At 36.3% G+C, this 57,671-nt stretch carries 55 protein-coding genes and 4 pseudogenes (2 of these 59 running past the window's edge); 54 read left to right on the top strand and 5 right to left on the bottom strand.

Going from position 1 to position 57,671, the window contains the following annotated elements; translation table 11 throughout:
• The 25 genes from JFU50_RS27460 to JFU50_RS27340 all read left to right on the top strand — a co-directional run.
• Positions 1-1,343 carry the 3' portion of a YfcC family protein gene (locus JFU50_RS27460; RefSeq protein ID WP_446728193.1) on the top strand. It extends 1 nt beyond the left edge of the window, so only the last 1,343 of its 1,344 coding nucleotides appear in the window; the start codon is cut by the window's left edge — 2 of its three bases fall inside, at positions 1-2; the stop codon is at positions 1,341-1,343.
• 56 nt (positions 1,344-1,399) lie between these two features.
• A complete protein-coding gene (locus tag JFU50_RS27455) occupies positions 1,400-2,575 on the top strand; it encodes an amidohydrolase (RefSeq protein WP_446728192.1) in 1,176 nt (391 codons plus the stop codon).
• A gap of 339 nt (positions 2,576-2,914) precedes the next feature.
• Positions 2,915-3,718 (top strand): enoyl-CoA hydratase/isomerase family protein, encoded by an 804-nt coding sequence (locus JFU50_RS27450; protein ID WP_056523504.1) that lies wholly within the window; start codon positions 2,915-2,917, stop codon positions 3,716-3,718.
• A gap of 88 nt (positions 3,719-3,806) precedes the next feature.
• A complete protein-coding gene (locus tag JFU50_RS27445) occupies positions 3,807-4,235 on the top strand; it encodes an acyl-CoA thioesterase (protein WP_057219234.1) in 429 nt (142 codons plus the stop codon).
• A gap of 96 nt (positions 4,236-4,331) precedes the next feature.
• Complete coding sequence (locus tag JFU50_RS27440; RefSeq protein WP_056523501.1) at positions 4,332-5,213, top strand: PaaX family transcriptional regulator; 882 nt, start codon at positions 4,332-4,334, stop codon at positions 5,211-5,213.
• 17 nt (positions 5,214-5,230) lie between these two features.
• A complete protein-coding gene (locus JFU50_RS27435; protein ID WP_201224934.1) occupies positions 5,231-6,010 on the top strand; it encodes an enoyl-CoA hydratase-related protein in 780 nt (259 codons plus the stop codon).
• Between the two features lie 2 nt (positions 6,011-6,012).
• Positions 6,013-6,993 (top strand): MBL fold metallo-hydrolase, encoded by a 981-nt coding sequence (locus tag JFU50_RS27430; RefSeq protein ID WP_201181165.1) that lies wholly within the window; start codon positions 6,013-6,015, stop codon positions 6,991-6,993.
• Positions 6,994-7,140: 147 nt separating this feature from the next.
• Entirely contained in the window at positions 7,141-8,079 is a 939-nt protein-coding gene (locus JFU50_RS27425; RefSeq protein ID WP_116821863.1) for a Phenylacetic acid catabolic protein, read from the top strand.
• Positions 8,080-8,406, top strand: a complete 327-nt coding sequence (locus JFU50_RS27420; protein ID WP_057217669.1) for a metal-sulfur cluster assembly factor — start codon at positions 8,080-8,082, stop codon at positions 8,404-8,406.
• Entirely contained in the window at positions 8,403-8,633 is a 231-nt protein-coding gene (locus tag JFU50_RS27415; RefSeq protein ID WP_057217666.1) for a hypothetical protein, read from the top strand. Before JFU50_RS27420 ends, JFU50_RS27415 begins: the two co-directional genes overlap by 4 nt.
• A gap of 1 nt (position 8,634) precedes the next feature.
• On the top strand, positions 8,635-9,285 hold the full coding sequence (locus JFU50_RS27410) for a Phenylacetic acid catabolic protein (protein ID WP_201224933.1): 651 nt from the start codon (positions 8,635-8,637) through the stop codon (positions 9,283-9,285).
• The gene (locus tag JFU50_RS27405) at positions 9,275-10,303 is read left to right on the top strand and encodes a 3-hydroxyacyl-CoA dehydrogenase family protein (protein ID WP_201224932.1); all 1,029 of its coding nucleotides are present in this window, start codon (positions 9,275-9,277) and stop codon (positions 10,301-10,303) included. The genes JFU50_RS27410 and JFU50_RS27405 overlap by 11 nt, the downstream gene beginning before the upstream one ends.
• A complete protein-coding gene (locus tag JFU50_RS27400; RefSeq protein ID WP_201224931.1) occupies positions 10,296-11,087 on the top strand; it encodes a 3-hydroxyacyl-CoA dehydrogenase family protein in 792 nt (263 codons plus the stop codon). The genes JFU50_RS27405 and JFU50_RS27400 overlap by 8 nt, the downstream gene beginning before the upstream one ends.
• Positions 11,088-11,237: 150 nt before the next feature.
• On the top strand, positions 11,238-12,716 hold the full coding sequence (locus JFU50_RS27395) for an aldehyde dehydrogenase family protein (protein ID WP_201224930.1): 1,479 nt from the start codon (positions 11,238-11,240) through the stop codon (positions 12,714-12,716).
• 91 nt (positions 12,717-12,807) lie between these two features.
• On the top strand, positions 12,808-14,388 hold the full coding sequence (locus tag JFU50_RS27390) for a benzoate-CoA ligase family protein (RefSeq protein ID WP_201224929.1): 1,581 nt from the start codon (positions 12,808-12,810) through the stop codon (positions 14,386-14,388).
• 203 nt (positions 14,389-14,591) lie between these two features.
• A complete protein-coding gene (locus JFU50_RS27385) occupies positions 14,592-16,382 on the top strand; it encodes an adenine deaminase C-terminal domain-containing protein (protein WP_201183328.1) in 1,791 nt (596 codons plus the stop codon).
• 230 nt (positions 16,383-16,612) lie between these two features.
• A complete protein-coding gene (locus tag JFU50_RS27380; protein ID WP_201224928.1) occupies positions 16,613-17,038 on the top strand; it encodes an SRPBCC family protein in 426 nt (141 codons plus the stop codon).
• A gap of 19 nt (positions 17,039-17,057) precedes the next feature.
• Positions 17,058-17,171 carry a thiolase family protein gene (locus tag JFU50_RS31845; protein WP_342214671.1) on the top strand — a complete coding sequence of 38 codons (114 nt, stop codon included), beginning with the start codon at positions 17,058-17,060 and terminating at the stop codon, positions 17,169-17,171.
• A gap of 471 nt (positions 17,172-17,642) precedes the next feature.
• On the top strand, positions 17,643-19,253 hold the full coding sequence (locus tag JFU50_RS27370) for a long-chain-fatty-acid--CoA ligase (protein WP_342214670.1): 1,611 nt from the start codon (positions 17,643-17,645) through the stop codon (positions 19,251-19,253).
• 232 nt (positions 19,254-19,485) lie between these two features.
• Positions 19,486-20,757, top strand: coding sequence for an MFS transporter (locus JFU50_RS27365; RefSeq protein ID WP_201224926.1), 1,272 nt, complete (start codon positions 19,486-19,488; stop codon positions 20,755-20,757).
• A gap of 118 nt (positions 20,758-20,875) precedes the next feature.
• On the top strand, positions 20,876-22,045 hold the full coding sequence (locus tag JFU50_RS27360; RefSeq protein WP_201224925.1) for a thiolase family protein: 1,170 nt from the start codon (positions 20,876-20,878) through the stop codon (positions 22,043-22,045).
• A 108-nt stretch (positions 22,046-22,153) separates the two neighbouring features.
• Positions 22,154-23,302, top strand: a complete 1,149-nt coding sequence (locus JFU50_RS27355) for an acyl-CoA dehydrogenase family protein (RefSeq protein ID WP_201224924.1) — start codon at positions 22,154-22,156, stop codon at positions 23,300-23,302.
• Between the two features lie 168 nt (positions 23,303-23,470).
• On the top strand, positions 23,471-24,655 hold the full coding sequence (locus tag JFU50_RS27350) for a thiolase family protein (RefSeq protein ID WP_201224923.1): 1,185 nt from the start codon (positions 23,471-23,473) through the stop codon (positions 24,653-24,655).
• A 104-nt stretch (positions 24,656-24,759) separates the two neighbouring features.
• Entirely contained in the window at positions 24,760-25,164 is a 405-nt protein-coding gene (locus tag JFU50_RS27345; RefSeq protein ID WP_098174792.1) for a PaaI family thioesterase, read from the top strand.
• Positions 25,165-25,312: 148 nt separating this feature from the next.
• Positions 25,313-26,935, top strand: coding sequence for a long-chain-fatty-acid--CoA ligase (locus JFU50_RS27340; protein WP_201181144.1), 1,623 nt, complete (start codon positions 25,313-25,315; stop codon positions 26,933-26,935).
• Positions 26,936-27,079: 144 nt separating this feature from the next.
• On the opposite strand, the gene JFU50_RS27335 is transcribed toward JFU50_RS27340, so the two are convergent.
• On the bottom strand, positions 27,080-27,733 hold the full coding sequence (locus JFU50_RS27335) for a hypothetical protein (protein ID WP_201181142.1): 654 nt from the start codon (positions 27,731-27,733) through the stop codon (positions 27,080-27,082).
• Between the two features lie 655 nt (positions 27,734-28,388).
• Positions 28,389-28,973: a DJ-1/PfpI family protein gene (locus JFU50_RS27330; protein WP_201181141.1), complete on the bottom strand. Its 585-nt coding sequence runs from the start codon at positions 28,971-28,973 to the stop codon at positions 28,389-28,391.
• A 139-nt stretch (positions 28,974-29,112) separates the two neighbouring features.
• Between JFU50_RS27330 and JFU50_RS27325 the strand changes: the two genes are divergently transcribed.
• From JFU50_RS27325 to JFU50_RS27285, 9 genes are all read left to right on the top strand, one after another.
• A complete protein-coding gene (locus tag JFU50_RS27325) occupies positions 29,113-29,538 on the top strand; it encodes an Lrp/AsnC family transcriptional regulator (protein ID WP_201224922.1) in 426 nt (141 codons plus the stop codon).
• Positions 29,539-30,278: 740 nt separating this feature from the next.
• On the top strand, positions 30,279-30,470 hold the full coding sequence (locus tag JFU50_RS27320) for a hypothetical protein (RefSeq protein WP_056523459.1): 192 nt from the start codon (positions 30,279-30,281) through the stop codon (positions 30,468-30,470).
• 464 nt (positions 30,471-30,934) lie between these two features.
• Complete coding sequence (locus JFU50_RS27315; RefSeq protein ID WP_201224921.1) at positions 30,935-32,062, top strand: PepSY-associated TM helix domain-containing protein; 1,128 nt, start codon at positions 30,935-30,937, stop codon at positions 32,060-32,062.
• Positions 32,063-33,227: 1,165 nt separating this feature from the next.
• Positions 33,228-34,448: a M20 metallopeptidase family protein gene (locus JFU50_RS27310; protein ID WP_201224920.1), complete on the top strand. Its 1,221-nt coding sequence runs from the start codon at positions 33,228-33,230 to the stop codon at positions 34,446-34,448.
• Positions 34,449-34,528: 80 nt separating this feature from the next.
• Positions 34,529-35,353, top strand: coding sequence for a DUF3100 domain-containing protein (locus tag JFU50_RS27305; RefSeq protein WP_201224919.1), 825 nt, complete (start codon positions 34,529-34,531; stop codon positions 35,351-35,353).
• A gap of 21 nt (positions 35,354-35,374) precedes the next feature.
• Positions 35,375-35,818 (top strand): hypothetical protein, encoded by a 444-nt coding sequence (locus JFU50_RS27300; RefSeq protein WP_201224918.1) that lies wholly within the window; start codon positions 35,375-35,377, stop codon positions 35,816-35,818.
• Positions 35,819-36,263: 445 nt separating this feature from the next.
• A complete protein-coding gene (locus JFU50_RS27295; RefSeq protein ID WP_201224917.1) occupies positions 36,264-36,629 on the top strand; it encodes a nuclear transport factor 2 family protein in 366 nt (121 codons plus the stop codon).
• Positions 36,630-36,772: 143 nt separating this feature from the next.
• Positions 36,773-37,078, top strand: a complete 306-nt coding sequence (locus JFU50_RS27290) for a DUF3784 domain-containing protein (protein WP_242485288.1) — start codon at positions 36,773-36,775, stop codon at positions 37,076-37,078.
• A 226-nt stretch (positions 37,079-37,304) separates the two neighbouring features.
• Positions 37,305-37,856 carry a GNAT family N-acetyltransferase gene (locus JFU50_RS27285; RefSeq protein WP_201181130.1) on the top strand — a complete coding sequence of 184 codons (552 nt, stop codon included), beginning with the start codon at positions 37,305-37,307 and terminating at the stop codon, positions 37,854-37,856.
• Positions 37,857-38,369: 513 nt separating this feature from the next.
• Here the strand turns inward: JFU50_RS27285 and JFU50_RS27280 are convergent.
• A pseudogene (locus JFU50_RS27280) lies at positions 38,370-38,660 on the bottom strand (hypothetical protein); the annotation flags it as partial.
• Positions 38,661-38,913: 253 nt separating this feature from the next.
• Here JFU50_RS27280 and JFU50_RS27275 point away from each other — a divergent pair.
• The 5 genes and pseudogenes from JFU50_RS27275 to JFU50_RS27255 all read left to right on the top strand — a co-directional run bounded on the left by JFU50_RS27275 (position 38,914) and on the right by JFU50_RS27255 (position 44,421).
• Positions 38,914-39,648: an SDR family oxidoreductase gene (locus JFU50_RS27275; protein ID WP_201224916.1), complete on the top strand. Its 735-nt coding sequence runs from the start codon at positions 38,914-38,916 to the stop codon at positions 39,646-39,648.
• Positions 39,649-40,010: 362 nt separating this feature from the next.
• Positions 40,011-41,272 (top strand): annotated as a pseudogene (locus JFU50_RS27270) (glycoside hydrolase family 5 protein).
• A gap of 103 nt (positions 41,273-41,375) precedes the next feature.
• Positions 41,376-42,023, top strand: coding sequence for a response regulator transcription factor (locus JFU50_RS27265; RefSeq protein ID WP_201181125.1), 648 nt, complete (start codon positions 41,376-41,378; stop codon positions 42,021-42,023).
• Positions 42,007-43,404 (top strand): sensor histidine kinase, encoded by a 1,398-nt coding sequence (locus JFU50_RS27260; RefSeq protein WP_201224915.1) that lies wholly within the window; start codon positions 42,007-42,009, stop codon positions 43,402-43,404. Before JFU50_RS27265 ends, JFU50_RS27260 begins: the two co-directional genes overlap by 17 nt.
• Before the next feature lie 138 nt (positions 43,405-43,542).
• Positions 43,543-44,421 carry a glucosaminidase domain-containing protein gene (locus tag JFU50_RS27255; RefSeq protein ID WP_201224914.1) on the top strand — a complete coding sequence of 293 codons (879 nt, stop codon included), beginning with the start codon at positions 43,543-43,545 and terminating at the stop codon, positions 44,419-44,421.
• A gap of 345 nt (positions 44,422-44,766) precedes the next feature.
• On the opposite strand, the pseudogene JFU50_RS32070 reads toward JFU50_RS27255, so the two are convergent.
• A pseudogene (locus tag JFU50_RS32070) lies at positions 44,767-44,892 on the bottom strand (IS110 family transposase); the annotation flags it as partial.
• Between the two features lie 581 nt (positions 44,893-45,473).
• On the opposite strand from JFU50_RS32070, the pseudogene JFU50_RS27250 reads away from it, so the two are divergent.
• From JFU50_RS27250 to JFU50_RS27220, 7 genes and pseudogenes are all read left to right on the top strand, one after another.
• Positions 45,474-45,869: pseudogene (locus JFU50_RS27250) on the top strand (HutP family protein).
• Positions 45,870-45,985: 116 nt separating this feature from the next.
• Complete coding sequence (hutH, locus tag JFU50_RS27245) at positions 45,986-47,503, top strand: histidine ammonia-lyase (protein ID WP_053345559.1); 1,518 nt, start codon at positions 45,986-45,988, stop codon at positions 47,501-47,503.
• Positions 47,504-47,875: 372 nt separating this feature from the next.
• Positions 47,876-49,273: an amino acid permease gene (locus tag JFU50_RS27240; RefSeq protein WP_201225205.1), complete on the top strand. Its 1,398-nt coding sequence runs from the start codon at positions 47,876-47,878 to the stop codon at positions 49,271-49,273.
• A 360-nt stretch (positions 49,274-49,633) separates the two neighbouring features.
• Positions 49,634-49,825 carry a hypothetical protein gene (locus JFU50_RS27235; RefSeq protein ID WP_201224913.1) on the top strand — a complete coding sequence of 64 codons (192 nt, stop codon included), beginning with the start codon at positions 49,634-49,636 and terminating at the stop codon, positions 49,823-49,825.
• A 306-nt stretch (positions 49,826-50,131) separates the two neighbouring features.
• Complete coding sequence (locus tag JFU50_RS27230; RefSeq protein ID WP_242489160.1) at positions 50,132-51,136, top strand: phosphotransferase enzyme family protein; 1,005 nt, start codon at positions 50,132-50,134, stop codon at positions 51,134-51,136.
• A gap of 51 nt (positions 51,137-51,187) precedes the next feature.
• Positions 51,188-51,649: a GNAT family N-acetyltransferase gene (locus JFU50_RS27225; protein ID WP_201181114.1), complete on the top strand. Its 462-nt coding sequence runs from the start codon at positions 51,188-51,190 to the stop codon at positions 51,647-51,649.
• A 161-nt stretch (positions 51,650-51,810) separates the two neighbouring features.
• Positions 51,811-52,488: an alpha/beta family hydrolase gene (locus JFU50_RS27220; RefSeq protein WP_201224911.1), complete on the top strand. Its 678-nt coding sequence runs from the start codon at positions 51,811-51,813 to the stop codon at positions 52,486-52,488.
• Between the two features lie 150 nt (positions 52,489-52,638).
• Here JFU50_RS27220 and JFU50_RS27215 read toward each other — a convergent pair whose 3' ends face one another.
• Positions 52,639-53,127, bottom strand: coding sequence for a GNAT family N-acetyltransferase (locus JFU50_RS27215; protein WP_201224910.1), 489 nt, complete (start codon positions 53,125-53,127; stop codon positions 52,639-52,641).
• A 234-nt stretch (positions 53,128-53,361) separates the two neighbouring features.
• Between JFU50_RS27215 and JFU50_RS27210 the strand changes: the two genes are divergently transcribed.
• From JFU50_RS27210 to JFU50_RS27175, 8 genes are all read left to right on the top strand, one after another.
• Positions 53,362-53,595, top strand: a complete 234-nt coding sequence (locus JFU50_RS27210; protein WP_201224909.1) for a hypothetical protein — start codon at positions 53,362-53,364, stop codon at positions 53,593-53,595.
• A gap of 28 nt (positions 53,596-53,623) precedes the next feature.
• On the top strand, positions 53,624-53,896 hold the full coding sequence (locus JFU50_RS27205; RefSeq protein ID WP_201224908.1) for a CPCC family cysteine-rich protein: 273 nt from the start codon (positions 53,624-53,626) through the stop codon (positions 53,894-53,896).
• A gap of 131 nt (positions 53,897-54,027) precedes the next feature.
• Positions 54,028-54,627 (top strand): hypothetical protein, encoded by a 600-nt coding sequence (locus tag JFU50_RS27200; RefSeq protein ID WP_201254529.1) that lies wholly within the window; start codon positions 54,028-54,030, stop codon positions 54,625-54,627.
• A 121-nt stretch (positions 54,628-54,748) separates the two neighbouring features.
• On the top strand, positions 54,749-54,925 hold the full coding sequence (locus JFU50_RS27195) for a hypothetical protein (RefSeq protein WP_236694887.1): 177 nt from the start codon (positions 54,749-54,751) through the stop codon (positions 54,923-54,925).
• Between the two features lie 130 nt (positions 54,926-55,055).
• A complete protein-coding gene (locus tag JFU50_RS27190; RefSeq protein ID WP_201224906.1) occupies positions 55,056-55,898 on the top strand; it encodes an alpha/beta fold hydrolase in 843 nt (280 codons plus the stop codon).
• Between the two features lie 701 nt (positions 55,899-56,599).
• Positions 56,600-56,803, top strand: coding sequence for an alpha/beta-type small acid-soluble spore protein (locus tag JFU50_RS27185; protein WP_034304517.1), 204 nt, complete (start codon positions 56,600-56,602; stop codon positions 56,801-56,803).
• Positions 56,804-57,087: 284 nt separating this feature from the next.
• Complete coding sequence (locus tag JFU50_RS27180) at positions 57,088-57,225, top strand: DUF4272 domain-containing protein (protein WP_201224905.1); 138 nt, start codon at positions 57,088-57,090, stop codon at positions 57,223-57,225.
• A gap of 264 nt (positions 57,226-57,489) precedes the next feature.
• A protein-coding gene (locus JFU50_RS27175; protein ID WP_201224904.1) for a VOC family protein crosses the window boundary here: on the top strand, positions 57,490-57,671 show its 5' portion. 166 nt of this gene lie beyond the right edge of the window; the window shows 182 of its 348 coding nt (coding positions 1-182); its start codon is at positions 57,490-57,492; its stop codon lies off the right edge, out of view.

Here is a 57,671-nt window from a genome sequence, read left to right as displayed (position 1 = left end):
TGTTCATCGTCATTATCATTGCCACCGTTCTAACCTATGTTTTACCCGCAGGTCAATATGAACGAGTTGAAAAAGACGGTCGTACAATCGTGAATCCTACTTCGTTCGAATTTGTTGATTCGTCACCAGTTGGACTACTAGATATGTTTAGCAGTGTACATTTAGGCATGATTGAAGGAGCTTCCATTATTCTTTTTGTATTTTTGTTCGGAGGCGCTCTTGGAACAATGCAAGCAACTGGTGCACTGGACTCCTTAATAAAATTTGTTGCAGCACGATTAGGAACCAAAGAAAAAGTGTTAATTCCGTTAATGGTATTAATATTTGCTTTATTAGGTACGCTGATCGGTTCTGCGGAAGATGCCTTAGTGTATATTGCAATTGTCGTGCCTATGAGTATAGCGTTAGGGTTCGATGCAATGACAGGTTTCGCGATTGTGGTGCTCGGAACTTTATCAACGGGTTTTACTTCTGGTATAACAAATCCTTTTAATGTGGGCATAGCTCAAAGTATTGCTGAATTGCCCATGTATTCAGGTATGGAATTACGAGTTGCCATTTTCGTCGCTTTTTATATCGTAACTGTAGTATATATTTATTTTCATGCGATGAAGGTAAAGCGTACCCCGACATTGGGTGAATTCGGTAAATTCAAATCTAGTGCGCATACGGAAATTGATTTGAATTTCAAATTAAGTAAAAGACATCTTCTTGCGTTACTTCTTCTATTGGTAAATTTCATTGTGTTAATTTATGGCGTTATTAAATTAGGTTGGTATATTAGCGAAATTAGCGGGTTATTCTTAATGTGTGCAATCATAATGGGCTTTATTGGAGGGCTGTCACCTTCTAAGATGGCTAATGGTTTCATTTCAGGAGCGAGTGATATGGTTTCTGGAGCACTTATAATTGGTGTCGCACAAACAATCTTGGTTATTTTCACGAATGGTGGTCTACTGGATTCAATTTTATATTATACGTCTGGATTAGTTGAACAATTGCCCCCTGCAATTAATGCTTTAGGAATGTTTATTTTACAAATGCTCATTAATTTTGTTGTACCATCTGGAAGTGGACAAGCTGCACTCACCATGCCAATTATGACACCGTTAGCAGATTTAGTCGGTATGTCAAGACAAACCGCTGTGTTAGCATTCCAATTAGGGGATGGCTTATCTAATATGATTTTTCCTACTTCCGGAGTACTATTGGCCGGTTTAGCAGTAGCAGGGATACCTTTTACCAAATGGGTGAAATGGATCTTTCCGTTTTTCCTAATTCAAATGGCCGTATCGATAATCTTTTTAATTATTGCCCAAGCTATTAAATATGGTCCTTTTTAACGGAAAATATGAAATAATAAATAAATATATATATATAAGGAGGTCTTTCATTAATGATGACAATGGAAAAGGCGATTATGAATCAGGTAATCTCATGGAGGCGCCATATACATGAAAACCCCGAGCTTTCCTATCAAGAGCATAATACATCTGATTATATTTACAATCTATTAAGTACATTTCCAGGATTAGAAGTAACGAAACCAACAGAAACAAGTGTATTGGCAGTATTAAGAGGATCGAAGAAAGCTGATCAGAAAAACTATACCATTGCGTTTCGTGCAGATATAGATGCATTGCCTATTCAAGAAGAAGCTGATGTGGACTTTAAATCGAAAAATCCAGGAGTTATGCATGCCTGTGGACATGATGCACATGCTGCCATGTTATTGGGTGCTGCAAAGATTCTTTCTGAAAAAAGGGAGGAGATTTTTGGGGAAATCAGATTTATCTTTCAACATGCTGAAGAATCCTATCCAGGAGGGGCATCAGAATTAGTGAAAAGCGGTATCATGGAAGGAGTTGACTATGTATTCGCTCTTCATGTTTCACCCTATGAACGAAAAGGGACAATTTGTATCAGAGATGGGGTATTCTGTGCGGCTGCTGATGACTTTGAAATTAAAATAATTGGCCAAGGAGGACATGCTTCTACTCCTGAATTAACAATCGACCCATTAATCATTGCAGCTGAAATCACAACCAATCTTCAACATATTATCTCTAGAAAACTTTCTGCACTTAAAGCACCCGTGATTTCCGTTACTACATTTCATGCTGGAAGTGCTCTAAATGTAATACCAGAATATGCAGAGCTTGGCGGGACAATTCGATCTCTAGATGGAGATAGTCGTGTAAAATCTAGAGAATATCTAGAGAAAATTGTAAAAGGGATTACTGATGCACATGGAGCAAACTATGAAATCAATTGGTTATTAGGTTATCCTGCTGTGGCCAATAACAAAACAGTAGTAGACATCTCTCGGGAAATTGTAGAAGAAATTTGCGGGAAAGATAACCTGATAAACGTCGAACATCCAATGTTTGGGACTGAGGACTTTTCTGCCTACTCCGAAATTGTTCCAGCTTCGATGCAATTTATAGGTGTTCACAGTGATGAAATAGGAAAAGCGTATCCGCTGCATCATCCTAAATTCAAGATTGACGAAAGTGCCTTGCAATACGGAGTAGAATATTTCGTAGGGGTTGCAAAGAAAGTGTGTGGACACTAAATAGGAATCAATAAGTAGAATATAAGCTATTAAAAATGACCAATTCATATTTGAGTTGGTCATTTTTTTGATTAATTAGCCATTTGATCTTAATCAAATATTCCATCACAAAGAATTTAAGACCTAGATATTATCAATTGAAATAGCTGTACTAGTGTTTAACCTGAAGCAGTCTATTAAGATATTTAATTATTGAAAAAACAGTATAAATATCTTAATAAATATATTAATTTAAAAAATTTACCAAAAATAATTGCAATTCTGAAAATTCCATAGTATATTATGTAATATAAACGGAAGTAAATAAAACATAATACTAAAACTAAGGAGTGTTGATGAATGAGTACAGCAGTTGAAACTAAGAGAACGCTTACAATCCAAAAAAACAAAGAAACTGGGGTTGCAGAGGTACATCTTCATATTAACAAGACGAATGCTTACACACTTGATTTTTACAAAGAGTTAAATGAGGCAATTGATGATATTCGTTTTGATCCAGATATGAAGGTAGCTGTGTTAATGAGTGATATGCCTAAATTTTTCTCGGTGGGGGCAGATATTAATTTCCTTAAAGCTGCTGATCCCGTTTTTAAAACACAATTCTGCTTGTTCTGTAATGAAACACTTGATAAAATTGCTCGTTCACCGCAAATCTGGATTGCTTGCCTAGAAGGCCATACAGTAGGTGGAGGTCTGGAAATGGCGATGGGCTGTGATCTACGCTTTATGGGTGATAAAGCAGGGAAAATTGGTTTACCAGAAGTTAACCTTGGGGTTCTTGCTGGGACAGGCGGTACGCAACGTATGGCTAGGTTGGTTGGACACTCAAAGGCAATCGACTTGAATATCACAGGAGAATCGATTCTACCTCAGGAAGCTAAGGAAATTCGTCTGGTTGACCGCGTTTACCCACAAGAAGAAATTCGTGAAAAAACATTGGAATATGCAAAAAATGTCGCCAGTAAAGCAAGTTATTCAGTCACTAATATCAAGCTTTCGATTATGAATGGTAAAGAAATGCCATTAAACGCGGCGATTCGTTACGAAGGAGAAATACAAAATCTGTTATTCCGTTCTGAGGATGCTAAAGAAGGTTTGGCTTCATTCCTTGAAAAGCGTGAACCACAATGGAAAGGTAAATAATAAATTTATCCTTTGAAAAAGCGATATCGGTTTCTGCCGATATTGCTTTTTTAATACCAATGCTAAAAGGAAGCTGGTGAAATATATAATGGAAGAAACTCATTTAAAAAGACGCATAAACGAAACAAAATTTCAAATCCAATGGGGTGATACAGATCGAGCAGGGATCGTCTATTATCCCAATTATTATAAATGGTTCGATTTAGCAGGTCATAATTTTTTTCGCTCGATAAATATGAGTCCTAAATATTTAGAAGAAGAAAAAAAAATTATCATTCCTTTACTAGAAGCAAAGTGTACATTTGAAAATCCCCTTTACTATGACGATGAAGTGACAGTGTACACCCATGTGGAGGAAATGAAAACGAAGACAATTCGTTTTCATCATGATGTATTTTGTGGAGAGAGAAGGACTGGCCATGGCTATGAAATTCGCGCTTGGACTTCTATTGAGGGCGATAAGTTTAAGGCGGTGCCAATTCCTGAAGATATTAAAAGATTATTGAAAGTTAGATGATAGTTTAATATTGGATAATCCTCTAACAAGTTTGAAAATTGAGCTAATTTAGATTACATTAAGAAGAAAAGGCTTTATGAGAACAGGAGAATCAACATGAAACCAAGGTCATTATTGTATACTCTTTTTGGTGATTTCGTTCAATTTTATGGAGGGGAGGTATGGATTGGCACCCTTATTAAAATGATGAATCATTTTGGTATTTCTGAATCATCTGTACGCGGTGCCATTTTACGACTCGTACAGCAGGATCTAATAATTGGGCGGAAAATAGGCAATAAAAGCTATTATTCATTAACACCAAAAGGAAAGCGCAATATGGATGATGGTGTCAAACGTGTTTATACAATCAGAAATCATCAATGGGATGGTTTATGGAGAGTGGTAACCTACTCAATTCCTGAGGAAAAACGTGTGCTTCGAAATCAAGTACGTAAGGAATTGAGTTGGACTGGTTTCGGGCTTATGTCTAATAGTATTTGGGTCAGTCCTAATCCATTAGAAAAACAAGTGCTAACCCTCATGGATACATATGATTTAAAGGACTATTTAATTGTATTTAGTTCGAGCCAAGTCATCACTCATACTAATGAAGAGATTTTACGCACTTGTTGGGATTTAAAAGAAATAAACAAAAACTATTTAACCTTTATACAGCAATATGAATCGAAGCTTCATGACATGCAGCAGGCTGTTTGGGAAGATACCATTTCCAATGAGCAATGCTTTTATGAACGAACCAAGATTGTACATGAATACCGGAAATTCCTTTTCCTGGACCCCGGTTTTCCGCTAGATTTGCTGCCTGATGATTGGCATGGAATAAAGGCTAGGGAGTTGTTTTGGAATATCCATCAACTGACTTCAGTCAAAGCAGTGAAATATTTTGAATCGATAATGGAATATCCGCCTGATAAAGCAGGCTATGTTAATCGTGAGAAAGCAATCAACCCTTTTTCAGAAATCTATCATGATTAATTAGGAGGAGAGGTTTTATGCCAAAAGTTTATGTTACAAAAATAGAAAGTATCGCTTATGTCATATTAAATCGACCTGAAGAGTTAAATAGTCTTGATTATGGGTCGTTAAAGGAATTGAATGAAATTGTTCTGAACTTAAGTACCGATTTAACAATAAAAGCGGTGGTTTTTTCCGGAACTGGTATGAAAGCTTTTTGTGCTGGAGCTGATTTGAAAGAGCGAAAAACATTGTCAGAGCAAGAGACACGTAGAAATGTTTGTCTAATTCGAGATGTTTTTAATAGAATAGAAGACTTGCCGCAGCCTACAATAGCGATGATTAATGGATATGCACTTGGAGGTGGCTTGGAATTAGCCCTTGTCTGTGATTTTAGATTTGCGGTATCGGAGGCGCAGCTTGGTTTAACTGAAATAAACTGGGCTATCATTCCAGGTGCAGGCGGAACACAGCGTTTACCGAAGCTGATTGGCATTTCGAAAGCCAAGCAACTTATTTATAGCGGTAAAAAGCTTAATGCCATCGAGGCGAAAAATATTGGATTAATTGATGAAACCTTTGATGACCAGGAGTCACTTGAGGCCTATACACTTGAATTCTTGGAGCCGATATTGCTAAAAAGTTCGATTGCACTCCAACAAGCAAAATATGCAATTAATAAAGGGCATGCTACTGATTTGCGAACAGGGATTGCCATCGAATCAAAGGCCTATGAGTTAACAATAGGGACTGGGGATCGAAAAGAAGCATTACTCGCCTTTCAAGAAAAACGGGACCCAGTTTTTAGGGGGTCCTGACAATGGCTGTGCTTTCAGGAAATCATCAACAAATAACAGATTATTTAACACGTATCGGGATACCTGTACCGTTCCCTATGAAGTATGTCTATTGTTATATATTCCGCACGAGAGAAGAAATCATATTAATTGATGTTGGTTTTCCAACAACAGACGCGAAACAGTATTGGGAAGAAGTCTTTGAAGAGTTGTCTATCAATCCAACAGATATATCAAAGATTATCCTGACTCATTTTCATCCTGATCATTCAGGATTAATTAGTTGGATGCAACAAAAAACCGGTGCACATGTTTATATGAGCAAAGAAGAAGCTAAGATGATTAAAACTGTTTTTGGCGGCAGCACGAAGCAGGCTGAGGCAACATATGAATTATTTCAAAAGCATGCTGTTCCAGAGCCATTGTTGACGAAAGTTAAAGAGAACGTATTGTTTCTTTCAAGTAAAGTAAATCCACTTCCCGAAATTAATAATTTCAATGAATCGCAATTAGATAGTCCTGATGGAAGATGGGCCGTCCATAAATATAGTGGACATGCTGAAGGACATCTATGTTTTTATCATGAAAGTCAGAAAATTATGTTAATAGGCGATGTTGTCTTGAATCGAATCACTCCGAATATTAGTCTTTGGCCCAACTCTGATCAAAATCCCTTAGCTAGTTACTTTTCAACTTTGCATTGCCTTGTTGATCAAGATATAAGCATTGCTTATCCAGCCCATGGAACACCTATTGAAAATCTCTCACAGAGAGCTAAGGAAATCATTGTACATCATAAGGAACGTTTAGCGACTATTTTAACCATTTTGGAAACGAATCAAGTAGCTTTTGAGATTACAGAGAAGCTGTTTCATCATAAAAAGCTTACTGATCATCAGTGGCGATTCGCCATTGCGGAAACATTAGCACACCTGGAGTATCTAGTGGAATCAGAGAGAATTCATAAAATCTCAACAAATGGTACGTTCCAATATAAATTATAAGGAATAAACGAGATGTATTTATGTACATCTCGTTTATTTGTTTTCTGAAAAATCTGATAAAGTCTTGACTAACCATATAAAGTAAATTATTATATTACTTATATAAGACGATAGTTCAAAAAACATAATATGATAGGAGAGGGAGATATGGCAATATCTGCGAATGATTTGATGAGCAAGGTCCAATCTGGGTTTGTGGTGGAGAGATTAGAAGATATGGATGAAAATTATAAAAAGGCATTGAAACAAACTCTGATGATAGTTGGGGATACAGAGCTACTAAGTGTGCCACCACTTCTGACTGTTTACAAAGATGCTCCTAATTTAAATTACAAAATCACAGCACTTGCTGTTATGCAGGATGAAATTGGGCATGCGCATATTGCCTACAGGTTATTAAAGGATTTAGGAGAAGATGTTCAATCTTTGTTATACAAACGTCCGCCAAATAAGTGGAAAAACCCATTTGCCTTTGATTTTAAATTAAATAATTGGGTTGAACTCGGTGTGTTTAATGGATTGTTTGACCGTGCAGGTTACACCCTGTTGGGAGATGCACACCAGCATACATCATACGGACCATGGAAACGTGCGTTAGTCAAAGTAGATAAAGAGGAATTATTCCATTTGAGAAACGGCGAAATTATCATGAAGGCAGCTATGAAAGAACCGGAAACGGCTAAGCAGGTCCAAGAAGCAATTGATTGGATGTTTATAATGTCACTGGAGTTCTTTGGTGTAGCGGATAACTTAAAAAGTCGTTCATCCCAGCTTGATTATAAGTTGAAAGGAAAAACAAATGATGAACTAAGGCAAAAATGGATGTCAACGGCTGTTCCTTTCTGTGAATCTCTTGGACTTAATGTTCCGGCCCAATACAACGAAGAGACTGGGAAATATGATTTGCTTGTTCCCTTTCCTTGTAAATTCGATGTTGAAAATAAGCGATGGAAATATGATGAGCCAGATACATGGGATAATGTCATCCAGCGCTTTAAGCAGAGAGGTCCGCAAAATCAGGAATTTGTTAATCGAATTCAAAAAGGATATCAACAACTTGAAGAATATCGAAATGAGGCGATCTAGATGGAAAAGGTTTTTTATAAAGATCCCGTTCTTATCAATGCGTTACAAGACGTTACTGATCCTGAATTTCCAATAAGCATTGTTGATATGGGATTAATTTATGGGGTAGAAAAACAAGAAAATAAGGCGCTTGTTACGATGACCTATACTTCAACAGGCTGTGGGTGTATGCAATGGATTGAAAGCGATATCAAAAATCGACTGCTTCAAGAAGAGAATATAAATACAGTGGAAATTGAAGTGGTTTGGAGTCCTGCCTGGACGGTCGATCAAATGAGTGAAGCAGGTAAACAAAAATTAAAGACTTGGGGGGTTAGTTCTAGATGAATAATAAAGCAGTTAAACAGTTTGAATATAATGTGTTTTCCAGAATTAATCGAGGTGATGATTTAATGCATATTGGAACCGTCGAGGCCAGCAGTGATGAGTTGGCGCGTGTTTATGCAAGATATATTTACGACGAAGAAAAATGGGTGGAAATGTATATAGTCAAGAGGGAAAATATGATATGCATTAGAGAAGTAGAACCATTTTTTAAGAAAAGGGTGGTTTAATATGGTGAATTCCACAAATGTCAATTATGAATTAATTTCTTTAATAGAAACGATTGCTGATAACAAATTTATCCTAGGAGACCGTCTTGTCGAGGTCGGTGTGAGCGGACCTGACTTAGAAGGAACACTTGCAGCGATTGCGATGGCACAATCAGAGCTTGGACATGCGCGCCTTCTCTATAACTGGGGAGCGAATTTAAAAGGTGGAAAAGGTAACAAAAATGATGTGAAGGAACAAACAGGAAAAGCATTCGATAGCATAGTTAAAATCGAGGAATGGATATCACTTATTGCAGGACTCTACTGTATGAACACAGCGCTTAACATATTGATAACCGCTTTAACCAGTCATCAGAAAAGCAGTGATATCGGGCTGCAATTTAATAAATTAGTAAAAGAACAGGAAGAACATATTTTGTACTCAAAAAGCTGGGCACTCAAGTTGCTAAATGATGGCGGATCTATACCAGCTCGATTCGTTAATGCTTTTAAGCTTTGTGAACAAGAAGTCATTACATGGTTGAAGCAAGTGGAAAACAATATTGTTCTTGTTGAGAGTGATGTTCTTCTTAAAAATAGTAATCTAGCTGATTCGTATAAGAATGCATTGATCCAAAGCTTGAGGGATGAGGAAATTGTAAATGCTCAGTGAAAAGGAAAAACCAACTTGTCCTTTTTGTGATGGAAAAAATGTTGAGTTATATTCATCCTTCGGCACTGCACAGCTAGTTAGGCAGTACTATTGCCAGAACTGTAAAACTGTATTTGAAAGTATACGTTGGAGTGGAACTGCTGATGCATCTCCTGAGAAAACTCAAGGAATCCAAACAGTCGGTGTAGTTGGTTCGGGGACAATGGGAAGTGGAATTGCCCAAACTTTTTTACAAAGTGGATTATCAGTTACTTTATATGATATAGAAGACGAAACCCTTGAAAGAAACTCTAGAAATATTATTACTAATATCGAAAAAATGAAAGTAAAGGGTAAAATTACCCCAGAGCAGGCAGAGTCAGCAAATCGAAACCTTAAGGTGAGTACAAAACTCACTGATTTATCGGGTTTAGACTTAATTATTGAAGCTGTACAGGAGATTAAATCTTTAAAAATAGAATTATTTAAGAAGTTAGATGCAGTTTCCGACCCTGAAACAATTCTAGCAACCAATACGTCATCTTTTTCAGTTACAGAATTTGTGACCAATTTAAATCATCCTCAAAGAATGATTGGTATTCATTTTTTTAATCCAGCACCTCTAATGCCACTCATTGAAATTGTAAAAAGTCAATTAACTGATCAAACCACCATCGATAGAACTAGAGACCTTTTCCTCCTAATTAAGAAAAGGCCGGTAATATGTAAAGATACACCAGGCTTTATCGTCAATAGAATTGCCCGTTCTTTTTATAATGAGTCCCTTAGAATTGTCGATGAAGGTTTAGTTACACATGAGAAAGTTGACCGAATCATGAAAAAGGCTGGCGGGTTTAAAATGGGCCCATTTGAATTACAAGATTTAATTGGTATTGATATTAATTACAATACGACTCAATCATTATTTGATAATTTTCAAAATGAGAGTAGATTTAAACCCCATTATTTACAAAAAGAAATGATACTAGCTAACAGGCTTGGACGGAAAACAGGAAAGGGGTTTTACAAATATGAGTAGCTTCCAGAAGGTGCTCATTGTTGGCTCTAATCAATTGGCCGCTAGACTTCATAAAATTTTTGAAGGTTCGACAAAAATTAATACTGCTGATCACTTAGCCGATTGTGAAACAGAATTTTTTGATTTCATTTGGGAAACAGAGCATGGTAATCTAGAAAACAAGAAAAAAACAATTCAGGCACTTGAAAAATTTGTTTTAAATAAACATTCAATTGTTATAACGAGTGTACTTTCTGTTACTTGCACAGAAGTATCTAATTGGACAAATGGACATTTGAAAATTGTAGGATTTGCTTGTTTTTCAGACTTGGATTCTCAAAATCTAGTTGAATTAACTTTGCCGTTAACTGGGGAAACGAACAATTTGGAAGCGGTTACTAAACAACTTGAAAATGTAGAATTAGAAACGGAATTTGTTGAAGACCAAGTAGGACTAGTTTTTCCAAGGGTGCTTTCAATGATTATTAATGAAGCATTTTATGCTTTTACGCAAAAAATAGCTACTAAGGAAGATATCGATATAGCGATGAAGCTTGGAACAAACTATCCCAATGGGCCGCTAGAGTGGGGAGAGCGTATTGGGCTTGATGAAGTGTATTCTGTCTTACAAGGGTTATACAATAATTTACAGGAAGAACGATATCGGCCAGCTCCATTGTTAAGAAAGTTTGTTATTTCTGGTTGGAACGTTGAGGCATTTGCCCGGTATGAAAATTACAAACAGAAGATTAAGTCATATAACTTGTCACAAATAGAGAATAAAGAACTTCCTTTTACCACCTGATAATCAATGAAAATGACAGTGTGTGAGATTTATGGGGTAGATGAAATGGAGTCCTTTGACAGTTCGGAATGCTGTGACTGAGATATGAAATCGAATTGGTTTTTGAATCTCCGCGCCAATATATATACAAGATAGTAGGAGGAAAGTTACATGCTGAAAGACTATTACAAACTTTATATAAATGGGGAATGGGTTGAAAGTGAATCAGGAGAGTTTTTTGAAGCATATAATCCAGCAACAGGTGAAGTATTATCAAAGGTAGCTAAAGCAAGCAAATCTGATGTAGATACCGCTGTGACTGCAGCAAGAATTGCATTTGAAACAGGGAAATGGAGTCGCTTTTCACATAGTAAACGAGCACAGGTATTAAATAAAATCGCTAGTATCATGCGCGAAAGATATGATGAACTTGTAAAAGCAGAAATTTTGAACACAGGTAAAAACATTCCTGCGGCTAGAGGTCAAGTTACTCAAGCCATTGAGGATTTCGAGTTTTATGCAGGAGTTGCTTTAACTTCAGGTGGACGCACAAATCCAATGCCGAATAATTTTTTTAACTATACCTTGAAAGAGCCTGTAGGTGTCTGCGGTCAAATTATACCTTGGAATTATCCATTAATGATGGCGGCTTGGAAAGTAGCCCCAGCACTCGCTGCGGGTTGTACAGTGATTCTTAAGCCTGCTAGCTACACGCCAATTACTGCGTACCTGCTTGCTGAAATATGTACAGAAGCGGGAGTTCCTGCGGGAGTTGTGAACGTAATTACTGGAAGTGGTTCGGAAATTGGACCATACATGACAGAGCACGAAGGCATTAATAAAATTGCCTTCACAGGTGAGACGGAAACAGGAAAAGATATCATGTCTAAAGCATCTGGGACATTAAAACGCGTTACTTTAGAATTAGGAGGGAAGTCACCAAGCATCATCTTTGCTGATACAGAAATAGAAGATGCGGTAAATGGATCTTTATACAGCATCTTTTATAATACTGGACAGTCATGTGAAGCCCGCTCTAGAATTTTTGTAGAAGAATCGATTTACGAGGAATTTTTAAATAGATTCGTAGAAAAGACGAAGCAACTAAAAGTCGGTGATCCATTCGACAAAGGAACACATGTAGGGGCAGTCATATCCTCAAGTCATGAAAAAGTAATAGACGACTATGTAAAGCTTGCAGTAGAAGAGGGAGGAACCGTTCTTTGTGGAGGGAGCAGACCTGAAGGTAAGGAGTTTGCAAACGGTTATTGGTATTTACCGACTGTTATTAGTGATGTCACAAATGAAAGCAGAATTGCTCAAGAGGAAGTATTTGGTCCAGTTGTTGTTGTCATGAAATTTACAAATGAAAAAGAAGCAATAGAAATGGCAAACCACTCGATTTATGGTTTAGCATCTGCAGTTTGGACAACAAACCATGCAAAAGCGAATCGGGTAGCAGCAAAAATTAACGCCGGGATTGTGATGATTAACAGCCCGATTTCTGCATTCCCTGGAACTCCATTTGGAGGTTATAAGCAGTCAGGCTTTGGTAGAGAACTATCTCTTGAAACCCTTGATTTATATACTGAAACGAAAAGTGTAGTCTCCTATGTAGGTGAAAAGCAGTTAAATATGTTTGGTCTGTAATAGAATAATAGGTGGGGAAAATTTTTATCAGAAAATAAAGGATTTTAGAAAAAGGCAGGAAATTTATTAAGGTTATTGGAGGGAAATATGTGTGATAAAAACCGAGCATAAAATTAGAGGTTTGGGCGCGAGGTATAATGCTTCTTATAATTTCTTTCAAAAAAATATAGAAGTAGGCAGAGGTGATAAAGCGGCGATTTATTATGAAGATCGTTTTTACACCTACCAAGAAATCGATACATCTGCTAACCAATTTGGTGCTGCCTTAAAAGAGTTAAACATAGAGATGGAACAGCGCGTTTTACTATTATTACATGACTCTCCAGAATTCATAATTAGTTTCTTTGGTGCAATTAAAGTTGGAGCAATTCCTATTCCTGCCAACACACTTTTACCGTTAAAGGATTATGAGTTTCTATTGAATAATAGTCGTTCAAAAGTGTTGGTTACAACTTGTGAGCGCTGGGAAGAATTAAAAGTTATTAAGAACCGTTTACTCTTCTTAAAACATGTAATCCTAGTTGACGGGGAAAATCAACCCTTGAAGGAAGCAGATGAACACTCCTTTCGCGATCTAATAAAAGGCAAAGATAAAGAATTGCCTCCCTGTTATAGCAATATTAATGATCAAGCGTTCTGGCTTTATACATCAGGCAGTACGGGTGAGCCAAAGGGTGTGATTCATCTTCAAACAGATATGGAAGAAGCCTTTAAAAATTACGCCAAAAATATTTTACAGATCACTGAAAATGACATTACTTTTTCTGCTTCGAAGCTTTTCTTTGCCTATGGTTTGGGAAACGGGATGTATTTTCCGCTTGGAGCCGGAGCTACTACTGTTTTAATGCCGGACCGACCAACTGCAGAGAAAGTGTTTGAGACGATTGAAAAGTATCGTCCTACCATCTTTTTTGGGGTTCCTACCTTGTATGGATCTATGCTCAATTACCTTGAGAAGACGAAAAAAAACTATGATCTCTCTTCGATAAGACTTTGCGTATCTGCTGGAGAGGCGTTGCCTGCCTCTTATATAGAACAATGGAAGAATGTTTTTAATTTAGATATTATCGACGGAATAGGCTCAACGGAATCTCTTCATATATATCTGTCTAATCAAGTTAATCAAATTCGGCAAGGGAGCACGGGAAAGGTTGTTCCAGGTTATGAAGCTAAAATTGTGGATGAAGATGGTCAGGAAACAGCAGTGAATGAAGTAGGTGATCTTTTAATTAAGGGTGAAAGTATTGCGGCATCGTATTGGAATCTTAATGAAGAAAATAAAAAGAAATTTATTGGTGATTGGCTTGTGACGGGAGATAAATATTTTAAGGATGAAGATGGTTTTTATTGGTATGCCGGCAGAATTGATGACATGATGAAAGTGAATGGAATCTGGGTATCGCCAATAGAAATTGAAAACGCTCTCTTATCCCATCCTGATATATTAGAAACTGCTGTTGTCGCGGTAAATGACGAAAATAATTTAATTAAACCAAAAGCCTATATTGTATTAAAAGCTGGTGTCGAACCGAAGGAAGAACTGAAACTTGAATTTAAAGGATTTATCAAAAAGGTGTTGGCACCATATAAATATCCCCGTGTCATTGAATTCGTGAATGAGTTGCCAAAAACTACAACTGGAAAAATTCAAAGATTTAAATTAAGAGGCTGAAACAAGTTAATTATTAAAGTGTAAAACCTAAACAGAAAAAAGTAATGATTAACCTTTGATAAAAGCTGGTCAAGTTTGCTCTAGAATAAGGGATCAACGCAGAAGCGTATCATTGTGTGTTTGATATTCAACCGTAGTTTTCCATTAGCAGAATTATTTTAAACGAATCTAAAGAATCTTAAAATATGGATGGGGGGCGAAGAATAGTGAAAACAAGAGCACTGAGAGATGAATTAATTGAAGTGGCGCAAGGGAAACGCCCCGCTGATATGTTAATTAAAGACGGAACAGTGATTAATGTGTATTCTGGTGAATTCCTAAAGCAAAATATTGCTTTGTATAAAGATTGCATTGCATATGTCGGGGAAAATGAAGTAACCATAAATGACGACACCACTGTAATTGATGCCAATGGTTTGTACGTGTCTCCAGGATTTATCGAAACTCATGCACATCCATGGGTTGTATACAATCCGGTAAGTGTTACAGAAAAGGTATTGCCGTTGGGAACCACGACGACTGTAAATGATAATTTGTTTTTTTATTTACACATGGGTGCCTTAGGGTTTAAACAACTTGTAGACGATTTAGAGAAATTGCCAGGGAACTTTTTTTGGTTGATTAGATTAGTTTCGCAGGCCATATTCCCAGGGGAAAGAGAATGGTTCAACCAAAAGGATATTATTGACCTACTTTCGCTAGAAAATGTCCTTGGAACAGCAGAAGTGACTCGCTGGCCGTTATTATACAATGGGGACCCAGTCTTATTAGATATTATAGATGCAGCGAAAAAGATGGGAAAAGTATCTGATGGACATAATGCCGGGTGTTCTTATGATAAATTAAATTCGATAGCAGCTTCTGGAATTAGTGCCTGTCATGAAGCTATAACAGCGGAAGAGGCTTTGGACCGTTTACGTTTGGGATTGTGGACAGTACTTCGAAATAGTTCGCTGCGTCCAGATTTGTCAAATATAATCAAGCTGATTACAGAGGGAAATGTAAGTACGAGCAGAATCTTAATGACAACAGATGGCCCGCATCCATCTTTTATTGAAAAAGAAGGATTTGTTGATGGACTAGTAAGGCAAGCGGTGGAACTAGGAGTCCCGGTTATGGAAGCAATTCAAATGGTAACCATTAATGCAGCTACATATCTCAAACAGGACGATTATATTGGGGGAATAGCTCCAGGAAAAAAAGCTGATATTTTATTGTTGCCTGACCTCGACCAGTTCCGTCCGGATTTAGTAATCTCAAACGGAGAAATAGTGGCTGAAAAGGGTAAATTAACCATACAGATGCCTGATATTGATTGGAGTAAATATTTATCTGAAAAACCATTTACATTTCCAAGAGAGATTTTAGAAAACCCAGATCTGTATATTTACCCAGAAACATCTTCAAGCAACTCAGTGCCGGTTATTTTTTTTCGAAGTAATGTAATAACTCAACGAAAAGATTTGGAGCTTCCAACTAAGAATGGATTTGTAGATCTAACAGATCAAGAAGGTCTTATGTATGCAACTCTAATCCATAGAAATGGGGAGTGGGTGACAAAAGGAATATTAGAAAAGTTTGCGATTAATTTGGATGGGATGGCCTCAACCTTTAATACAACTACTGACTTGCTTACCATCGGTAGAAACCCTGAAGCTATGGCTAAAGCTGCTGCACGTGTTTATGAAATGGGTGGTGGTGTGGTAATAGTTGATGGTGAGGAAATCATTCTTGAAATCCCTTTACAGCTAACCGGTATGATGACCACTGATCCCTCCTTTGATAAGGCAGTAGAATTTAATGATAAATTATTATCGGCACTCCAAGCACGAGGATTTCCTTTCCATGACATTTTATATACTTTATTGTTTTTAACTTGTGATTTTCTTCCGGGGCTCCGTTTAGTTCCCTTTGGGTTATACGAAGTAAAAACCGATAAAATCTTGGTACCTTCCATACCCATGACTTACTTATCAAACGAAATTAAAGCTTAAGTTAGACAAGATGATAGTAACTTAATTAAATGGAAAGCAGAATTCATTTACCCGTACAAAAGGGCGCCATTGTTAAGAAACGAAAGCCGGATTTCTCAGTGATATCAGTGAGGAATTCGGCTTTTTAATATTTAGGTATTGTTAACGTTATAAATTCTCGTATCAAAGAGTGATATAAAGCTCAATCTTAGAGCTAACTATAAAACTAAAAGAAGAAAAGAGGATAAATGATGATTAACATGCTACATCAAATTATGATAAACGCCCCTGCTGAAAAAGTATACGAAGCCATAACCACGACTGAAGGATTTAAGGGGTGGTGGACAACAGATGCTAAAGCTGGACCTCAAGTAGGAAGCATTGCTGAATTTGGCTTTTACAATCGTAAAGCTATTTTCCCAATGCACATTGATCAGCTTGAACCAGGTAAGTTGGTAGTATGGACAGCTCAACATGATATGCCAGGATGGAAAGGTACAAAAATTCGTTTTGATTTGAATGTAAATGAAAACGGAGTGACGATTGTAGACTTTAATCATTCTGGATGGGAGTCAATGGAAGGACCATATGCGATGATTAATACAACTTGGGGTTCACTTATGTACATTCTTAAGCATGTGGAAGGAAAAAAACCAGGTGTGTGGCATCAAGGATAAATAAGATATAACACAGAAAATGTATTTTAATAGAAGGACAGCAGAAAACGTAGCAGAAACATATCATATTTCCCGTAAAGCTCAAGATGCATTTGCATTGGAAAGCCAAAGGCAGGCAAATACTGGTGATTGATTCTAGAGATTTCAATTCACAAATCGTTCCATTGCTTTGTTTTGTGATTATTCTAAATGTCGGCGGTAGTTGAGTAAGTATCACTATACCAATTTCAGGTTCAGCCTCAGAATAAGACTTCTATATTGCCTCATTCATTATTCAAAAGCAATTACAGGTATAATCAGTGCTTGCTATAGAATTGTATGCTTTCTAGAAGATTGAAAATCCCATCTCCGAAAAATCCCATCCTTATCTATTAAGAATTATTCTTAACTCTATTAAAAATTCAAAAATGAATTATTGGTTTTAACATGAATCCTTAAAAGTAAGGCTTTTTAAGAGAATAAAATTCATTAATGAATTGACTCATTTCGTAAAATCAAGCTGTTTACACCTATATATGTCTTGGCATGCAAGTTGCATTGATAAATAAGTATAAATCGAAAATGGAAAAATATGAAGATTTGTTACTAAGAGGAGGGATAAATGGTGCGAAAAACAGTAACTCAGCCATGGAAGCAATGGTATGAAGAAAGAATGAAGTTCTTACAGCTACCGGAAATATCCGTCTATACACTACTTGATAAAACAGCCAAAAGGTTTCCTGATCATACAGCCATTATTTTTGAAGACAATTTAATAGACTATAAAAATCTGAAATTGCAGGTAGACAAACTTGCAGGGAAATGGAAAGAGTTGGGTTTCGTGAAAGGAGAACGAATTGGTCTGATGATGGCCAATCATCCTTATTTTATTGTCAGTTATTACGCTGCTCAGGCGCTTGGGCTTATTGTTGTACAGCTGAATCCAATGTATAAACCGAGAGAACTATTGCAGATTTTAATAGACTCAAATGCTAAATATATTGTGTTTGATCAAACTGCTGCGAAGACAGTTGAAGAAACGAAAGGGATATATGACTTTGTAGCTTGCATTAATACAGATGACGAACAAAATGACTCTCATTCTCTTCGTTCAATGATTGAATTTGGAGAAGCAATTAAAAAGCCTGAATGTATAAATCCCTATGAAGATACTGCTGTTATTCAATACACCGGTGGTACCACTGGGAAGATGAAGGGGGTTATGCTTACTCATTATAACTTGACCTCCAACGTTGTACAGAGCTTTGAAATGTATGGGGATTCAATGATACCAGGTGAAGAAATCGTCTTGGCATCGACACCTCTATATCATGTTTATGCAATGACAAGTGCAATGAATCTAGGTATCTATATTGGAGCCTCTATTCTATTATTTCCTAAATTCGAGGTCCAAAATGTACTTGATAACATTAAAAAGTATCGTCCTACTTTTTTTCCAGGAGTTCCAAAGATGTATAACGCTTTTGTCAATCACCCGGAAATCGAAAACTATGGACTGGATTGTTTAAGAAATTGTTCTTGCGGATCAGCTCCACTTCCAGTTGAGGTAATGAAGCGATTTGAGGTGCTGACCGGTGCCAAAATTGGTGAAGGCTTTGGTTTATCAGAAGCTTCTCCATCCACTCACCGTAATCCACCCTTTGGGAAAAGGAAAATAGGAAGCATTGGCATTCCCTTTCCAGGCACAGACTGTTTGATTATTGATGATGATAATAATGAAGTTCCAAACACAGGTGTTGGAGAATTGCTTATAAAAGGCCCACAAATTATGAAGGGTTACTGGAATAATGAATCTGAAACAAAAAAGGCATTACAAAATGATTGGCTATACACTGGTGATCTCGCAGTGATGGATGAAGAGGGTTATTTCTACATTGTCGGGAGAAAAAAAGAAATGATTATTGTTAGCGGGTTTAATATTTATCCCCAAGAGGTGGAAGGAGTGCTATATGAACATCCGACTATTAAAGAGGCTGCTGTGGTGGGTATACCTCATAAAGAAATAGGTGAGGTAGTAAAAGCATTTATTGTACCGAAAGAAAACGCCTCCATTGATCTTGATGAAATAGAAGGATATTGCTATTCCCAGTTGACCCCCTACAAGGTGCCAAAAGAATTTGAAATTAGAACAGAACTGCCGCGGAACACAGTCGGAAAACTTTTAAAAAGATTGCTTATTAAAGAAGAACTTGAAAAGGAGGAGAAAAGTGATTAAGGAAGAATGCATAGTTTGAAAGAGTAGCAGAACGGGATCCAACATGCATATTTTGTATACTCCCACGATTTAAAGTCATTTTATAAGGTATTCATTCAGAAAGATAGGGGCAAGAAGAAGTTGTCATTGGGTGAACAGATGATGAAAGTAGTTTGTTTAGTATTAATTAAAGAATCAATTATTAGATTAAATTCGAAGTGTGTGAACACACAAAAAGAAAAGAGGAATTCAAATGCGTTGGGTTGTTCTCATTCTATTATTCTTTGGTGCCGTTATTAACTTTGCTGATAAATCAATCATCGGACTTGCAGCTGTACCTATCATGAAAGAATTTGATCTTTCTTATGCTGAGTGGGGACTTGTCGGAAGTAGTTATTATTGGTTATATCCAGTAACAGGTATTTTCGGGGCAGCGTGGGCGGATCGGCTTGGGGCAAAAAAAGTACTTGGATTCATCATGCTGACATGGACGGTTTTGCAATTCGGGGTTTTGGCCATTGCAGCGTTGCCGTTTCTGATTCTCTACAGAATTTTACTAGGTGCATTTGAAGGGCCGTATAGCCCAGTTGCTTACAGTCATGCGGATAAGTGGTTTCCTCCCAAACTAAAAGGGTTTGCTAATTCGGTAGTGGTTGGCGGGGGAACTGTTGGGGCGATGATTGTTGCACCAATCCTCGTTTCTTTAATTACCATTTTCGGATGGAAGGTTGCCTTTGCCGCTCTTGGTGTAGCAAGTCTTGTTTGGTTCTTCCTATTTCAATTTTTAACAAAGGAAAATCCTGTTGAAGTTTATGAAAATGTACAGAAGAAAAAGAAAGAAAAACTAAAGAAAATTAAAGTGAAAGATTTTCTGGTGCTTCTAGCGTCACCTACTGCTTTATTTACTACCCTCGCTTACTTTTCAACCTATATTCTTGTTGTTTGGTTTTCAGTGTGGTCGCCTATTTATTTAGTGGAAGCCGTTAAGATGACACCCGGTCAGATGGGATCGAGTGTGGCAATAATCGGAGTCGTTTCCGTTTGTATTTATATGGGTGTTTCTATGCTGTCTGATTATTTATTTAAGAAAAATCAAAATTGGCGGTCATCAAGAGTATTCGTTGTAGCTGGTGCAATGATCTTGGGTGCAATATTTTTTTCATCAATCATGGTTTTTCAAAATCCAATTTGGGTGATTCTTGCGATGTGTTTAGCAAAGGGCCTTACATATGCCATATTACCAATAGGCCCAACGATTATGATAAATGAGATGCGTGAACGCGGTGGATTGATGACAAGTATTTTAACTTCATCAGGTAACATAGCAGGGATTATTGCTCCTCTTTTAACCGGATATATCATAGGTTTAGCTGGAGGAAATAAAATATTAGGCTATAACTTATCTATTTTGTTCATGGCCATACTTGTTTTGGCTTTTGGCATACTATTTGCCATATTTGTAAAACCGTCTAAATCAAAAGGGAATAAAGATGAACAGAAAGACTATAATCTTAAATCCTCATAAGCTTGGTCTCAATAGCTGATTATAAAATGATACTAATGAAAATAAATGACAGGTTATTTTCTTGATAGCCTTGATATGAAAAGGGTTGAATTACAAAGAAAAAGGAGCGGATGGAGAAATGAATAGAGATGCGGTCATTGTTTCAGCAGTACGAACAGCAATTGGGAAACAAGGAGGCGAACTAGCGTCAGTTCCCGCCCACGTATTTGGTGCTGAGGTGATAAAAGAAGCTTTAATACGAGCGAATGTAAATCCTGAAATGGTCGATGATGTTATTTTGGGGAATGTTTTAAGCGGCGGTGGAAACATCGCCAGGTTAACCGCGCTGCAAACAGGCTTTTCTATTCAGCTGCCGGGCCTGACTATTGACCGTCAGTGCGGATCAGGAATTAATGCTGTCAATCTAGCTGCTCAGGCAATCTGGGCAGGTGATGGAGAAGTTTATATCGCAGGTGGAGTTGAAAGTATGAGCAGGGCGCCTTACTTGATGGATCGTCCAGAAAGAATATATAGTTCAATGCCCCCGAAGTTCAGAAAATCACAGTTGTCTCCAAAAGATATCGGTGATCCGCCAATGGGAATAACCGCTGAAAACTTAGCTGAAAAATATGAGGTCAGCAGAGAAGAACAAGATGAATTCGCTTTCCAAAGCCAGAAAAAAATGGCCAGAGCAATGGAAGAGGGCCGTTTTAATGAGCAAATTGTTCCAGTGAGCATTCCAGTTAGAAAGGGAGAGCCTATCGAATTCAAATTTGATGAACATCCACGACCGCATATAACTAAAGAAGGGCTAGCAAAATTATCTCCAGCGTTTTTAGAAGGTGGATCCGTGACAGCTGGCAATAGTTCAGGGTTAAATGATGCCGCATCTGCCCTGGTCATAATGTCGAGGGAGAAAGCAGAAAAATTGGGGACTAAGCCGTTAGCAACAATTAGAGCACATGCTGTTGCAGGTGTAGATCCAAACATTATGGGAATCGGACCTGTTCCCGCTATAAGAAAGGTAATGGAAAAGTCAGGACTTTCGTTAAATGATATGGACATTATTGAAATTAATGAGGCCTTTGCAGCTCAAGTGATTGCTTGTAACCGGGAGCTTGATATGAATCCTGCAAAAGTGAATGTGAATGGCGGGGCCATCGCTCACGGACATCCACTTGGTGCTACAGGTGCAATCCTAATTACGAAAGCGGCCTATGAATTGAAGCGATCTGGCGGAAGATATGCTCTTATTACAGCTTGCATTGGAGGTGGGCAGGGAATTGCTACGATTATTGAAAGTGATTGATGATTTTTTGCTTATCACTATCCAGGAAAAATTCGTATAAAATGTGATTGTTTCGATCTTAATCTTAGTAGTCAGTTAAGTGAGCAAACCTAAGGAGGAGCATGAATTATGACGATTACTTTAAATAAAGAAATGCTGCAAATGAAGAATATGATTCGTAATTTTGTTGAAAAGGAAGTAGAGCCTTATGCACAACAAATTGAAGAAGAAGATGCCATCCCGCAGCATTTAGTTGAAAAATCCAAAGAACTCGGTTTATTCGGGATAAGCATTCCTGAACAATACGGTGGAATTGGCTTAAATGCGGTAGAAAAGGCTACCGTTTTAGAGCAGTTAGGAAGAACACATAATGGTTTTGTTTCATTAATTAGTGCTCACACCGGGATTGGAAGCACAGGTCTAGTTAAGCTTGCATCCGAACATTTGAAAAATAAATATTTGCCTGAAATGGCAGCTGGTAACAAAATTGCCGCCTTTGCTCTATCTGAACCCGGAGCAGGATCGGATGCAACAAATTTGGCAACAAGCGCAGTGAAAAAGGGAGATTATTGGGTTATGAACGGAACGAAGCATTTCATCACTAATGGGCCGATTGCTGATGTCTATACGGTATTTGCCTTAACCGATAAAGAAAAGGGTGCAAAAGGCGGAATTACTGCATTTTTAATAGAAAGAGATTTTCCTGGCTTAACTGTCGGTAAAAAAGACAAGAAAATGGGATTAAGAGGATCGTATACATCCCAAGTTATTTTCGAAGATTGTATTATTCCTGAAGAAAACGTAATTGGTGAAGTTGGAATGGGGTATATGTCAGCACTTAAAATCTTAGGTGAAGGGCGTGTCGGTCTGGCGGCAAGAGCGGTTGGATCATGCGGTAAATTAATTGAATTATCTGCTAAATATGCGAAAGAGCGTATTCAATTCGGCAAACCAATTGCAGACAACCAGGCAATTCAATGGATGCTTGCAGACATGGCAACGGAAACAGAAGCGGCAAGAGCGTTAACGATGATGGCGGCGCAAAAGATTGATGAAGGGAAAAAGGTGATTAAGGAAGCATCAATGGCAAAACTATTTGCTTCTGACGTTTTTAATCGAGTAGCGGATAAGGCTGTTCAAATTCACGGGGGTATGGGGTATATGGCGGAATATCCAGTTGAGCGTTTTTATCGGGATGCCCGCATTACGAAGATTTATGAAGGAACAAATGAAATTCAACGTTTAATTATCGCTAGGAATATATTGGAAGGGTACTAAGCGTCTTCTGTCTCGGAAACCATGGACTTAAGCATTAAAGAGTAAGGAGTTAGGGGTTCTGCTAAAACGGTAAAAGTATATTACTGAAGCCAATGAGAAATACGGATGATGCGTAGTGGCAGATAAACCTGTACATATGCACATTAAAATTTCAAGGGGGAGAATGAAATGGGAGAAGATATTGTAATCGTGAGCGCTGTCCGAACACCAATTGGACGATACGGAGGTGCGTTTAAAGAAATTAGTTCGGGTCATTTGGCGAGTATTGCCATCAAAGAAGCGATCAAACGGGCAAATATAGAGGCTGAACAGGTCGATGAAGTTATCTTGGGAGAGGTTAGACAAACGACCGAATCGTCCAATGTCGCGAGAGTGGCAGCACTTCGTTCAGGAATCCCTGATTCTGCACCCGCTTTTACAGTGAATCGATTATGTGCATCAGGAATGCAGGCCATCACTTCAGCTGCACAGCAAATAAGGTCTGGTCAAGCTAATATAGTCGTTGCAGGCGGCACGGAAAATATGAGCCGTTCACCAATTTATTTAAGAAGTGCTCGTTTTGGTGGAGACCGGACTAAACTTGTAGATTCAAATACTGAAGCTGGACAGCAACCTCAAGAAATTTACGGAGAAAACTTAGGAATGGGGATCACAGCTGAAAATGTCGCAATACGATACAAGGTCTCTAGGGAAGAACAAGATGCTTTTTCGGTTGGAAGCCAACGAAGAGCGGCTAAAGCGATGGATGAAGGAAAGTTTAAGGATGAGATAGTTCCTGTCCAGGTTATTGATAGGAAGAGTACGATTACAATTGAAAAAGATGAATATCCTCGCCCTGACACCACTAGGGAAAAACTTGCAAACTTAAAGCCGGCATTCAAAGAAAATGGAACGGTTACCGCTGGAAATGCATGTGGTCGAAATGACGGAGCTTCGGCATTGGTATTAATGAAGGCGAGTGAGGCTACACGGTTAGAATTAAAACCAATTGCAAAGATTGTAGACTGGGCGACTGCGGGGGTTTCTCCTGAAGTGATGGGAATCGGTCCGGTGCCAGCCGTTGGGAAACTATTGGAACGCACCGGGAAAAAAGTAGAAGAAATTGGCCTTTTCGAATTAAATGAAGCGTTTGCCTCACAGGCATTGGCAGTGATTCGGGAGTTAGGCCTTGATGAAAACAAGGTCAATGTTAATGGAGGCGCTATAGCACTCGGACATCCAGTTGGATCAACGGGTGCCCGTATCGTGACAACATTAATACATGAAATGATTCGCAGGCAAGAAAGATATGGAATTGCTACCCTTTGTGTAGGCGGCGGCCAAGGAATGGCCATTTTGATCGAAACGATTTAAAGAATGTCCATTAAAGGAGTAGAAACTCATTATGTTTTTTCTCCTTTCGGTACATAAGTTAGAAGGATGTAATAGCAAGGGAACTAGAGAGGAGAAGTGACATTTTGCCTGTTAAAGTGGAGGATATTCGCAACCTATTCGAAAGTAGTTCATTCTTTTCACATATAGGGTTTGAAATCGTTCGATTTGAAGAAGGGAATGTTCTTTTAAAGCTTAATATCGAAGAACATTTACTCAATGTAAATGGAACACTGCACGGAGGTATTCATGCTACCATGCTGGATACTATTCTTGGAATGGTGACTCGTACTGTGACTAAATCTAAAGTTGTGACGACAAGCTTAACCGTCCATTATCTAGCCAGTATGTCATCAGGAGAATTATTTGCGGAAGCAAAAGTCCTTCAACAAGGGTACAAAATTGCCTTTACAGAGGGAGAAATTAAAGATTCCAAAGGCAATATTATTGCAAAAGGCACTGGGGTATTTAAACTAATTCGTGATAAATGAAAATGGGTTGTCCAATTGTCAACGAAATTCAGGTTAAAGTGATAGTCAAGAATCACTAATAAAGGTTTAATAAAGAAGAGCCAAAGAATGGATTGGTTCTTACATAATTTGCAGAGTTCTACTTTTATTTGTAGAAAAAGTAATAGGAGTGAGGGAATTGATTAGAACTTGGCATGAATTTTATCCGAAAGAGACTCCTTTAGAAATCGAGATCCCATTATTGTCATTATACGATTTATTAGAAAATTCGGCTCAACAATACCCAACTAATAAAGCAGTTATAGATGGTGAGAAGGAACTAACTTATTTGGAATTGAAGAATGCATCAGATCGTTTTGCTGCGGATTTATACAATAGAGGGTTTCAAAAGAACAATCGTATAGCACTCATGCTACCAAATTGTCTAGAATATATTATCGCCTATTATGCAATTCATCGTTTGGGTGGTGTGGTTGTTCAGGTAAATCCCTTGTATCAGCCAAATGAATTAGATTATATTTTACGGGATTCCGAAGCCACATGGTTTATTGGGCATGATAAACAAAAGAAAAAGTTAGAGCAAATCGGTTTGACTGACGAGTTTATGATTATTTCAGCTAATAATATGTTGGAAAACAGCCTTTATTCTTGGAGTGCGGCAGGAAATAAGGATCTTCCTGAAATGGATATTAATCCTAAAGAAGATCTAGCTGTTCTTCAATATTCTGGAGGAACAACAGGGAAGTCTAAAGGGGTCATGCTCACACATTTTAACTTAATCTCCAATGTCCATCAAGACTTTACATTTACGGCAAATGCCCTTCAACTCAAAAGACCTGGTGAGCGTATGCTTGGATTGACACCATTATTTCATGTTTTTGGTAATGGCCGTTTGAATAGTTCTGTTTATGCAGGATCGACTTATATCACTTTAGAAAAGTTTGAATTAAACAAGGTGGTAGATTTAATTCGGAAACACCGGCCAACCATTTTCCCAGGCGTTCCGACTATGTATATCGCTTTACTAAATCATCCAGATTTGACTGCTGACGATTTAAGTTGCTTTAAATACTGTAGCTGCGGTTCAGCTCCTCTCCCGATAGAAGTCATTAATCAATTTGAAGAAAAATTGGGTATTTCGATATCTGAAGGATTCGGTATGTCGGAAACTTCACCTACCACTCATCGGAATCCTGTGATAGGTCAAAGAAAGCCAGGAAGTATTGGAATCCCGTATCCTAATACCGATGCTAAAATTGTGGATATCGAAACAGGGATACATGAATTGCCAACTGGTCAGGTTGGTGAACTGATCATTAAAGGCCCGCAGGTGACGAAGGGTTATTGGAAAAATCTTGAGGAAACTGCAACGGCTTTGCGGGACGGTTGGTTATATACTGGAGACATCGCGAGGATGGATGAAGAAGGATATTTCTATATTGTAGGCAGAAAGAAGGATATGATAATTGCTAGCGGCTACAATATTTACCCAATTGAAGTGGAAGATATCATCTATCAGCACCCGAGCGTAGAGGAAGCATGTGTTTTTGGAGTACCAGATAAATATCGAGGGGAAACAGTCAAAGCGGCTATTGTTCTAAAGAAAGGGATGTGTGTAACGGAGCAGGAAATCATGGATTTCTGCTATAAACGTTTGGCCAGATATAAGGTGCCGCGTAGATTTGAGTTCAGGGAACAATTGCCGAAATCTACCGTAGGGAAAATATTGCGGCGAATATTATTGGAAGAAGAAATGGAGAAGCAAACTACAATAACTAAAGGTGAAAGGTAAGCGTACTTGTTATTAAAAAACTTTGGGTCTGTAATAAGTGATTCAGAGCTTACTATTCATATAAACATCAAGAAAGTACCCTAAATAAGGGGAATTTAAAAAAGGTTAACCTTTTTTAGGGTTTTCTATCGTTTTTCTACCAATCTATTTTCCTTTTAGAGAAATCGTAAACGAAGTCCCCTTAACTAATAATTCATGAGAAACACCATCTGCTATATCATCTGTAGTAAATGAAAAGGAAGTGAGCTCATCAATGTTTTCTTCTGAATCAATTAATAAACTAATTATGCCTTTTCTTGTTTCCCCTGGTTGGTAATCTGAGCGACTGACTTTTTTTGTCCCAATTAAAGTATCCCCGGAGTGGATGAAATTTTTAGACGGCACATTATATGTAAGTTCATTATTAAATGTAACATTTTCCATGCTGAAAAATTGGAGCTCTTTGGAGTCTTTATTTTTCACAGAATACGTTATTTCAAGATAAGAAACCTCTTCGCCTATATCCGTTTTAGACCACGCAACCTGTTGATCGATTTCCTCCATGCTTAAATTTTCTTTATAGTATATTGAATAAGCTTCTTCAAAACTTAATCCCGTATAGGACTTGAGCTCTTCTTTTGCCTCTTCTTCGAGGGAAGATAATTGAATCCTGCGGATATCCTTGATTGTGATGACCATAGGTGCTAATTCAAACGACTCATTTATTGACTTTGATTCTAGTAAAGTGAAAGTTCCCCAATTTTTTTGATGGACCTTATCGCCAACTTTATCGAGATGGGTCCCACCATATTCCTGCACCTCAGGAATATTGACTTCCTTAGCTTCTATATTTTTCCGTTTTTCCGATTTATTTTGGTTGTCAAAATAATAGAAGGTTAATACGCTTACTAAAATAAGTATAAATCCTGCAATTGTTGATATGACCCATCTTTTATGGATATCTCATCCCTCCTTGTCTTAAACCCTTGATGTAACAAACTATAATATATCATTTTTTCGCCAATGGTGGGATTAAGCACCTGAAAGTGACAGGTTAGTTTAATATGAGTTTATATTATGTGTTAAAATTTGGATAGTGAAAAAGTCACAGAATAATTAAGGAGGGTTGTCTATGTAAGGGTTGGATGTATTTTCCTTTTTAATCTGATGAATTGAGTTTAGCAGGAGACGCTACATCCTTCTACTTGTTTCTTATAATTTTAGGATTGAGCATAATCAATTCATTTATTTTTTTAAAAATAAAACAGTAACGCTAATGTGAGATAGATAATGAGAGAATTACATAGTAATAATAAAGAGTTTTTTTCTTAAAGTAACGGGTGCTTTACTTCAATAAGGGAGTTGCTTTGGTATCTTTTTTCCTATGGAAATAACGCACCCGTTTGATCAATAAGGTTAAAATAAAGTAAATTGAATTTGGGTAAAATAATCTCTTTCTACTTTGTACTTTTGTTTAGGTAAATCCCATGAGGTCTTTCACATGATGTGCATTTTCTTTAGACGTCAGCATTTCCAGCAATAGAAATGCCACATCAAAAGCGGTACCTGGATTTGAAGATGTAATAATATTGTCGTCAAGAACAATTCTCTCATTTTGTATGTTTGTGCAGAAATGCTTTAACTGCTCTTTTCTTTTGCTCGTTGGATGATCGTAGGTTGTAGCTTTTCTATCAATGAGAATGCCACTTTTACCAAGTGCTAACGATGCAACACAAATGCTAGCAATAGGTTTTTGTCCAGCGTGAAAATGCCGGATAACATTTAAAAATGACTCATTGAATGCGTCTTCATAAAAGCCGGCCTCTTCAAATCCACCAGGAATAGCCAGTGCATCGAAATCATCTAATTGAATGTCATCAACTGTTTTTTCGGGTACGACGGTGAAATTCCATGTGCAAGTTAACTTGTCCCTAAGACCGACTGTCACAACCTCAGTCGAACCGTCCCCTTCCCATTTATTCCAACCAAGCACATCTGTAAATACGCTAGCCTCCACAGCTTCAAAGCCATCAGCTAATAACAATAATATTTTTTTCATCCTATATCTCCTCCGATGTCTTTATTATATGAGCATACAGAGTTATATTACATAAGTTCAAAAAGGATATTCGTTTATTTTCATTTAAATAATAAAGAATTTAGTTTATTCTATTTAATAAAAAAAGGTGAGGGGAAATATGGATCAAGTAGATAAAAAAATAGTGAGGGAATTGCAATTAAATGCCAAAATTTCTATGAAGGAATTAGCAGAAGTCGTTCATTTATCTTCTCCGGCAGTTACAGAGCGTGTTCGAAAGCTAGAAGAGCAGCAAATTATTGAAGGTTATCATGCACATGTCGCATTGAAAAAAATGAATCGACCAATGTGTGCTATTATATTGTTCGAGTCGAAGGAATGTAAAGCATTAGCGAACTTTTGTCATAACCATCCGGATGTACTTGAGTGTTATCGAGTAGCAGGAGAAATTAGCTATATTATCAAAATAGCAACACATTCTGTCGAGAGTTTAGAACAATTTATCGATGCGTCAATGCAATATGGTACACCTTCAACAAACATTGTGTTATCTTCCCATAAAAAAAAGATAATTGATCTTTTTTAGCGGAAGAACAATAGTTTGAGCTATGTTGTCATGAGTAAAGAATATATTGAACAAAGCAATTATTTTTAATATGGACAGACGATTATTCAAACAAGTTTAATTAAAGAACAAGCATTGGAAGGGACAAATAAAAGGTCACTTATTCAAAATGTATCTATATTCTAATGGAGATTTCATGTGAAGGAACCATTAAGATAGTTTCTCATTATACCTAGGATTTTGAGGACTAATATTTGAAAGTAAGCCTATAAAGGGTGGTGGAATATTATTTGAAAAATCGAATGGTAATAATTATTTTCCGAACAAGTAAAGAATCCTAATACTTCGTAAGCGTAAATCTTCAACTAAAGAGGTATTGATTGGGCTACCCAATATAATAATCGCATCGGTTAGTTATTTTTTAATGCGATAAAAGGAAAAAAGAGTTATATGCGCTTCCTCCATTACAAGTTAGGCAGGTGGTTTCTGAATAAGGGGAATTGCCGTTAATTCTTGCATGGCACGTTCCGCCAAACTTTTAAACATATCTGCTTCTTCATTATATATCTGACATAGCGGCTATACCTCCCGCATTTTACTCAGATGGAGAGTATAACCTGTTTTTTGAAATTCGTATTGGTATGTTGGTAGATTATTCTTTCATTTTAGTTTCCTTTCTAAAACGTAGTTGTCTTTTATAAAAAAAGAAAACGCTTTCAATTGATGCTGATTTTTTGTATAGTTGAATTAGGAGGTGCTTTATGGAGGAAGAAAAAAGTTCTCTTTACGATAGACTACCTTTAGATTTATTGGCCGGATTCTTTTATGAAATAAATAAGAACATAGAAAAAGGAATCTTATCTAATGCTATGTATCATGAAATTAGATTGATTGAACAATCAGCCTTAAAAAGAGGTATCTCACTTGAATATTCACATGATAAGGCTTATTAATAAAGTATAAAATTTTAACTCCTAGCATGTATTATGCTAGGAGTTAATTTTATTTTTGAACATTAATGTATAGTACAGTCAGAGTGAAATCAGGAAAAGGCGGATTTGCCTTGATAATGCTTGTATCGAATCTTGCTTTTCGCATCTCAAAACAGAGACAGCGCATTTTTCTTCATATCAAACAGAAGAGGATCTCGTGAAAGCCATTGGGGAATACAGCTGGTTTTACCACCACGAACGTTTCTAGGGAAAATTACACGTTTTTGAACACATTTTCTAAAAGTGGATGTTCCAAAAGTATAACTTTTGGGGCATCTCTTTTTATTATAGTTAGGTTCTCTAAAGATTATCAAATAAGGGTTGTGTAGACTTTTACAAGTTTTTATTGACAATGATAATCATTCTCTTTATATTATTGATTATCATTCATAATTTCATACTACTTTTGGAAAGAAGGCATTTCTATGAAAACACGTAGAATCATCGCAAAAATTCATTTATGGCTTAGTATGCTAGCAGGGGTTTTTATAGTACTGATTGGCTTAACAGGAAGTTTGCTTGTCTTTGAACCTGAACTAAACAGCATGCTGCATCCTAATTTGTATAAGGTAACAGAAGGAAAAAAAGTTACGTACCAGCAAGCCTTGCAGGTTGTATCAGAATCACATCCAAAAGGTCAAATTGACCGTGTATACACTCCAAGTGAACCTAACGCTCGAGGAGTTTACCTATTCCGCCTTAAAGAAGGAGAAGAACAAAAAAACATATTTGTCGATCCAGGAACAGGATACATAAACGGAACATTAGGGGATAAAGCATTATTTAATCTAATAGCGGAGTTTCACGAACAGCTGCTGTTAAAAGATTTCAATGGTGAGAAAATCATCGGTACGATTGGAATTATTTTCCTTTTTATTACATTATCAGGATTATATTTATGGTGGCCGGGGATTAAAAAATGGGCGCGTGGGTTTATTTTAAGACGTAATGCTAACCCTTATGTACGGCAATATGATCTACATAAAGTCATTGGTGGAGTTTCCATTCCGTTTTTATTGGTAGTTTCGTTAACAGGAGCACTTTTTGTGTATGATGAAATGATTTTTGGTTGGTTTGGTGCAAAAGCAAAGGTCATGCCTCCAGAAGAGCAGCTTATCTCAAAAGACCTTCCCACTGGAAAGCTTCCACTTGATGAATTGATAAGTAGGGCTGAAAAAGCAGTACCTCAGGGAACACTTATGCAAGTTAGAATGCCTGATAAGGTGGAAAGAGGAACTCCAGAAGGCGCAGTGGAATTTCGTCTCAGCGGTTCATTCGATCCAGGGAATGGAAATGTAAAAGTATGGTTAGATCAGTATAGCGGGAAAGTAGTGGGCAAGCTAGATCCACGTGTTAATAGTGGGCTTATGTATCAAACATGGCACCTACCATTACATACCGGTAGTTTTGGTGGCTTATTTACTAAAATTTTGTATGCTATCGGTGGTCTTACTCCATCTATACTGATGTTCACTGGTGTCTATATGTGGTGGTATAAGAAAAAGAACAAGAACAAACGGAAACAGAAAATTGACTCGAGAGCCGTAGCATAAACTCACGGCGATTTGAAAGCCCTTGTTATCTTATCGCTTATATCCCTGTCAAGTAAATTGTAAGAAAAATTATTTACTCAAAACGGGAGAGTTCAAAGATGTCGCTTAATTAAAAAAAGATTGATGGATGATAGGTTTGTGAACAGTTTGATTGGATTCTTTTCAATTTTAGATCATGCCTTTTATAGTAAAGTCGTTTGTAAAGGTACATTTTTACAGGAAAAGCCCTTATTTGAAGAAAAAAGGGCTTTTTCGTATTTTGTTCGTTTAAGAGTGTTTATGTAAACTAGCTTTCTATTTTTGCTTTTTTTAGAACTAAAAGGTTAGGTTAAGAAAAAAGTGATCCTTAGAAGATGTCGTAATTGACTCAAGGAGTATGTAAAACAGCTAAAAAAGAGGATATTTCCCGGCATTAAACATCAAAGGGTGCTATTCATTTGTAATTTGGAGTTAGCTAATTAAGTTAGATCTACTTTATCAGTGATATCGTTGGTTGCTTAAGCATCTGCTTGCTGTTGAAATTGATCATGTAGAATAGCTTTTGTTTCAGCACGAAAGTTTTTTTCTTTTGATATGAGGATCGAGGTGTGTTCGAATTCTAGTTTTAATTCTTAACACTATCTTTAGTTGTTATCGCTGGAAGACTATTGTCCAATGCTTATACTTGGGCAATGCACTTTGAAAATCGTTCAGTTTTAGCCAACTAATAAACCAATATGGTACTTTATTACAGATAAGAGGGATGGCTAACGTCAGAAAACTGACTCTCAAAGTTTCTAGGAAGTAGTTTTTACACCAGCCTTTTTATGACCTTCTTCTAAAGTCGTACACGTCCTCAAAAAAGCTAACTCTTTTAGCTTTCCTTGTCTTGTTCAAGTCCGCTCCTCACTTATTAACTCCATAAGATCCGGTCCTAAAAATTGTCGCTCCCGAACATCTAACTCTTTTTGTTCTCCTTTTTGAACACTCAATTGAATTTATTGTATTTTCAATATTTACAGTTAATATTTGAAATGGTAGTATAGCAATATCTATTAAGAGTTATCGAATTATAGGGTTTTTTTAGATAAATCATTTTTTTATAATAATGAAAGTTTATCTAACTAAAATATTATTATTATAGTAAGAATATTTTGTATATATTTTTCTTTAGGGGATGATGATGATGAGTATCAAAAATCTTTCAAATTCATTAAAGCCAGCTGAAATAGTAGAGCAAACATCTGGAATATTTGAAGAAGCTGTGAGATTAAGAAGAATGATCCATGAAAATCCTGAGCTTGGATTTGAAGAGCATAAAACGGCTGAAATTATTGCGAATTATTTAAAAGAGCTTGGAATTGAAGTGACAACGGGAGTAGCTAAGACAGGTGTTGTTGGTATTCTTCGTGGAGAGAAAGAGGGTCCTGTGCTTGCTTTACGAGCGGATATTGATGCTTTACCTATTCAGGAGAAAACAGATGTAAGCTACATATCTAAAAATCCTGGGGTTATGCATGCTTGCGGACATGATATGCATACTGCAATGTTACTATCTGCCGCTAATATTTTATCTCAAAATAAGCATAATATTTCGGGTACGATAAAATTCATTTTTCAACCTGCTGAAGAGATGAAGGGCGGTGGAATAATGATGGTTGAGGAAGGTGTATTAAATAACCCTCCCGTTGACCATGCTTTTGCTTTTCATGTTTGGCCTGAGTTAGAAACTGGAATATACGGTTTTAGAAATGGTGCGATTATGGCAAGTATGGATTCTTTTGATGTTATTTTAAAAGGTAAACAAGGTCACGGGGCAGCACCTCATCAAGGAGTAGATGCTATTGTGGGCGCTGCTCATGTTGTAACAGCTCTACAAACAATTGTTAGCAGAGAAACAGATCCAGTAGATTCTGTTGTTATTACAATCGGAACAATCGAAGCGGGAGATGGCTATAATATCATTCCTGAAAAAGCTAGTTTTAAAGGAACTGTACGAACACTTAATGCGAACACTCGTAAGGAAGTTGCTGAAAGTATTCAACGAATTATCGAGGGAGTAGCTTCCGCTCTAAAATTAGAAGTTGAAATAAACTATAACTTTACAGTGGGGTATCCTGTTACAATGAATGATCCAAAATTTAATGAACATACTGCTTCTATTGCTACTGAATTATTTGGAGAAAACTCAGTGCAGTGGTTGAGTAAACCAAGTATGGCAAGTGAAGATTTTGCTTTCTATCTAGAAAAAGTTCCGGGTACATTTGTATTCTTAGGAGTAGGAGAGAATCCAGAGGATCCTATGAAGCTACATAGTGACGTATTTTTACCAGATGAAAAAGCGATGATCCAAGGGATTTCTCTTATCGTTGGACTAGCATTAAATACTACTGAAAAAATTCAATAAGTTAAAAAATAATAAGCAATAATAGTGTTGCTTTTCCCTTTTAGAATCAGCACTATTTGTAGAAAAGGAGTGTAAAAAAAGTGCAAGAAAATTCTCTGCGTAATTGGAAAATTCATTTATTTGTTTTGATATTAGTCTGTGTTACAGAATTTATCGGCGTAAAAACGTTTAACATCGGGATTGGAGCTATTGCATTATTTCCAATGTTGTATGCATTAATTATCGGAGCGGTTATTAGTTTACCTTCTTTAAAAATTTTAAAAATGAAAGAAATGAATGTAGCCGCCAATATTTTAGGAATTTCATTCATGCTTTTTGTAGCCAAATTGGGAATGTTAATGGGGCCATCATTGCCGAAGATATTTGATGCGGGGATTTCTTTAGGATTACAAGAAGTGGGGCACTTTGCAGGGACAATCCTATTAGGTTTACCAATTGCTTTACTTCTTGGAATGAAAAGAGAAGCAGTCGGTGCTACTTTTTCAATTGATAGAGAACCTAACTTAGCTATTATTGCTGAAAAATATGGCTCTGATTCACCAGAAGGACGGGGAGCACTTGGAGTATATGTTTGTGGTACTTTGTTTGGGGCTTTATATCTGTCAGTGTTAGCAAGTTTTTTGGCTCAAACTGGTTGGTTTCACCCAATTTCACTAGCCATGGGTGCCGGTGTAGGTTCAGGTAGTATGATGGTCGCCATGTCTGGAGCATTAGCCGTTATATTCCCAGAATCCGCAAAGGATATCGCAGTTTTTGCTGGTGTCGCTAACTTAATTACAACAATTTTAGGAACGTATATTTGTGTATTCTTTTCTCTTCCTTTTACAAACTATTTATACAACAAATTTGAACCTATTTTAGGGCGAAAGTCAAAAAAAGATCAAATGAAAAATATTGGAGCATAGGACATAAAGGGGAGATTTTATATGAAAGATAAAATATTGACTTTTATTATTATTGGAATAATAGCCATTATGGGAAATTGGGTTGGATATAATGTTTCACCTATTGACGCATTACCAGGTATGATGATCATTGTTGCTGTTACGATATTAGGGTTCTTTTTCGCAAAAATCATCCCTATTAAACTACCAATTGTTGTTTGGGTTTCAATGATAGCATTATTGATTACAACGCCGATTTTTCCAGGAAACGCATCAATCATAAAAGTAACGGAACAAGTTAATTTTATGGCCTTGGCAACACCTATTTTGGCGTATGCCGGCCTATCTTTCGGGAAAGATTTGAAAGAGTTTAAAAAATTAGGATGGCGTATAGTTGTTATTTCACTAGTTGTATATACAGGAACATTTTTACTGTCAACTCTTGTTGCAGAAATTGGTTTTAGATTAACTGGTAAATATCATTAAGTATTCGTGATTGTGCTGATCCGTATTTGACTTAAAACCAAGGAAACGAAAAATCGAAAGAGTTTATGGCGACTTTTTAACGTATATTGAAGGTGTCTTCGCTGTATGAGATGTCAAAAGAGCAGCACAGTTTTACCTTAACTTTAATAAAATGCCCGATTCTAATGTGATGGAATCGGGTATTTTTTATGCAAAGAAAGTAATAATTTCTCCAACAAGAACTGATGTATTAGCTTCCTGCGCTTGGTATCTAATTCCCAATGGATATGATATATGAATAGCAGAATATCATTCGCAATATAATCTTTTAAACATCAATGTAGACAGAGGTTTGCGACTGTTAGTTATGTATTTTCCTAAGAATATTTCATATTCTTATAGAAAAAACCCTCTACAAAATAAAAGCAAAGAATCAACTGCAGAAATTAAAAAGGGGACTGGGAAAATGGAGAGTAAATCTTCGTTAAAAGAACATTTGTGTCAATTGGAGGAGACTTTGTTAAAACCTGAAATCCGTACATCTCCTGAAGAACTTTCAAAATTGTTGAAAGATGATTTTTTTGAGTTCGGAAGTTCAGGTAACGTATGGTATAAAAGGGATTGCTTTGGAGACGAGGGGATTGGCGTTGGAACAATGACATTAAGTAATTTTGAAATACATCAATTGTCTGAGGATACAGTGTTAACTACCTATCGAATTTATAATGAAATAAAAATGGAACATACATTACGAAGTTCAATCTGGAAATATAGAAATGGTAGATGGCAAATGTTTTTTCATCAAGGTACAAAAACAAAATCACCCCTTTAATCTTATTCAACTAAACGGCGCAATTGTTCAAAAAAGAGCTGTGAGGATCACTCTATTTCTAATGCAAAATAAACGGGCAGGAAAGCTGAATTAATGGAAACTTCCCCCTTTTTAATTCGTATAAAAAGTAATAAGAAATAAAGTTGTCCTTGGGAGGTCTGAGGGCGGATTACGGATTACGGATTATTGGTATCGCTCTTTTACTTGTGTCGTACTTAGTAGCTGTGAAAAAACAAACATGGTTTTTAGCTGGATTTAATGAAAAAATGATTAAAAACAAGTCTTTGTTAGGCACAATAATAGGTGGAGTTTTTTTTCTACCCTTAGGATTGTTAGTAGTCATCAATAGTTTTATTGACTATCCTTATGAAGTAAAGGTTCTTATAATTGCTATGTTGGTTTTATTAACAATTGTGTACGTATTTATCAATAGAAGATTACTTCATTAATTCAACTAATGGTGATTTACGTCCTTACCAGGAGCTGTTTGGCAGCTCCTTTTTTATGGAACTAAAGAGACAAGTTGGCATTAAAACAATATTTTGTGTTCTTGCAGTAAAAGAACGTTGATTAATGGTTTAATTAAGTAATGATTGAACCAGTTAAAGAATAGATAATAGTTTCATTGTTTTTTTTACGATTTGCTCTATTAAAACTTGAGAGGAGGGAAATTCAATGGAAAGAGAATTTCCTATAATTGAAACAAGAAGATTAATCTTACGAGAAGTAATAATAGAGGATGCTAAAGATATGTTTAAATATCTATCCGATAAAGATGTTGTGAAACCTATGGGGTTAGTACCTTGCCAAACAGTAGAGGACGTATGGGATGAAATTAGGTGGTACAAATCTATATACGAAGAAGGTACAGGAATTAGATGGGGAATTACACTAAAAAATTCTGGTAAGGTAATAGGAAGTTGTGGTTTTCTTAATATGCTTACCAAACATTATCGAGCTGAAGTTGGATATGAATTAAGCAAAGATTACTGGGGAAAAGGGATAGCTAGTGAAGCATTGGAAGCCGTTGTTAAGTATGGTTATCGCCACTTTCAGTTAGAAAGAATTGAGGCTCTAATTGAACCTGCTAATCTCCCATCACAAAAACTAGTAGAAAAGCAAGGCTTTAGAAGAGAGGGCTTGCTGAGACATTATGAATTTACATGTGGTAAATTCGATGATTTATATATGTACTCAATCATAAAAGAAGATCTCACTCTTATTTAAAATAGGCTATGTTAATGAGTCATGTTGTTTTTATTTTTAAACAAAGACCTTCGTAATTGAAGGTCTCCTAATATGTGTAACGTATTCAACTACTTCTTCTTATAGACCCAGATAAAATAATATACTGCAAGTGAAGTTAATCCAACATTCGTATATATGAAAAATATTCCACCATACCATATATTTTTTTCAGCAAGTGGGTCGAAAATATAATGTAAAAAATGATATATTGCCACATACAATATGCAAACATACCAGAATACTTGCTCTTTTCCTGAATTGAATTTTTTACCAAGTTGAAGAATAACAACCCAAAGCACGAGTATTAATGATATGCCAATTAAATTGAAAGGGTAAGTTACAAAATAAAAAATGTATGCACTATAATAAAACGCAATAATGGACAACAAAAGCATTAATAGTGATTTTCTGGATTCTTTTCGTGTAATAAAAATATATAGACCGACTAAAATACCAACACAAGAATAAATGTAGTGAAATAAATTTTCCATTTCAAAACCTCAAATTTAGCAACAAATTTTTATTTTTTTCGATAAATAACGACATTCTTATACTATTATAGGTTAAACTGCTCGGAAATAAAGAACTTTCAACAATCATTTTACTCACTGTTTCGTTATCTCTACGATGTTTAACAACATCTAAAAAATGAAACCAACTCAAATAATTGTCGAGGTATTTTGTAGCCACGCCATTTAATCGTTGCATCCAACCTTTTAATCGGCTGTGATAATTGTTTACATTTTGGATATGATAAAGTCCTTTAACTAGTTCTGTTCCGTCTTTGGTTTGAAATAAATCAATTGTAAAACTTCACCTAAGTTGGAAGCCTCCTTTTTTTCCTATATGTTTAATTATTATACAGAACTAATGTTCGTGAAGCGATTTTGTCCAATAAGGTAGACTCTCTAAAATGATTATTTGCACCCAATTGGTTGAACTTCTTGAACTATAGGGGCAGAATTAGTTTAAGAGGGTTAATGAGGACGCTTATGATAAAATTATTAATAAAATAATAATGCAAGGAGTTTTGTAAGTGCTTAAAAATAGAAAAATAATAGTAACAGGTGCGGCTTCTGGAATCGGAAAAGAAATTGTCAAGCAATGCTTATATGAAGGTGCTTCAGTAATAGCGTGTGATATTAATGAAGAATCTCTATTTGATTTAAAACGGTCAATGGATGACCGAAATGTTTTACATACATATCAGTTAGATGTAAGTAAATATGAAGAGGTCGCAAATTTTTTTGAATATGTTGAAACAGAACATTCCAACGTAAATGGTTTAGTTAATAATGCAGGAATTTATTTGGCAAAAAATATAGTGGACTATCAAGTTGATGAAATTGATAAAGTCCTAGATATAAATGTAAAGGGATTCATTTATTTCTCGCAAATGTTTGGGAAGAAATTGTTACAAACTCAACGCAAAGGAGTGGTCGTGAATATGTCGTCAGTTTCAGGCATAGAAGGCAGTTCAGATGCGGTTTATGGGTTATCAAAAGCTGGCATACTAGGATTAACTAAAAGTTGTGCAATGAATTTTTCACCATATATCCGAGTTAATGCTGTTGCTCCTACTATGGTTAACACTCCAATGATGGGATCTATACCTGATTGGAGAAAAGAGGAGTATTTAAAGCACGGACTCATCAATACACCTGTTATGCCTGAAGATGTTGCTGATACTGTTGTCTTCTTATTATCCGATAAATCCAAGCATTATACAGGTGCAACATTTGATATTAATAATGGAGGATATTTAAGGTAGCTTTAGCCCTTATTAAACATTCGAGCAAATTTTGTTAAACCTGCAGGAAGTTATAAGAAGAAGCGAAATTATTTAGCGGCCAATACCAGGGTATATTCGTAATTTATGGGATAACTATTAGACTAGTTAAGAACAGCAGGTGTACATAGACAAAAAATAAAGGATTGTATTTACTTAACTCCCAAATTCCTTGGTTCAATACTGTTCCCGAACAATAAAGTTGTTTAAAAAACAATGAAGTTATTTGAAAATTTCGTGTATTTAATCCGTGCACTTATCCTCAAATGACAATAAAGTTTTTCAAGGTTTGTTGTGACATTCTTGTAACATAGATTTACTACAATATGTTGTGAGGTGATCATATGAGGAATGAAAGTAAGATAAAAGTATCAAAGAAGATTTATAGAAGTGTGATGTTTTTGATTTGTATATTCGTTCTATTTGTTTCAGGGTGCAGTGCGTGGGAAGAGAAAGATGAAAAAGATGTAAAAGGAATTACAAAAATTGCTTTTTGGGATGAGCAGAGAAAAGGAACAAATTTTATGAATTCCACATCTTTACCGGGTAATTATGAAGCAGCTAAAGAATTTAACATTGAATACATTCGTTTAGCTCCGGATAAATGGGCGAAGGATAGAGACTTTTTATTTAATGATCAGGCTGATGCTAATCCTAATAAGGATTTTTTAATAGGGAATGCCGATCAATATGAAGGTATCGTTGAAGAGGATTTTACTAAGTTGAAAGCGGACTTGGATGCGGCTTACGAGCGTGGGTCAAAAGTTGTGCTGACGGCTGAGTCTACCGGGCAATCGATGGAGACAGTTTAACGATTATAAAAATGATGATCGCATCTGGCAGGATTTCAGTTACCATGAACAATCAGCTCAGTTTTGGAGGGACCTTGCGAGTAGGTTGAAAGATCATCCAGCTATTATTGGTTATAATCTTATCAATGAACCGCATCCTGAAACGGCTACAGGGTTTAATGATTTTTGGACAGAGGACTATCATGCATGGTACAGCAAAGTTGAAAACACAGCTGCGGATTTAAATAAGTTATATGAAACGATTGTGCAATCTATTCGAACAGTAGATTCTGAAACGCCAATCATATTAAATTCAGGTCTGTATTCGACTCCTTGGGCATTTCAATATTTGAAACCAATGAAAGACGATAAAGTGTTATATGCTTTCCATATGTACGAGCCTTACGAAATGACCAGAGTACCCTGGCAAAGTAAAAGTTGGTGAAGAACAGACAGAAAAAATGTTCAATAAAGAAGCACTGCAACAATTTTTAGAACCTATTGAAAAGTGGGCGGAAGAACATAATATACCGGCTAATCGGATCATTGCAGAAGAATTCGGCATTAATCGGATGGTAAAAGGATCGGATCAATATTTATCAGACTTAATTTCCATTTTTGATGAGTATGGCTGGCATTGGGCTTTCTATGCTTTCCGTGAAGATACGTGGGAAGGCATGGATTATGAATTAGGTGATCAGCCGCTTAAGTGGAAATACTGGGAGGCATTAGAGAATGGTAAAAGACCGAACCGAGAAGACATACAGGTAGTTAATCAGATTTGGAATACATTAAAGCAAGAACTTAAGAAGTAATAGGCATCATAATGAAATAGTAGGTGAAACCTATAAAATGGTTTTCACCTTTTTGTTTTGAATGAAATAAAGTGGATTTGTGAGGAGAAAGGAGATAAGCGGCTTGAACATTTTAATTGCCGATGATGAGAAGCAAATGACATTCATCTTAAAGACATATTTTGAGAAAGAGGGATTTACTGTTTTTGCCGCCAATGATGGAGAAGAAGCGCTCGACCTTTTTTTCTCCGAGAAAGTCGATCTTGCGGTGTTGGATTGGATGATGCCGAAGATAAGCGGCATAGAGGTTTGTCAAGAAATCAAGAAAACAAGTTTGGCAAAGGTTGTTATGCTAACAGCGAGGTCTTCCAACGATGATGAATTCAGTGCTTTGGATATTGGAGCGGATGAATATCTCAGAAAACCATTCGATCCCCGTATTTTGATTCTTAGAGTCAAGAAAATATTACGCATGGAGAAGTTGATCGAAATAAGGAATTTAAAGATAGATTTACAAAGGCAGAAAGTCTTTAGAGAGGGGGAAGAATTGACTCTTTATAAAAAAGAGTTTGATTTACTGCGATACTTATACGAAAACAAAGGACAGGTTTTGTCTAGGGAAGTTTTGTTACCGTCAGTCTGGGGCATGGATTATGTCGGCGAAGAAAGGACGGTTGATACTCACATCAATAGGTTGCGTGACAAAATTGGAGCGGAGCATATTATCACCCACAGAGGAACAGGATATAGTTTTTATGATAAAAATGAATAAAATAAGCAAGAAACTATTAATGATGGTAAGCATCATTATGTTGTTAGTCTTCGGTATATCTTATTTATTGAATAATTATTTCTCGTCTGATTATTACTTGTATAAAATGAAACAAAGGCTCACCTCCATTTATTTTGAAGTGCAGAACTTGAGTATAGAAGAATTAGTAGAAGCAGAACAAAGCATTGAGAACAATAATAACGTTACAATTGTTATGGTTGAGAATCATGGTAGCACGGAAGAGATCAATGATAATGTTCAATTTGCTTTGTTTAAGGATAAAATCGTACTGAATAAATTTTGGATTACAGATGAGACTTTACAAAAAGTAGCTAAAGGGCAAACGGTCAAACTGTTATTCAATCAAGGGAAACTGAAGTCCAGCTTATTAACAGTATTATATGAGCAGGAGAATCAGTTGATCTTGCTAGGAACAGTGGTTGTGCATAATACGGATGCTTTACAAATTGTAAATCAATTGAATTTATATTCCATTCTACTAGGCATTATCATTAGTTTATTGTTGGTCGCATATTTCTCTCAAAAAATTATTACACCATTAGAGAAATTAAAGAGTGTAGCGAAGGACATTTCCAATCTGAATTTTAAACAAGTCGAGATTAAATCAGGTGATGAAATTGAGGAATTGTCTTATAGCATTAATGAGATGAGTAATCGCTTGAAAAATGCCCATTCTGAGCTAGTAAAGAAAAACCAAAGCTTGAACACGTTGATATCTAGTATATCGCACGAAGTAAAAACACCGTTATCATTAATACAAGCCTATACGATTGGGATAAAAGATGGGTTAGATGATGGAACATATACGGATGTCATTCTGGAACAAGTAACATATACCTCTGAAATGGTCGATTATTTAATAAAACTGTCTAAAGTGCAAGCGATGAAAGTGAACAAATCAAAGTTTGATTTAAGAGAGCTTCTTCAAAAAGTTATAGCCCAATATAAAATTACTTTGCAGAACAATCATTTACATGTAAGGAGCAATCTTGATTCAATTGAGAATTTTAGTATTGAAGAAGATATGAGTCAAATGGAGATAGTATTTCATAATTTGATTAGCAACGCTATCAAGTACGGCGAAGAAGACTATTTCGAAATATTACTAACGAATGATAGAGATAACGAACTAAAATGTACAATCAAAAATAAGACAACCCGTGTACAGCAAGAGCATTTAACTCAAATTTGGGATTCTTTCTATGTGATAGAAGAATCGAGAAACAAAACATTCTCAGGAACTGGACTAGGCCTATCTATTGTGGCTACTATTTTAGATGAAAACGAATTGTCGTATGAAGTGAAGCTAGAGGATTCGTATATTAGTTTTAGTATATGGTTTCATTTGAATTTAGCTTGAAAGCATCACCTTTTTAGGGATGCTTTTTTTGTTTGTTATATTGCTGTGACATAAGGCAGTTATGATAATGAATGAAAGAAGAGTGCAAGCATTAAATAACAAATATATAAATGATGTTAAATGGGAAGGAGAGACAAGATGGAAAACGGAAAAGTAGCATTTGTGGCAAGTATCTTACTGGTGGCGTTGATTTACTTCGCGTCTGTTAAAGAGATTGCTATTCCAAGAGAGAAAATAAAAGAAATTCAAATGATTGTCGATGAAACAATCCATGGGAAAGTACAAGTAGATTGGCGAAACGTAGCCGCGGTCGTACATACTGAATATGGTCTTAATTCTGTATCTAAAAATGAAATAAAAAGCATTACAGCTCGTTTTATAGGAAAAAGGGAGAATAACTATATATTAAAGGATATGCAACAAGTGACCAAGGAAATGAAATACAATCAAAAGCAAAAAAAGCGTGTTAGCTCGTTCCTGAAGCAATTATCTAGTGAAGGGGACATAGCAGCGAAAAACAAAAACAATAGTATGCAACGATATTTTATCGAGAGTATTGAAGAGGCAGCGATCTCTAATTATAAAGCGTACAAAATCCTGCCTTCTATTACAATCGCACAAGCTATACTGGAATCGAATTGGGGAAGGTCACAATTATCAACGAAGTATCATAATCTTTTTGGAATCAAAAGCTATAATTGGAACGAGAAAACAGCGAATTTAAGTACGAATGAGTTTTATAATCAGACCATTAAAGATGATTTCAGGGTGTATGAGGATGTATATGAATCCATAGAAGATCATGGTTTATTCTTATCTGAAAATCCTCGTTACAGAAAGCATGGATTGTTTTCTTCCAACACATATATGGAGCAGGCTCTGGCTTTACAAGAAGCTGGGTACAGTACGATAGAAAATGAAGAAGGTGAGAGAATATATAGTAAGCAATTAATAGAATTAATTCAGCAGTATCAGTTACAGTTGATCGATAGTAATGTTCAGCTTAAATATGCATGATTTCTTCTTTACGTAGAAATGGGTGAGTTGGATATTATCCCCTATAGGTAGATAGTGTAAAAAGACCATAAAAAAAGATGTAGGTTTTCAGTTACCTATAGAATTATGTAGTTTATGTTAATATCTTCTAGACATATTTTGCAATTCCTTGTTTAATTTTAAATGACTTTATTGTAAATGAAACATTTTTATTGTCACTATACATAAGGGAGTTGCTTTGACAGCTCTTTTTCTTATGGTGCTAAACCAGCTAATAGTTTGTCAACATTTTTCAATGAACACTTAAAATATTTCATGCTATTTAGTTATACTTTTAAACTATGCTAGATCTTGGAAAGTCGCTTATTTAAAGGGCTTTCCTTCTTTACGTTTCTTATCATAGAACTCTCGTAATCCCTTGTTCCGAGGGATGATTTCATCTTTCGTTCTCTTCTTGCGACAATCACGAATGGTACAACGAACTGCCATAAAATGAAAATACACTATTTTGTTGTTTTAGTTTTATCCTCAGTTTTATTGTTAGGGTGTACTTCGAAGCAAAAGAATTACAATGTTACGAAAGCAGAAGTACATAAAGGCCCAAAGGAAAAAAGTAATAAATCAAATTCTAGTTCTAAATTAAATTACCTAACAACAATTCAAAACAAACACCATCATTCACTGTAAATGAAAAATAAAAGATGTAATAATGCTATATGAAATAAGGGGTGAAAATCGGAAATTTGATTTTTTCGAAAAGCCTTTGTAGGAATGGCTTTTTTGGACAATGGATGAACAGCTTCCGCTAGGCGAGTAAAAGTAAAAGCAGTTCAAGATGAAAGTGGTAAGAGTATAACAGCAAAAGGAGTGATAGTAAAAGAAGAGACACCTATAAAAGAATTATCTAAAGATTATACCCAAAAGCCAGTTACTATTAATAAAATAGTGAAAATATGTTGACGAATGATATGTATCCGCTTACAATGATACTTAGTTATTAGTATATTTAGAAAATTAAAAAGAATTCTCAGCATGACAATGGTATTCGACAAAAGAATCGGGTGTCATGCATCATGTACGGATTAGCGGGAGAAGTCTTATTAACAAGCGATCTAAAAAGAATGAATTGGCATTATGGAAAAGGAAAAGTCGGTTCAATGGAGTAGAAAAAATAGTAGTGACCATTGAGACGTCAGCAATAAGACTGGGATTAGTCAATCCCGATATTTATCGTGATATGCATGTTCTGTATCATGCGATTATCGAAGCACTGCATGGAGTGACACGCGGCCAAGTCGAGCTTGGTGGTCTTTTGAGGACGGCGGGACTTCGGTTTGCTATCGTTCGAGGCAGGCCGTTTAAAAACGGGGACGAAGGAATGGATTGCTGTCGCCGTGTATGGAACGATTGGAGCACAAGTTCGGGGATTTGAACATGAACCGGTTAGCTTGGGAATTAACCACATTTAAATAATTAAAAGCCTATAGTTATTTAGTGAAATAGGGGGCTGTATTGATGACTGGATAAGTCTGTCAATATAGCCTCCTTTTTGTTTGTTTTAAAAAAGGAATAAGGGGTGTAGGAAATGATTATGTTAACGGGCCAATCTTTAACAATTGAAGAGGCGAAAAAAGTATTGTATGGTAATGCGTTTGTCACGGCTTCAGCCGATAGTGTTAAGAAAGTGGAAAAAAGTAGGGAAGCTGTTGAAAATATCGTGAAACAAAAGAAAGTAGTCTATGGTATTACAACCGGTTTTGGAAAATTCAGCGATGTGTTGATTGATGCAGGGGACGTAGAGCAGCTGCAGTGGAATTTGATTCATTCCCATGCATGCGGAGTAGGAGAACCGTTTCCTGAATTGGTATCAAGAGCTATGGTTCTTCTCCGCGCCAACGCGCTATTAAAAGGGTTTTCCGGCGTTCGTCCTGTTGTCATTGAGCGTTTGCTTGAGCTTTTGAATGCGCATATCCATCCGGTCATCCCTCAGCAAGGCTCTCTAGGGGCGAGTGGGGACTTGGCGCCTCTTTCTCATTTGGCACTTGTATTGATGGGAGAGGGCGAAGTGTTCTATAAAGGGGAGCGAATGGAGGCCATCATAGCTTTATCGAAAGAAGGCATTCTTCCGCTGACACTTAAAGCAAAAGAAGGTCTTGCTTTGATTAACGGAACGCAGGCCATGACGGGAATGGGACTCGTCAATTACATTGAAGCTGAACAGCTGGCCCATCAAACTGAGGCGATTGCTTCAATGACGTTAGAAGGGTTACGCGGCATTGAAGACGCCTTTGATCCGGATGTTCATCTAGCTCGCGGTTACCGCCAGCAATCAGAGGTCGCGGAACGGATCCGCCGCATGATCAATGGTAGCCAGCTCATCACCAAGCAAGGGGAACTACGGGTACAGGATGCGTATTCTCTCCGCTGCATCCCGCAAGTGCATGGGGCATCATGGCAAACTCTCGATTATGTAAAAGAAAAATTGGAAATCGAAATGAATGCTGCAACGGATAATCCGCTTATTTTTGATGATGGTGAAAAGGTTATTTCAGGAGGCAACTTCCATGGACAGCCGATTGCATTTGCGATGGACTATATGAAAATCGCTGTGGCCGAGCTTGCGAATATTTCAGAGCGCCGTATTGAGCGACTCGTCAATCCTCAGCTGAATGATTTACCACCATTCTTAAGTCCGGAACCTGGCTTGCAGTCGGGAGCGATGATCATGCAATATTGTGCCGCTTCACTCGTCTCTGAAAATAAAACACTCGCACATCCTGCAAGTGTGGATTCCATACCATCTTCAGCGAACCAAGAAGATCATGTTAGCATGGGAACGATTGGATCCCGACACGCCCATCAAATCATTCAAAATGTTCGTCGCGTTTTGGCGATTGAACTCATTTGTGCCTTGCAGGCGGTGGAATACCGTGGAACAGAAAAGATGGCTCCATTTACAAAAGAGTTGTATACGGAAGCAAGAAAGCTTATTCCAAGCATTACACATGATCGTATCTTTTCAAAAGATATTGAAGCAGCGGCAAGCTGGTTACATCAAATCGATTGGAATTCATTTATTCATAGGAGCTTACCCACCAAATAATAGTATGTGAGGGAGTAACCGAATTTTAAAAATGCATGCGAAGCTTTTTCTATAAAGGTTAGGCTAATAAGATCAAAAAGTAGTCCTTCACTGGGTTTTTATGTCAGCTATTCTAGTTGCGTAATGCTACACAGACCCCTATATTCCAAAAAAAGTTAATAATATGTTTTAATAACGGCCGTGATAAAAAAAAATCGGAAGAATTAAACCTATTGATAGAGTGATTTCCTTTGCTTTATTGATTCAAGATAAAATTGCATTATTGGAGGGGAATCTAATTTGGAAAATCAGCAATTGCAACTGCCTGCTAAAAATGAACAAAACCAGCCGTCAAATACTTTACAAAGAAAACTAAAAGCGCGCCATCTAACGATGATTTCGTTGGGCGGTGCGATTGGAACAGGGCTTTTTCTCGGCAGCGGGCCGGCCATTCACACTGCAGGACCTGGAGGGGCTTTGGTCGCTTATGCCGTTATTGGTATAATGGTTTATTTTATTATGACAAGTCTCGGAGAACTAGCATCATTTATGCCTGTAAGCGGAGCTTTCAGTACCTACGCAACGCGTTTTATTGATCCAGCACTTGGGTTTGCGCTTGGTTGGAATTATTGGTTCACTTGGGCGATGACGCTTGCCGCAGAACTATCTGCCGCAACGATGGTTATGAAGTTTTGGTTTCCTCACAGCCCGTCATTGTTATGGAGTTCTTTGTTTTTAGTTTTGATATTCTTGTTGAATTACGTATCCGTTAAAGGGTATGGAGAAGGGGAATATTGGTTTTCGCTCATTAAAGTGGCGACCATCATCATTTTTATCGTTGTCGGTATATTGATGATATTCGGGATTATGAATGGAGAGGCGATTGGTTTTAAAAACTTCACAGTTGGCGACGCTCCGTTTGCCGGCGGTTTTTTAGCAACATTGGGTATTTTCATAGCTGCTGGTTTTTCTTTTCAAGGGACAGAAATAGTTGGTGTTGCAGCCGGTGAGAGTGAAGATCCGGCAAAAAATGTTCCACGTGCAGTTCGCAGCATCTTTTGGAGGATTTTCCTATTTTACATCCTAGCGATATTTGTAATTGGATTGATAGTTCCTTATACGAATAGCAGTTTGCAGGGACATACGATCATGGTTAGTCCGTTTACGATGGTGTTTGAAAAAGTGGGACTGGCATTTGCTGCTTCCGTGATGAATGCTATCATTTTAACAGCCGTACTATCCGCAGGTAATTCGAGTCTTTACGTGACAAGCCGAATGTTGTACTCAATGGCAAATGAAGGGCTGGCACCGCATATTTTTGGGAAGCTCAACAAACGCGGCGTTCCCATTTGGGGACTGGTTGTAACTTCACTTGTAGGGATGTTGGCATTTTTTGCTTCCATTTTCGGTGATGGAGTAATATATATTTGGCTGATGAATGCAGTTGGAGTCACTGGATTTATATTTTGGCTGGGTATAGCTGCCAGTCATTACCGGTTTAGAAAAGCATACATTGCTCAAGGTTTTTCACTGGACGATCTTCCTTATCTTTCAAAATGGTTTCCTTTCGGACCGATATTTTCATTTATCCTTTGTTTTTCGGTTTTATTGGCGCAAAACTATCAAGCCTTTATCGGAGATCACATTGAGTGGGCGAGTGTAATTGCTAGCTATCTTGGTATCCCATTATTTTTGGTGATGTGGCTTGGCTATAAATTTATTAAGAAAACTAAAGTAATTCCGTTAGAAGAATGTCAAATTGATTTCGATGAACACAGGAATGCAAAATAGACATAAGATCCCTTTTAAGAATTTATTCGAATTAATTATTAAATAAATATAACTTTCGTTGTTAAGAAAAGTTCCCGATGATTTATACTATTTGATGCTTTCAAATAAAAATTATTTACTTATTGGCTTTTAAAAAGTGCAAGAGTTTACAAAAGGGTCGCTGATGCAGTCCTTTTTTTGTATAGCTAAATGGGGAGGAAAGTTCCTAAATATTACATACACTAATATAATAGTATAGAGGAGACCCATTTATCTGGACAGCTTTTATAAACACCATGCAATTTGATTTAAGTGAATTATTCCGTGAATACAGAACATTAACAAAAAAGTGAGCAGGTTTAAAATCAAGGATGTGAAAAGGTGTCTACTTTAGTGACAGTTACAATTCAAATTGTTGTAGTGGGTTTTTTAAACTATTTTTCAATCCATGTTTTTAACCTTTGGCAAAAAGTTCTTAAAAATAATGATAAAGTTTTAGAAGATAGAAGCAAAAGAACATTAATAATAAAAAGTGACATTGACTCAAACAATTCAGCTATAAAAACAAAATAATTTGAAATAAGAGTGGAGGAGTTGCTGAGGCAACCAATTCTTATGGAGGTGCAGGATAGTTAAAGCGTGCTGTTTGACCTTTTTTCAACAAATGGGCGAGATTTTAAAAATGGTAGGAATTCTTTCTTAGTCTCTTCACACATATAAACATATATTTACCTTTGTTATCATAAAGCTTTATAAAAAAAGAATGAAATACAAATAAAGGGAAAAGGTACCTCGATATCGTATAAAACATATGTAATTCGTTTTTTTACTAACTAGTCATTTGTTGCTTAAGCAACATCATTAATAGGAGTGAAGATAATGGAAGCGGCGGTAGAAAGTATTTTTACAAATGAAATGGTGGAATTGGCCGGGCGTTTTTTTCAAGTGAGTGCAGAGAGTCCAGTAAAACTTGGGGATGCAGAAAACTATGTATTTGAGGTTTACCGGGATGGAACACCATTCATCTTGAGATTGACACACCAATCACATCGTACAAAAGAGCAAGTGCTTGCTGAGTTAAAGTGGATTGAGTATTTACAAAATGATGGAAGTGACATTCCGAAAGTTATTCCTTCAACAGAAAATAACTTAGTTGAAATTGTAACGGGTCTTGATGGGACAAATTTTTATTGTTGTCTGTTTGAAAAAGCACCTGGAGTAAGGATGAAAGTAACTGATGAAAATTTTAACGAACATTTATTTTTTGAATGGGGGAAAACAATAGGCCAACTACATAAAAAAACAAAAAGTTACAAGCCTGGAACAGAATATAAAAGATTGAATTGGTATGAAGAAGAATTATTGAATGCAACACTCTATCATGTTGATGTTCCAGAGCAAGTGATACACCAACAAGAATTAATTATTAAGAAATTAAATGCTCTTCCAGTTCATCAAGATAACTTTGGATTGATTCATTCTGATATTCATCACGGCAATTTCCATTATCATGAAGGTAAGATTTATGTTTTTGACTTTGATGACTGTTCTAATCACTGGTTTGCAAGCGATTTGGCAATACCTCTGTATTATTTTATGTGGAGCTTAGAACGTGAGGGCGTAAATGACCTCGATGGATATGCTACCGAATTTATGAGGGAATTCATAAAAGGATATGAGACAGAAAATCACCTTGCACCTGAAGATTATGAAACAATACCTCTATTTTTAAAGTTAAGAGATCTAACTTTATATAGTTTTTTCTATAAAAAGTACGATTTAAAGAATACAGATAGTCAATTAAACAAAACAGTTCAAAAAATTGAACGGAGAATAAAAGAAAGTCGTACTATTGTTCACTTCGATTCGAACGTGATTTTTTAAGAGATTGAAGGTTCGCATGGAACAAATAGGAATAGTTAGGTAGGGGAAATTATGCAAATTAGACAAACTACAGATTATGAAAAAATTGCAAAATTAAATCGATATGTTCACAATTTGCATGCAAAGCTTTATCCCAGATATTTCAAGGAATATAACTATAGTGAAATTAAAGATACATTCAAAAGTTTAATCAACAACAACAGTTTTGTTTTCCTTCTTTTAGAAGATAATGAAGAATCACTTGGTTACGTGTGGATAGAGATTAGAAACTATCCAGAAAATGTTTATAAAAATGGTTATAATTCTGTATATGTGCATCAGATTAGTATAGTTGAGAATCAAAAGAAAAAAGGTTATGGAACGAGGTTAATGGAAGAGGTATATAAAATAGCGAAAAGGAACGATATAGATTTAATTGAATTAGATTATTGGTTTGAAAACGATGATGCAAAAGAGTTCTATAAAAAACATCATTTTATAAAGTACAGAGAATTTGTTTATAAACAGTTATAGTTTATTGTTTAACTAACAGATGCGATACTCCGATACTTCAAATATAGGAAGGTCGCTTTTTCTTATTAAAGAAATGAGGGAATTTAAGAAGAACTTCATATTGTATCCCTTTTATTTATATTTAAGATTTTAATAAAATGAATGATACTAGGGGGACTATTATGAAGGTTAATCAAAGAACAACATTTATTAATGAAAAAGAAGTTCAATACACACATATTGAAACCGGAAGTCCGGTTATTTGTTTTATGTTTTCTGGAGCAGGTTACACGTATGAGAAGCCTTTATTTTATTATTCGACAATGACAATGCTTCAGAATCAGTATGATGTCGTTCATATTCATTATTCATACGGCCAGGATGTAATCAAGTTTCCATTGGAAGATATCACAAAAATCATTGTTAATGATGTCAATCACATCATTACTGAGGTGTTTAAAAATCAACGATATCAAGAAACGGTATTTTTAGGAAAATCACTTGGTACAATTCCTATCATTAACGGACTTATGAAAATTGATATGAATATGAATTCTAAAATGATTTTGCTTACACCACTTTTAAAGTTTGATTCAATTTTTGAAGCATTATTAAGTAGTAATCATTCAGCCCTTATTGTTATAGGCGAAAAAGACCCTCATTATATTTCTAGAAAAATCCAAGAAATTGAAAATAAAACAAATATAAAAATTGAAAAAGTCCCCAATGCTAATCATTCTTTAGATATTGAACCATTTAATACTTCAAAGTCCATTACAGTCTTAGAAAATGTAATGAAAAGAATAGACAAGTTCTTAAAATATAACTCTAGTTCAGCTAACGGGTGCGATTCTTCATAAAGAAGGATACACTGTATTCATTGATCAGTGCGTTAACCATCCTGCCCGCTTATATTACTCTGTTCAGTAAAAATAAAAAAAGTAGCCATCCATGATGTGGATTGGCTACTTTTCTTATTGTCTTATTGATTTAGAGCTGATATATAACGTTCATAATAATTTTTTACTCATGTTGTACCAAATTACTCTTCCATGCTCTGAGCTTGAAACACCGTTGTTGAGGTATCCATAGTTTTCATAGAAGCGAATTAAGTTCTCTTTACAAGTAAGTGTAATCGTTTCACGTTTGTTCGCTCTCGCTTCTTTTTCAAGATGAGCAAGTAACGCGGATGCCAGGCCTCGTTTTTGGAAATGCGGGGACACCGCTAACCCTAAAATAGTTTGATAACCACCAGACGCTGGGTTTACCTGTATCTCACTAAATAAATCATCTGTAATGAACGCTGTGTCAATGACTGGTCCATTGATTAAACCCGCGAGCACACCGTCCTCCTCCGCTACAAAAAAACTATCCGGGATTAATTGAATGCGCTTTTCGAACGCTTCTTTTGTAGTCGCTTCTTCTTTTGAAAAACAAAGATGTTCAATAACTACAAGTTCAGGTAAGTCTTCCATTTTTACTTTTCGTATGTTCAGCATATCTACCTTTCCTCCAAAATAAACCATATTCTTAAATTAATTATAATATTTTATTAAATAAATAGAGATTTAAATGTACATCTTCATCTCCTAACAAGATTTTCGTACATGAGTTTATTGTAACAAAAACTAGCATAGGTTAGGCCACTTGACTTTTCTAATTCAGCTTTTGGGGACAGCTGCATAAGGAAAAAGGTATAATTTAACGAAAACCTAAACAGGCAGGTGAGACAAATGACCTTGGAGAATTTTAATGAAATGCAAGAACGTGTAGAAAATGGAGAAGAATTTAGTTTTGACTATAAAAATGAGGAATACTGGATAAGTCAAAATCCAGATGAGTACTACCTTACACGAGTTAGGGGTTCGATAACTCAAGAATTTGATACTTCCAAAGCTCTTTTTGAAAATGGTACGATTAAGGGAAGAAAACTTTTCGAAATTTATATGGATATTGATTGGAACTAATAGTGATTTTCTAAAAGGAGTACATTTTATGAAATTTACATGTCCATGCTGCGGTTATAAAACACTGAATGAAGAACCACCAGACACCTATGAAATTTGTGAAATCTACTTTTGGGAAGATGATGGCTATCAATATAAATATCCAGATGAAGACGACGCAAACAATATTTCCTTTAGAGAAGCACAACAAAACTTTATTAAATTAGGAGTTAGTGAAGGAGCCTTTTCGAAGAACGTAAGAAAACCAAAAAGGTCCGATATAAAGGATAATAATTGGAAACTATTAGGAAGGCTTGAGTAAAAAAATAGAAATACGGAGATTTCAGTTATTGAGGAGTGGGAGATATTCGTAGCTTGTGTTCACTAATAATTTTTTTATTCATGATCGCGGGATGTTCTAAGAATGAAATGGAATATTATTCGAATCCTAATATGGTAAGCGTAAACGATTTGATTTTACATAAAACAAAAATTGGTGAATATCAGGTGTTTGAATCTGACAGTAAATTGTCTATTGAAGGAAATGGTGAACCAATAGAGATTGATTTGCCTGAACATAGTCATCTCAAAAGCTTGCACTTATCCCATGATGAGCGGTATTTAGCCTTTGATAGTCAGGTTCAAGAGAGAGTGGAAATTTTCGTCGTGAATTTGCAAACAGGTGAATCTAGCAATATATCAGATTCATACGATTATGCTGGATACGAACAACCATATGGAATAGCTTGGTCTCCTGCTAAAAATATAATGGCCCTGATCGGTGGTTATCCTGATTCCGCAAGAATTGTCCTATTTGATATGGATTCAGGTGAAGAAGGACACGGGGGCTCAGAAATATTTAAAGACATATATGGTGTGAAATGGGATAGAGATGGAGAGTCGATTCATTACCTTGTGGATTCGTTTGATGGAGATGGTGATTATACAGAGTATCAAACAGAAATCCAATCTGACCATGAGTTGCTTGGGGGAACGATTAACAAGATCAAGGCATTAAATCAGGAAGAGTATGAAGAATGGTTTATTGATTAAAACACTAGTTAGGGTTGCTTCGGCAGCTCTTTTTCTTATGAAGTTAACGGGCTATTTTACTGGAAGAATAATACTTTTGATATAATTGGTATATTAGTTATTTGTGATGGAGGTAATAAAAATGTTCAAATCGATTATTATATTTATTGTATCGTTATTTATTCTATATTTAGTAATTGAAAATGCTGTAAAAAACGGTATTAACCGTTCAAAAATTGGTCAACTCCTTGAATCGAAGTATGGTATCGAAGAAACTAAAAAGTCATCATTCTTAGATGATGATTTGGACAAAGAATAATAAGTTCATTCAACTAACTCGTGCAACTAATGTTATGTAAAATATGTGTAGAAAAAATAGTATTAGTCTAAAAGAAAGCATGTCCTCATATTTTTCATGGTAAAACTCTTTTTAAAGGAGAGGACCTTAAATGAGCGAACAAACTATCAAAGTGAATGGAATTACTATTTTTACTGAAAGCTTTGGAAATGTAAATGATCCAGCGATTTTACTGATGATGGGAGCCACTGCATCTATGGTATGGTGGGAAGAAGATTTCTGTCAACGCTTAGCAGACCGGGGCCTATATGTCATCCGGTATGATAGTCGTGATGTTGGCCGTTCAACTACTTATCCACCAGGAAACCCAGAATACTCCTTTGAAGATATGGCTGACGATGCTATTCATGTTTTAGATAGTTATGGTATTGAGCAAGCCCATATAGTAGGGATGTCAATGGGCGGCATGCTTACTCAAATGATTGCATTAAGGCACCCTGAAAGGGTTTTGACAGTTACCCTTATTGCGACATCAAATTTTGCACCAGAGTTACCTCCAATGGAGGAGAAAGTGACAAAATTTTTTGGTCAAGCAGGTGCAATAGACTGGACCAATGACCAATCCATTATTGAATTTATCGTGGGCAAATGGAGAATAATCTCTGGATCAAGACATACATTCGATGAACAGCGTATACACCGATTGGCAATCGAAGAAATAAGAAGGTCTAACAACATAGCTAGCATGAATAACCATGGTCTAATATCAGGAGGTGAGTCATACCTAACGAGAACGAAAGAAATTACTGTTCCTACTTTGATCATCCATGGTACTGAAGATCCAATTATTCCATACGAACATGGGAAGATGCTTGCTAACTTAATAAAAGATGCAGACTTATTCACATTGAATGGTACAGGGCATGAGCTTCACTATAACGATTGGGATGCATTGATTGATGTCATTACAAAACACACTCTACGGTTATCTTAATTATAAAAAATACTATTTTATTAATGTTGTTAAACTACTGGGTGATTTACTTCACTATGAGAGGTTGCTGAGGCAACCTTTTTTGTATGAAAACATATTCGTGAAAGGCCATACAAAATAAGCCCACCATATTTTAATTTTTTGAAGGACGTAAATGTGCTATGTCGTTATATTAACTGGTTATGCAGTTTGTTGTTCAGATGGAGCGATTGTATAGCCTTTCTTTTTTAGGAATTCGATCTTCGTTAATTTGTTTTTCTTCAAGGTAATTTGAGCCTAGATATGAGAGGGTTCTCCTGTTTTTAAGATGTTGTAAGCAATCGTCAATAGTAAATGAGCAGAAGCAATTCGTCCTTTCATTTTTCCCTGCCATTTGGTAATCCTTTTTCGATGTGAAGTAATTCGATTATCGATTATTTTGCCTTGACGTCGCTAGTACACACGCTACAACCATCGTTTTCAAAGCTTTGTTTCCTTGTGTGGTTTTACTTGTTTTTTTTACCAGCACTTTCATAATTTCCGGGACTCACACCCATACAACCCGGTGGCTACAACGTTTTCCGCTCTTCCCTTCTAGAGCTACAGGTGAGTTTTTTAATTTTAATCACTTCCTTAATTTAATTTAATTTTCTATGTATATAATTCTTAACAATATCAAAACCTATGAATAGCAACACATTACATTCATAGGAGCTGACAACATGGCTAGAAATAACAACAGTAATCAATTAGTAGTTAATGGTGCAGAGCAAGCTCTAGAACAAATGAAATACGAAATCGCTAGTGAATTTGGTGTTACACTTGGCGCTGATACAACATCGCGTGCAAACGGATCTGTTGGTGGAGAAATTACAAAACGTTTAGTGCAAATGGCTGAACAACAATTAGGTGGAAGAACTCGTTAATCGAAATCATAAGTAATGTTAGGGATAGTGATTGGGCTATCCCTATTTATATTAAAAAGGTATTATTCTACATGACCTTTAATAATCTTAATGTAGTCATCTTCAAACACTGTTTTTTGAAGTTTATTATTTGCATTAGGCTCCTAATCAATCTAAAAAATAATTGAGAAATAGTCACTGTTCTTTATACCTGATGGTGGGATAGAGGATAATGAACAACACGAAGAATGCCTTAGAAGAGACAGGTTATTCAATATCAGACCTCTCTTATATATTAAGTTAAAGTGATATTACTTAACCCAAATTTGGAAATTCCATCATCTCTAGATGAAGGTGTTATATATGAAAGACACTACACTCTTAATTGGCTAGTAAACCCTTATATGGAACAAAAATGGGGGGAAGTACGTACAGATACATAAAAGTTGAAATACATACTTTTATGCTCCTTTATCAGAGGCGAAAGATCAGGGTTCGAACTGACGCAGTTGATTATTTTTGTTAAATGTGAAGTTATATACTTAAACTAACGGGTGCGTTAACTGAAGATCAGAGCTGTCCTTAAGGCAGCTTTTTCTTTATGCAACTTTCGGGGCAGTATAGTTGAAGAAGGAACTTAAATTTAAATCTCGAATATCTAATGTAATCGGATAGCTAAAAATTTGATGAGATAGGAGTTAGATACGATGATAAAAGGTTTCGGAGGAATATTTTGGAGAACTAAGAATCTTGAAGTTATAAAAAAATGGTACAGTGAAGTGTTGAAGATAGAAATAGACAATTGGAATGGGACTGTGATAAAACCCCAATTAGGAAATGAGACTATCTTTTCTTTCTTTACCGAGAATGACAGTTATTTTCCAACAGA

It is taken from the genome of Peribacillus sp. TH14, from assembly GCF_016651145.1.
GTDB lineage: Bacteria > Bacillota > Bacilli > Bacillales > DSM-1321 > Peribacillus > Peribacillus butanolivorans.
The sequence above is the reverse complement of the archived record's forward strand: the minus strand, read 5'-3'. Positions and strand labels throughout refer to the sequence as shown.

Bases quoted from the DNA above. Each gene is read 5' to 3' on its own strand.
- JFU50_RS27400 (WP_201224931.1), top strand. From the start codon at position 10,296: ATGAGTAGCTTCCAGAAGGTGCTCATTGTTGGCTCTAATCAATTGGCC.
- JFU50_RS27230 (WP_242489160.1), top strand. From the start codon at position 50,132: ATGGAAGCGGCGGTAGAAAGTATTTTTACAAATGAAATGGTGGAATTG.
- JFU50_RS27405 (WP_201224932.1), top strand. From the start codon at position 9,275: ATGCTCAGTGAAAAGGAAAAACCAACTTGTCCTTTTTGTGATGGAAAA.
- JFU50_RS27310 (WP_201224920.1), top strand. From the start codon at position 33,228: ATGAGTATCAAAAATCTTTCAAATTCATTAAAGCCAGCTGAAATAGTA.
- JFU50_RS27200 (WP_201254529.1), top strand. From the start codon at position 54,028: ATGGTAAGCGTAAACGATTTGATTTTACATAAAACAAAAATTGGTGAA.
- JFU50_RS27215 (WP_201224910.1), bottom strand. From the start codon at position 53,127: ATGCTGAACATACGAAAAGTAAAAATGGAAGACTTACCTGAACTTGTA.
- JFU50_RS27360 (WP_201224925.1), top strand. From the start codon at position 20,876: ATGAATAGAGATGCGGTCATTGTTTCAGCAGTACGAACAGCAATTGGG.
- JFU50_RS27445 (WP_057219234.1), top strand. From the start codon at position 3,807: ATGGAAGAAACTCATTTAAAAAGACGCATAAACGAAACAAAATTTCAA.
- hutH (WP_053345559.1), top strand. From the start codon at position 45,986: ATGATTATGTTAACGGGCCAATCTTTAACAATTGAAGAGGCGAAAAAA.
- JFU50_RS27355 (WP_201224924.1), top strand. From the start codon at position 22,154: ATGACGATTACTTTAAATAAAGAAATGCTGCAAATGAAGAATATGATT.
- JFU50_RS27455 (WP_446728192.1), top strand. From the start codon at position 1,400: ATGACAATGGAAAAGGCGATTATGAATCAGGTAATCTCATGGAGGCGC.
- JFU50_RS27350 (WP_201224923.1), top strand. From the start codon at position 23,471: ATGGGAGAAGATATTGTAATCGTGAGCGCTGTCCGAACACCAATTGGA.
- JFU50_RS27295 (WP_201224917.1), top strand. From the start codon at position 36,264: ATGGAGAGTAAATCTTCGTTAAAAGAACATTTGTGTCAATTGGAGGAG.
- JFU50_RS27220 (WP_201224911.1), top strand. From the start codon at position 51,811: ATGAAGGTTAATCAAAGAACAACATTTATTAATGAAAAAGAAGTTCAA.
- JFU50_RS27260 (WP_201224915.1), top strand. From the start codon at position 42,007: ATGATAAAAATGAATAAAATAAGCAAGAAACTATTAATGATGGTAAGC.
- JFU50_RS27285 (WP_201181130.1), top strand. From the start codon at position 37,305: ATGGAAAGAGAATTTCCTATAATTGAAACAAGAAGATTAATCTTACGA.
- JFU50_RS27210 (WP_201224909.1), top strand. From the start codon at position 53,362: ATGACCTTGGAGAATTTTAATGAAATGCAAGAACGTGTAGAAAATGGA.
- JFU50_RS27190 (WP_201224906.1), top strand. From the start codon at position 55,056: ATGAGCGAACAAACTATCAAAGTGAATGGAATTACTATTTTTACTGAA.
- JFU50_RS27435 (WP_201224934.1), top strand. From the start codon at position 5,231: ATGCCAAAAGTTTATGTTACAAAAATAGAAAGTATCGCTTATGTCATA.
- JFU50_RS27415 (WP_057217666.1), top strand. From the start codon at position 8,403: ATGAATAATAAAGCAGTTAAACAGTTTGAATATAATGTGTTTTCCAGA.
- JFU50_RS27325 (WP_201224922.1), top strand. From the start codon at position 29,113: ATGGATCAAGTAGATAAAAAAATAGTGAGGGAATTGCAATTAAATGCC.
- JFU50_RS27430 (WP_201181165.1), top strand. From the start codon at position 6,013: ATGGCTGTGCTTTCAGGAAATCATCAACAAATAACAGATTATTTAACA.
- JFU50_RS27320 (WP_056523459.1), top strand. From the start codon at position 30,279: ATGGAGGAAGAAAAAAGTTCTCTTTACGATAGACTACCTTTAGATTTA.
- JFU50_RS27450 (WP_056523504.1), top strand. From the start codon at position 2,915: ATGAGTACAGCAGTTGAAACTAAGAGAACGCTTACAATCCAAAAAAAC.
- JFU50_RS27315 (WP_201224921.1), top strand. From the start codon at position 30,935: ATGAAAACACGTAGAATCATCGCAAAAATTCATTTATGGCTTAGTATG.
- JFU50_RS27440 (WP_056523501.1), top strand. From the start codon at position 4,332: ATGAAACCAAGGTCATTATTGTATACTCTTTTTGGTGATTTCGTTCAA.
- JFU50_RS27255 (WP_201224914.1), top strand. From the start codon at position 43,543: ATGGAAAACGGAAAAGTAGCATTTGTGGCAAGTATCTTACTGGTGGCG.
- JFU50_RS27425 (WP_116821863.1), top strand. From the start codon at position 7,141: ATGGCAATATCTGCGAATGATTTGATGAGCAAGGTCCAATCTGGGTTT.
- JFU50_RS27205 (WP_201224908.1), top strand. From the start codon at position 53,624: ATGAAATTTACATGTCCATGCTGCGGTTATAAAACACTGAATGAAGAA.
- JFU50_RS27225 (WP_201181114.1), top strand. From the start codon at position 51,188: ATGCAAATTAGACAAACTACAGATTATGAAAAAATTGCAAAATTAAAT.
- JFU50_RS27330 (WP_201181141.1), bottom strand. From the start codon at position 28,973: ATGAAAAAAATATTATTGTTATTAGCTGATGGCTTTGAAGCTGTGGAG.
- JFU50_RS27420 (WP_057217669.1), top strand. From the start codon at position 8,080: ATGGAAAAGGTTTTTTATAAAGATCCCGTTCTTATCAATGCGTTACAA.
- JFU50_RS27395 (WP_201224930.1), top strand. From the start codon at position 11,238: ATGCTGAAAGACTATTACAAACTTTATATAAATGGGGAATGGGTTGAA.
- JFU50_RS27300 (WP_201224918.1), top strand. From the start codon at position 35,375: ATGAAAGATAAAATATTGACTTTTATTATTATTGGAATAATAGCCATT.
- JFU50_RS27185 (WP_034304517.1), top strand. From the start codon at position 56,600: ATGGCTAGAAATAACAACAGTAATCAATTAGTAGTTAATGGTGCAGAG.
- JFU50_RS31845 (WP_342214671.1), top strand. From the start codon at position 17,058: ATGTATTTTAATAGAAGGACAGCAGAAAACGTAGCAGAAACATATCAT.
- JFU50_RS27410 (WP_201224933.1), top strand. From the start codon at position 8,635: ATGGTGAATTCCACAAATGTCAATTATGAATTAATTTCTTTAATAGAA.
- JFU50_RS27195 (WP_236694887.1), top strand. From the start codon at position 54,749: ATGTTCAAATCGATTATTATATTTATTGTATCGTTATTTATTCTATAT.
- JFU50_RS27380 (WP_201224928.1), top strand. From the start codon at position 16,613: ATGATTAACATGCTACATCAAATTATGATAAACGCCCCTGCTGAAAAA.
- JFU50_RS27240 (WP_201225205.1), top strand. From the start codon at position 47,876: ATGATTTCGTTGGGCGGTGCGATTGGAACAGGGCTTTTTCTCGGCAGC.
- JFU50_RS27365 (WP_201224926.1), top strand. From the start codon at position 19,486: ATGCGTTGGGTTGTTCTCATTCTATTATTCTTTGGTGCCGTTATTAAC.